Annotated in this window: 47 protein-coding genes and 1 pseudogene; 34 read left to right on the top strand and 14 right to left on the bottom strand. The window is 57.7% G+C overall.

Annotated elements, in window-relative coordinates:
• The first annotated feature begins 135 nt into the window (after positions 1 to 135).
• From HIJ39_RS09405 to HIJ39_RS09370, 9 genes and pseudogenes are all read left to right on the top strand, one after another.
• Complete coding sequence (locus tag HIJ39_RS09405) at positions 136 to 525, top strand: transposase (RefSeq protein WP_338055133.1); 390 nt, start codon at positions 136 to 138, stop codon at positions 523 to 525.
• 192 nt (positions 526 to 717) lie between these two features.
• Entirely contained in the window at positions 718 to 1,431 is a 714-nt protein-coding gene (locus HIJ39_RS24595) for a helix-turn-helix domain-containing protein (RefSeq protein ID WP_207711580.1), read from the top strand.
• Between the two features lie 109 nt (positions 1,432 to 1,540).
• On the top strand, positions 1,541 to 1,672 hold the full coding sequence (locus HIJ39_RS24590) for a hypothetical protein (protein ID WP_275107296.1): 132 nt from the start codon (positions 1,541 to 1,543) through the stop codon (positions 1,670 to 1,672).
• A gap of 32 nt (positions 1,673 to 1,704) precedes the next feature.
• Positions 1,705 to 1,782, top strand: a pseudogene (locus tag HIJ39_RS24100) (LysE/ArgO family amino acid transporter); the annotation flags it as partial.
• Positions 1,778 to 2,377 carry a tyrosine-type recombinase/integrase gene (locus tag HIJ39_RS09390; RefSeq protein ID WP_169098994.1) on the top strand — a complete coding sequence of 200 codons (600 nt, stop codon included), beginning with the start codon at positions 1,778 to 1,780 and terminating at the stop codon, positions 2,375 to 2,377. The pseudogene HIJ39_RS24100 and the gene HIJ39_RS09390, both read left to right, overlap by 5 nt.
• Positions 2,378 to 2,548: 171 nt before the next feature.
• A complete protein-coding gene (locus tag HIJ39_RS09385; protein ID WP_169098992.1) occupies positions 2,549 to 2,740 on the top strand; it encodes a toxin-antitoxin system, antitoxin component, Xre family protein in 192 nt (63 codons plus the stop codon).
• Positions 2,718 to 3,065, top strand: coding sequence for a type II toxin-antitoxin system PemK/MazF family toxin (locus HIJ39_RS09380; RefSeq protein WP_169098990.1), 348 nt, complete (start codon positions 2,718 to 2,720; stop codon positions 3,063 to 3,065). Before HIJ39_RS09385 ends, HIJ39_RS09380 begins: the two co-directional genes overlap by 23 nt.
• A 296-nt stretch (positions 3,066 to 3,361) precedes the next feature.
• Positions 3,362 to 4,621 carry a sporulation integral membrane protein YlbJ gene (ylbJ, locus tag HIJ39_RS09375; RefSeq protein WP_169098988.1) on the top strand — a complete coding sequence of 420 codons (1,260 nt, stop codon included), beginning with the start codon at positions 3,362 to 3,364 and terminating at the stop codon, positions 4,619 to 4,621.
• 41 nt (positions 4,622 to 4,662) lie between these two features.
• Positions 4,663 to 5,364 (top strand): glucose-6-phosphate isomerase family protein, encoded by a 702-nt coding sequence (locus tag HIJ39_RS09370; RefSeq protein ID WP_169098986.1) that lies wholly within the window; start codon positions 4,663 to 4,665, stop codon positions 5,362 to 5,364.
• On the opposite strand, the gene HIJ39_RS09365 is transcribed toward HIJ39_RS09370, so the two are convergent.
• The 4 genes from HIJ39_RS09365 to HIJ39_RS09350 all read right to left on the bottom strand — a co-directional run bounded on the left by HIJ39_RS09365 (position 5,361) and on the right by HIJ39_RS09350 (position 8,017).
• Positions 5,361 to 5,696 carry a hypothetical protein gene (locus HIJ39_RS09365; RefSeq protein ID WP_169098984.1) on the bottom strand — a complete coding sequence of 112 codons (336 nt, stop codon included), beginning with the start codon at positions 5,694 to 5,696 and terminating at the stop codon, positions 5,361 to 5,363. The genes HIJ39_RS09370 and HIJ39_RS09365 overlap by 4 nt on opposite strands.
• Before the next feature lie 234 nt (positions 5,697 to 5,930).
• On the bottom strand, positions 5,931 to 6,194 hold the full coding sequence (locus tag HIJ39_RS09360; protein ID WP_169098982.1) for a DUF3243 family protein: 264 nt from the start codon (positions 6,192 to 6,194) through the stop codon (positions 5,931 to 5,933).
• A 43-nt stretch (positions 6,195 to 6,237) separates the two neighbouring features.
• Positions 6,238 to 7,383 (bottom strand): transglutaminase-like domain-containing protein, encoded by a 1,146-nt coding sequence (locus HIJ39_RS24585; RefSeq protein ID WP_338055131.1) that lies wholly within the window; start codon positions 7,381 to 7,383, stop codon positions 6,238 to 6,240.
• Positions 7,384 to 7,501: 118 nt separating this feature from the next.
• On the bottom strand, positions 7,502 to 8,017 hold the full coding sequence (locus HIJ39_RS09350; protein WP_169098979.1) for an NYN domain-containing protein: 516 nt from the start codon (positions 8,015 to 8,017) through the stop codon (positions 7,502 to 7,504).
• 187 nt (positions 8,018 to 8,204) lie between these two features.
• Here HIJ39_RS09350 and HIJ39_RS09345 point away from each other — a divergent pair, with 187 nt between their 5' ends.
• Positions 8,205 to 8,885, top strand: coding sequence for an N-acetylglucosamine kinase (locus HIJ39_RS09345; protein ID WP_169098978.1), 681 nt, complete (start codon positions 8,205 to 8,207; stop codon positions 8,883 to 8,885).
• Between the two features lie 27 nt (positions 8,886 to 8,912).
• Positions 8,913 to 9,179, top strand: coding sequence for a hypothetical protein (locus tag HIJ39_RS09340; RefSeq protein WP_169098977.1), 267 nt, complete (start codon positions 8,913 to 8,915; stop codon positions 9,177 to 9,179).
• On the opposite strand, the gene HIJ39_RS09335 is transcribed toward HIJ39_RS09340, so the two are convergent.
• Complete coding sequence (locus tag HIJ39_RS09335) at positions 9,163 to 9,603, bottom strand: Fur family transcriptional regulator (protein ID WP_338055130.1); 441 nt, start codon at positions 9,601 to 9,603, stop codon at positions 9,163 to 9,165. The two genes, HIJ39_RS09340 and HIJ39_RS09335, sit on opposite strands and share 17 nt — an antisense overlap.
• Positions 9,604 to 9,706: 103 nt before the next feature.
• On the opposite strand from HIJ39_RS09335, the gene HIJ39_RS09330 reads away from it, so the two are divergent.
• A complete protein-coding gene (locus tag HIJ39_RS09330; protein ID WP_169098976.1) occupies positions 9,707 to 10,768 on the top strand; it encodes a LolA family protein in 1,062 nt (353 codons plus the stop codon).
• Between the two features lie 22 nt (positions 10,769 to 10,790).
• Positions 10,791 to 11,720 carry a GHMP family kinase ATP-binding protein gene (locus HIJ39_RS09325; protein ID WP_169098975.1) on the top strand — a complete coding sequence of 310 codons (930 nt, stop codon included), beginning with the start codon at positions 10,791 to 10,793 and terminating at the stop codon, positions 11,718 to 11,720.
• Here HIJ39_RS09325 and HIJ39_RS09320 read toward each other — a convergent pair.
• Entirely contained in the window at positions 11,681 to 12,154 is a 474-nt protein-coding gene (locus HIJ39_RS09320) for a hypothetical protein (protein ID WP_207711579.1), read from the bottom strand. The genes HIJ39_RS09325 and HIJ39_RS09320 overlap by 40 nt on opposite strands.
• 222 nt (positions 12,155 to 12,376) lie before the next feature.
• Here HIJ39_RS09320 and HIJ39_RS09315 point away from each other — a divergent pair, with 222 nt between their 5' ends.
• On the top strand, positions 12,377 to 13,717 hold the full coding sequence (locus tag HIJ39_RS09315) for a transglycosylase SLT domain-containing protein (protein WP_243239474.1): 1,341 nt from the start codon (positions 12,377 to 12,379) through the stop codon (positions 13,715 to 13,717).
• On the opposite strand, the gene HIJ39_RS09310 is transcribed toward HIJ39_RS09315, so the two are convergent.
• Positions 13,714 to 14,226, bottom strand: coding sequence for a hypothetical protein (locus HIJ39_RS09310; protein ID WP_169098973.1), 513 nt, complete (start codon positions 14,224 to 14,226; stop codon positions 13,714 to 13,716). The genes HIJ39_RS09315 and HIJ39_RS09310 overlap by 4 nt on opposite strands.
• 147 nt (positions 14,227 to 14,373) lie before the next feature.
• Here HIJ39_RS09310 and ftsH point away from each other — a divergent pair, with 147 nt between their 5' ends.
• Complete coding sequence (gene ftsH / locus HIJ39_RS09305; RefSeq protein WP_169098972.1) at positions 14,374 to 16,176, top strand: ATP-dependent zinc metalloprotease FtsH; 1,803 nt, start codon at positions 14,374 to 14,376, stop codon at positions 16,174 to 16,176.
• A gap of 40 nt (positions 16,177 to 16,216) precedes the next feature.
• On the opposite strand, the gene HIJ39_RS09300 is transcribed toward ftsH, so the two are convergent.
• Positions 16,217 to 16,474: a hypothetical protein gene (locus tag HIJ39_RS09300; protein ID WP_169098970.1), complete on the bottom strand. Its 258-nt coding sequence runs from the start codon at positions 16,472 to 16,474 to the stop codon at positions 16,217 to 16,219.
• A gap of 159 nt (positions 16,475 to 16,633) precedes the next feature.
• On the opposite strand from HIJ39_RS09300, the gene HIJ39_RS09295 reads away from it, so the two are divergent.
• From HIJ39_RS09295 to HIJ39_RS09275, 5 genes are all read left to right on the top strand, one after another.
• Positions 16,634 to 18,544, top strand: coding sequence for a polysaccharide biosynthesis protein (locus HIJ39_RS09295; protein ID WP_169098968.1), 1,911 nt, complete (start codon positions 16,634 to 16,636; stop codon positions 18,542 to 18,544).
• A gap of 14 nt (positions 18,545 to 18,558) precedes the next feature.
• Positions 18,559 to 19,575 (top strand): Gfo/Idh/MocA family protein, encoded by a 1,017-nt coding sequence (locus HIJ39_RS09290; RefSeq protein ID WP_338055129.1) that lies wholly within the window; start codon positions 18,559 to 18,561, stop codon positions 19,573 to 19,575.
• A gap of 187 nt (positions 19,576 to 19,762) precedes the next feature.
• On the top strand, positions 19,763 to 20,911 hold the full coding sequence (locus HIJ39_RS09285) for a DegT/DnrJ/EryC1/StrS family aminotransferase (RefSeq protein ID WP_169098966.1): 1,149 nt from the start codon (positions 19,763 to 19,765) through the stop codon (positions 20,909 to 20,911).
• Complete coding sequence (locus tag HIJ39_RS09280) at positions 20,908 to 21,510, top strand: sugar transferase (RefSeq protein WP_275107294.1); 603 nt, start codon at positions 20,908 to 20,910, stop codon at positions 21,508 to 21,510. Before HIJ39_RS09285 ends, HIJ39_RS09280 begins: the two co-directional genes overlap by 4 nt.
• A gap of 92 nt (positions 21,511 to 21,602) precedes the next feature.
• Positions 21,603 to 22,775: an alcohol dehydrogenase catalytic domain-containing protein gene (locus HIJ39_RS09275; RefSeq protein WP_169098964.1), complete on the top strand. Its 1,173-nt coding sequence runs from the start codon at positions 21,603 to 21,605 to the stop codon at positions 22,773 to 22,775.
• On the opposite strand, the gene HIJ39_RS09270 is transcribed toward HIJ39_RS09275, so the two are convergent.
• From HIJ39_RS09270 to HIJ39_RS09250, 5 genes are all read right to left on the bottom strand, one after another.
• Positions 22,765 to 23,703: a DMT family transporter gene (locus HIJ39_RS09270; RefSeq protein ID WP_169098962.1), complete on the bottom strand. Its 939-nt coding sequence runs from the start codon at positions 23,701 to 23,703 to the stop codon at positions 22,765 to 22,767. The two genes, HIJ39_RS09275 and HIJ39_RS09270, sit on opposite strands and share 11 nt — an antisense overlap.
• 8 nt (positions 23,704 to 23,711) lie before the next feature.
• Complete coding sequence (gene murJ, locus HIJ39_RS09265; RefSeq protein WP_169098960.1) at positions 23,712 to 25,286, bottom strand: murein biosynthesis integral membrane protein MurJ; 1,575 nt, start codon at positions 25,284 to 25,286, stop codon at positions 23,712 to 23,714.
• Between the two features lie 3 nt (positions 25,287 to 25,289).
• Positions 25,290 to 26,315, bottom strand: coding sequence for a glycosyltransferase (locus HIJ39_RS09260; RefSeq protein ID WP_169098958.1), 1,026 nt, complete (start codon positions 26,313 to 26,315; stop codon positions 25,290 to 25,292).
• A 97-nt stretch (positions 26,316 to 26,412) separates the two neighbouring features.
• Complete coding sequence (locus HIJ39_RS09255; RefSeq protein ID WP_169098956.1) at positions 26,413 to 27,060, bottom strand: hypothetical protein; 648 nt, start codon at positions 27,058 to 27,060, stop codon at positions 26,413 to 26,415.
• Positions 27,061 to 27,070: 10 nt separating this feature from the next.
• Positions 27,071 to 30,229 carry a glycosyl hydrolase family 18 protein gene (locus HIJ39_RS09250; protein ID WP_169098954.1) on the bottom strand — a complete coding sequence of 1,053 codons (3,159 nt, stop codon included), beginning with the start codon at positions 30,227 to 30,229 and terminating at the stop codon, positions 27,071 to 27,073.
• A gap of 161 nt (positions 30,230 to 30,390) precedes the next feature.
• Here HIJ39_RS09250 and HIJ39_RS09245 point away from each other — a divergent pair, with 161 nt between their 5' ends.
• Genes HIJ39_RS09245 through HIJ39_RS24085 form a run of 8 tightly spaced genes read left to right on the top strand, consistent with a single transcriptional unit; the run spans position 30,391 to position 39,041 of the window.
• The gene (locus HIJ39_RS09245) at positions 30,391 to 31,464 is read left to right on the top strand and encodes a glycosyltransferase (RefSeq protein ID WP_169098952.1); all 1,074 of its coding nucleotides are present in this window, start codon (positions 30,391 to 30,393) and stop codon (positions 31,462 to 31,464) included.
• Positions 31,457 to 32,338, top strand: a complete 882-nt coding sequence (locus HIJ39_RS09240; protein WP_169098950.1) for a glycosyltransferase family 2 protein — start codon at positions 31,457 to 31,459, stop codon at positions 32,336 to 32,338. Before HIJ39_RS09245 ends, HIJ39_RS09240 begins: the two co-directional genes overlap by 8 nt.
• A gap of 8 nt (positions 32,339 to 32,346) precedes the next feature.
• A complete protein-coding gene (locus tag HIJ39_RS09235) occupies positions 32,347 to 33,420 on the top strand; it encodes a glycosyltransferase (RefSeq protein WP_169098948.1) in 1,074 nt (357 codons plus the stop codon).
• 4 nt (positions 33,421 to 33,424) lie between these two features.
• Positions 33,425 to 34,891: an O-antigen ligase family protein gene (locus tag HIJ39_RS24885; RefSeq protein WP_169098946.1), complete on the top strand. Its 1,467-nt coding sequence runs from the start codon at positions 33,425 to 33,427 to the stop codon at positions 34,889 to 34,891.
• Positions 34,892 to 35,998, top strand: a complete 1,107-nt coding sequence (locus HIJ39_RS09225; protein WP_169098944.1) for a glycosyltransferase — start codon at positions 34,892 to 34,894, stop codon at positions 35,996 to 35,998. It begins immediately after the preceding gene.
• A 33-nt stretch (positions 35,999 to 36,031) separates the two neighbouring features.
• Positions 36,032 to 37,144: a glycosyltransferase family 4 protein gene (locus HIJ39_RS09220; protein ID WP_169098942.1), complete on the top strand. Its 1,113-nt coding sequence runs from the start codon at positions 36,032 to 36,034 to the stop codon at positions 37,142 to 37,144.
• Positions 37,144 to 38,073 carry an NAD-dependent epimerase/dehydratase family protein gene (locus tag HIJ39_RS09215; protein WP_169098940.1) on the top strand — a complete coding sequence of 310 codons (930 nt, stop codon included), beginning with the start codon at positions 37,144 to 37,146 and terminating at the stop codon, positions 38,071 to 38,073. Before HIJ39_RS09220 ends, HIJ39_RS09215 begins: the two co-directional genes overlap by 1 nt.
• Positions 38,070 to 39,041: a glycosyltransferase gene (locus tag HIJ39_RS24085; RefSeq protein ID WP_169098938.1), complete on the top strand. Its 972-nt coding sequence runs from the start codon at positions 38,070 to 38,072 to the stop codon at positions 39,039 to 39,041. Before HIJ39_RS09215 ends, HIJ39_RS24085 begins: the two co-directional genes overlap by 4 nt.
• Here the strand turns inward: HIJ39_RS24085 and HIJ39_RS09205 are convergent.
• Entirely contained in the window at positions 39,038 to 39,484 is a 447-nt protein-coding gene (locus HIJ39_RS09205) for a hypothetical protein (RefSeq protein WP_169098936.1), read from the bottom strand. The two genes, HIJ39_RS24085 and HIJ39_RS09205, sit on opposite strands and share 4 nt — an antisense overlap.
• A 312-nt stretch (positions 39,485 to 39,796) precedes the next feature.
• Here HIJ39_RS09205 and HIJ39_RS09200 point away from each other — a divergent pair, with 312 nt between their 5' ends.
• The 6 genes from HIJ39_RS09200 to HIJ39_RS09175 all read left to right on the top strand — a co-directional run bounded on the left by HIJ39_RS09200 (position 39,797) and on the right by HIJ39_RS09175 (position 44,864).
• The gene (locus tag HIJ39_RS09200; RefSeq protein ID WP_169098934.1) at positions 39,797 to 41,200 is read left to right on the top strand and encodes a sugar transferase; all 1,404 of its coding nucleotides are present in this window, start codon (positions 39,797 to 39,799) and stop codon (positions 41,198 to 41,200) included.
• Positions 41,201 to 41,264: 64 nt separating this feature from the next.
• Positions 41,265 to 41,582, top strand: coding sequence for a hypothetical protein (locus HIJ39_RS09195; protein WP_169098932.1), 318 nt, complete (start codon positions 41,265 to 41,267; stop codon positions 41,580 to 41,582).
• A gap of 69 nt (positions 41,583 to 41,651) precedes the next feature.
• Entirely contained in the window at positions 41,652 to 42,113 is a 462-nt protein-coding gene (locus tag HIJ39_RS09190; protein WP_338055132.1) for a hypothetical protein, read from the top strand.
• Positions 42,114 to 42,167: 54 nt separating this feature from the next.
• Entirely contained in the window at positions 42,168 to 43,742 is a 1,575-nt protein-coding gene (locus tag HIJ39_RS09185) for a S53 family peptidase (protein WP_169098928.1), read from the top strand.
• Between the two features lie 227 nt (positions 43,743 to 43,969).
• A complete protein-coding gene (locus HIJ39_RS09180; protein ID WP_169098926.1) occupies positions 43,970 to 44,287 on the top strand; it encodes a Druantia anti-phage system protein DruA in 318 nt (105 codons plus the stop codon).
• A gap of 400 nt (positions 44,288 to 44,687) precedes the next feature.
• Positions 44,688 to 44,864 carry a hypothetical protein gene (locus HIJ39_RS09175; RefSeq protein WP_169098924.1) on the top strand — a complete coding sequence of 59 codons (177 nt, stop codon included), beginning with the start codon at positions 44,688 to 44,690 and terminating at the stop codon, positions 44,862 to 44,864.
• Positions 44,865 to 45,262: the final 398 nt, after the last annotated feature.

The following is a 45,262-nucleotide window of genomic DNA, read 5'->3' as shown; positions in this document are numbered from 1 at the left end:
CGGTTCTACGGGGAGGAGGGCGCTCAAGGGGCACTCGCTACCACAGCCAAGCCCCGAGGCCCCTCTTTACCTACCAGTTATGGTTTAGCCAATATGAGTTAGCGAAAACAGTATGACGACACCCACGACGAATGGATCTGTGCCGCCGGCCGGCGTCTCACGTTTCAAGGACTGAAACAGGCCCGCTCGGACAACGGGTATCGGGCGACCCTGCGCGTGTACCAAGCGCACGACTGTCCGACCTGCCCCTTGAAAGCCGAGTGCACCATGGCCGAGTATCGTCGGATTCAAATCAGCCCGCTGCTCCGTCGGTATAAACAAGAAGTCCGCGAACGCTTCAAAGTCCCGGAGGTCATGGCCACGGTCAAGCGACGCGGAGTCGAGGTGGAAAGTGTCTGGGGTCACATCAAAGAGGATCGGCAGTTTCGACGATTTCTCTTGCGTGGATTGGCCAAAGTCCAAACGGAATGGGGCCTCCTGAGCGTGGCCCACAACCTTTTGAAGCAAGCGACCCTCGCTGGATAGGAGCGAGGGCCACTCGACTGTCATCGATGTCCGCCCCAGTCACCCGTGCGGGTGACTATTGAGACGGCCCCGTCGGCATTTATGTTACGTGTAGACATGGTGGCGTGTTTTCCTCAAAGTCGGGTCTTTTTGCCCAAAATCAGTCAACCGTACGGCGGCGAGGCATGCGCACGGGAAGGAGACGGTGATCCGGTGACCAAGCTCAACGACATCACGGTGACACAACGGACGTACGCGCGGAGACCGGACACGCATACCCATGGGTATGCCCAGTTCGTGATGCCGCTCCAGGGGGCAGTGTGGATCAGGACCGAATCCCACAGTGTTGAGCTGGATGACCGCACCCTCTTGTTTATTCCACCCCGGTGCGAGCACCGCTTTTATGCCAATGTCCCTAATCAGTGCCTCGTGGCCGACATCCCGGCCCAGAAAATTCCCTATGCGGCGGGGGGATTCACCCACAGCTTTGATCGCCCCATCGATGCGACCTGGCGGGGCATTCGCACCCTCCTCGTGCGGGAGCGGAATGCGGCGGCCGCGGGATTGCTGTATCCGTATCTGGCGCATTATTTGTTTCGCGATCAGCAGTCCGCCTCGATTCGGTACATCCATGACCATTACGATCACCCGATTACGGTGGACACCTTGGCCGCGCTGGAGCACTATGAGACGTCGTCCTATACCTCCTGGTTTAAGCGCCACACGGGCATGACCCCGTGCGCTTATATTCAACACGTCCGTCTGGATAAGGCCAAAGAATTGCTGGGGACGACCGATTTCTCCATCCAGGATATTGCCCTGCAGGTGGGATTCGCCCATCAATCCGCCTTGACGCGCTTGTTTCGTCAATACGAGCAGGAGACGCCCAGCCAGTATCGGTCGGCCACGCGACGTCGATCGGAGTGATGATACCAGTAGCCTGCGGATTGCGACCGACCCGATTCCGCTCGAAAAGACGGGCTAGCCCAGAACGATCAGAACGGGGCGACACGGAACCGCTAGGAGGCGTTTTGCAATGGACTTGGCATTCCTTCATGGATTTTTGTTAGCGTTAGCGTTGATTCTTCCGTTGGGGCCGCAGAATACGTTGGTGATGAGCCAAGGTACGACCCACCGCCAGTATCGGCGCACGGTGCCCTGGTGGTAACAGCCGCCCTCTCGGATACGATTCTCATTGGGATGGCGGTGCTTGGTGTGAGTGCGGTGCTCGTGGTGGCCCCCATGCTGAAAGAGATCCTGACGCTGTTAGGGATTGTTTTCCTGGGCTGGATGGGGTGGCAATCGTGGCGGGCCCCGGTTCATCCGGAGACATCCGACGGCGCCGCCAGGGCGTATTGGACGCTCCGGCGCCAGGTCATGCACACGCTGCGGGACGACGCTGGAACATGCGGTCATCGAGTTTTTCTTTGCCACAGGCTGCCGTGTCGGCGAAGCCGCGCGGTTGAACCGCCGAGATGTGGATTGGCAGCGGGGCAGCGTCGTCGTGGTGGGAAAAGGCAACAAAGAACGCGAAGCCTACCTCGGATCCAAAGCGAGGATTTGGATGGCGCGGTATTTTGCGGAGCGCCAGCACGCGGATCCCGCCCTGTGGGTGACAGAGCGATCTCCCCATCGGCTGTCTATTCACGGACTGCAAGGGGTCTTTAAGCGAGTGGCCGAGCGATGCAGCTTGGCGGAAAAAGTTCATCCCCACACGATGCGCCACACTCTCGCCACCACGTTGTTGAATCAAGGGGCACTGGTGGCCCTACAATCCATTTTAGGCCATAAGAAGCCCGAGACGACCCAGCTCTATGCCGTGTTGAGCGGCGAGACACGGCACCAAGCCTATCAACGCTACTTCGTCCAGTAATAGGTTCGTGGGTCCTTTCAGGTGCACAGGTGGCTTTAATGCCCTCCCGGTGAAGTAGACGCAAGCGCTGTAAAGAAAGACCGCAGAATGCGATCGCTCCTGTTCACACTGACGGCGGTAGGCCGCGTTCCTGTGATCTATACTAGTGGTAAAGGTAAGGAAAGGTGTGAGATGATGTCCGCCAGCCTAGAACGCATCATCGAAGAAATCGTCGCGTTGCCCGAGAGCGACAAGGCACGTCTTCTTGCGCGGCTGCGCGAGGTTCTTCGGCTGAAGCCTGAAGACTGGGCCCGGCTTAAGCTGGCCGAGGCGGCTTTTAGCTTCTGGGATAACGAAAGCGATGCCGATTATGACCGTCTATGATTCCGGTTCTGTGGTGCTCATATCGTTTCCCTTTACCTCCCTCGACGCCTCCAAGAAGCGGCCGGCCGTAGTCGTGAGCCGCCGGTCTTACCAGGAGGCAACGCACGATATCGTACTGGCAGCAGTGACGAGTCAAGTGCATGACGGACCCGGGGACATGGCGTTGCGTCATTGGTCGGAGGCCGGGTTGCTCAAGCCGTCATTGCTCCGAACTGGCAAGCTGGTCACAGTGCACGAATCCCTGATTTTGCGAGCGCTCGGACGACTCACCCCGGATGACTGGAACAGTGCCAAGGAGCAGTTGGGCGCAGTTTTGGCCAATTGACGGTCGCCATGTGTTGCCCCTTCTTCGCTTTCGCACGAGCGCCGAAAAGTTTACCTGCCGGGACCATTTCTATGGGCTATTTACTTCACGGTGCGAATCAGGACGATTCGAGGGTTAGTACCCTAGCGACGGGACTCAAGACTCGGACGTTGGAAGAGGTGCCAACGGCGATTGTTCGGGGTGAGTTGTCTTTACCTCACGCCCCATTTCCGTGCCACTATGGACCACCGCGTTGCGGCATACCCTCCTTTTCTGGGACATAGCATGAAGGGAAGTCCCAAGATTGAGGTGGCGCAATGGACGAGAACGAGAAACAGCCGAATCGTACAGCGACGATGATCACTGGCTTTACCATGCTGCTGTTGACGATTATGCTAATTGTTTTTTCGGAGCATGGATATCACGCCACGGTTGGGGCGTTGAAGCTGTTTTTCGAAGTGGTGTTTCCTTCACTGCTTCCCTTCTTTATTTTATCGGATGTGTTGCTGTCGACGGGTATGGTGCATTATTTGGGCGTCTGGTTCGAGCCCCTGATGCGCCCCATCTTTAATGTGCCCGGTGTGGGGTCTTTCGTGTTTTCCATGGGGCTGGCGGCCGGGTATCCGATGGATGCGGTGCTGACGGCCAAGTTCCGCAAGCAGGACCTCTGCACGAAGACCGAGGGGGAGCGGCTTTTAGCATTTTCTAACAGCGCCGATCCTCTATTTATCTTCGGCGCCGTGGCGGTGGGCATGTTTGGCATGCCGGGCCTGGGCGCGGTTCTCGCTTTGGCCCATTATGCCTCGGTATTGATGGTGGGGCTGACCTTCCGCTTCTATAAGCGCCGAGAAGGCGAGAAGGCCAAAGAGGGTGTCGTAGTTCGCGGCATTCACCATCGGGCGGTAGACGCGATGATGCGGGGCCGCGCAGAAGATGGCCGGGCTATGGGTAAGGTGCTCAACGAGGCCATTTCGGACTCGGTGTCGACACTCTTTATGATTATGAGTTTTATGGTGCTGTTTGCGGTGCTGATTCGGGTTCTGAGCGCGACAGGCCTTATGAATGTATTAGAGGTGCCCTTTGGCGCTCTTTTGCGTTTGGCCGGCTTGTCTCCGCATTTGGTCAATGCTGCCATCCAGGGGCTGTTTGAAATTGATTTAGGTTCGGCGGCGGCAGCCCATGCGTCCGCGCCGCTGCTGCAAAAGCTGGTATTAGTGTCGGGCATCATCGCTTGGTCTGGGCTCTCCGTTCACGGGCAGGTGGCTTCGGTACTCGCCGATACCGACATTTCCATGAAGCCATATTTTGCCGCCCGGGCGCTTCACGCGGTGTATGCCGGCATCATGACGGTGGTGTTCTATCGACCTGTGGAAGCGGCATTTGGAGGGCTGGCCTTGCCGGCATTCTCCTCTCGGGATTTCCTGGTGCAAGGACCTCCGGGAGGAATGATACTGGACGGACTACACATGGCCATCATTCTGGTTGGTCTTTCGCTCGCAAGCCTGGTGGGTGGGGCGGTGGTTGTCGGTGTGGTGCGAGAAATTCGCCGCGGGATTCTTAACCTTCGCTATCGCTAAATCCCTGTGGTAGGATAGCCAAAGCAAGGGAGGTATCGGCGGTGACAGGGGCATCAGACGACCAGACATCCGTACGGTTTGCAAGTGACGTTTCACCGCTGGTCATTCGGACGTGGCATCTCGATCAAGTCCGTCCCTTCTTGGAACATCCCGACAGCAGCGGGCCGCCTATGGTGGCCCGCCATTACAGCGCTGTCTCCCGTCATGCCGATCGACGGTTGTGGGAGCAGTTGGGACTTCAATACGGCATCTTGGAGCTCGCTGCAGGACTCTTGGGTCGGGAATGGGTCACCTTTCCCGCCCATCTCCACCTTGGGCCACGTCGGACGCCGTTCGCCGCCATTATCGAAATCATGCAAGGGAGCGCCTGGGTTCTTCTACAAAAGGTGGACAGCTTTGACCGTCTGCACACGGCAGCACGGCTGCGCCTAGAAGCGGGCGAACGGGCCATTTTGCCACCGGGCCATATTCATGCCGTGATGAATGTGGGGTCAATCCCGTTAGTGGTGGCGGAAGCGCATGCCGCGGACACGATAGGTGATTTTGAATCCGTCGCCCGCCATCGGGGGGCAGGCTATTATGGAAGCCCCGAGGGCCTTCGGCCCAATCCACATTATCGCGCCCATCCGCGCGTTAAAGAGCTGTCCAATGCGGTGATGGCCCCGCCCGACACTGGCGGGCGGGACTTGTATCGGGCGCTTTTGGAGTGGCCCGAGCGATTTCGTTTTCTACACCCTTATTAGGCGGGGGCGAGGACATCTTGAGCGTCCAGGTCGTGCAATACACCGAGGGCGTCAGAATCGGCCGACTCGATACAAACAACGACACCCCCGCGAGCAATCACCCGGGTGTAATGTTCGGCCAACGATTTTGTAATGCCGAAGCGGCGAATTTGGTACCGTACATCGAGGAAGGGATAGCAGGCCATGTTTCGGCTAAGGGGTCCCATCACCATGACGCTTTCTTGAGCTTCCGGATCTCTAACCAGTAATGATACGCGTGTGCCCTCTCCCAATTTGCGAACCAGCGACAATACCGTTCGAGGGTTATGGAACCAAGCCCAAGTTTGCGGCACGGTCGTCACCTCCGGAAATATTGTGCCTCAGCTATTCCGGGAACAAACCGGCAGTGATTGGAAGTTGGGAACACAAATCCCGAAGTGCCGACGAATGATATAAAGTCTCGCGATGACTTAAGAGACAAGCCACACTGGAAGGTGTTAAGGCGTGAACCGCCTTGGATGGCGGGCATGGATTCTCCAACCCAGAACGCGATAATGAAAAAAAGGGCGACCGGAAGGCCGCCCTTTCTACATGTCGTCAAATTCTTGATGGCCCACCGTCCGCATAAAGAGTTGCGCCAATCGGTGACGATCGTCAGGTGAGGCCGACTGCCAAGCCTCCAGAACCATCTGGTCCTCAGGACTGAGATTGGGGGGCGGATTCGCGGCGACCCGGTTGCCGATTTGTACCAGGATGGCATCCATATGGGCTGCCTCCTTATCATCAAACCGATTTCGGACCCAATCCCAGACATCTTGGAGTGATTGGGGCGTCATATCTGTCGGGGACATCAAACCACCTCCGCCGCTAGCTTTCCCTGGCGGAGTCAAAGTACTACAACGATTCCAACGCGATTTTCAAACGAAGAAAATATTGCCGCACTGCCGACAGCACACGTTGCCATTCAGACTCCACCGTACGGGCCACCATTTGATGCTTGGCTACCGGCGGAGTCACCGAAACGAGCGGGAGCTTGACGTGGCGGCTGGCCGCCGGACTTTGCTCGGTGTTGAACTGGTAGTGATAATGGATAGCCAGATACGGACTAGCCGTCTGGCTCTTGGCATATCGCCAATGGACGGAGATATCCGGGCGAATGCCGTCATAGAGGGGGATGTGCCAGTCATCTTGCAGCGAAGCAAAATACCCATATTTTCCCCAGGTCGGATCGGCAACCACCCATCCGGTGTGGGGCAGATAGAACTCCACCCACTGGTGGAATCCCCCTTGCCCATCCCCGTTATTGGTGACGTAACCGCCAATCAAACGCGCGGGAATGCCATCGGTGCGAAGCATGGAGACGTAGAGATCGGCGATATCGCTGCAGATGCCCAACCGACTCTCTAACGTCGCCAAAGCGGACCCCGAGGCCTGGAGGGAATAGTTGTACCGGATATTTTGTGCCACCCAGTTAAACAGCGTTTGCGCCCGCTGATAGGGGTTGGTCATATTGCCGACCAACGCCTGGACCTCTGCCTTAATGGGGGCGGCGTCCGTATCCACCTGTTTTGCTTCAAGATGCGGGTTGGTGTATTCGCGGTACACCTTGGAAGCAGTGTTGTATGACCCGTACGTGGACGGAAGGTGATACGACACGTCAGACGAGGTCGCTTGATAATGCAAAGTCAGCGTGATGGACTGATGGGGTTGAATTTCCGACCAGCGGTATTCTCCAATAAGATTGCCGTAGCTGTCCTTATACGTGGAGGAAGGCTCCTGGGAATAGCCGGATAATGTCACATGCGCATAAGCTGTCGGCGGTGCCAACAGAACGACCCGTGCCGTCACATTCAGTGCGGGCGCGTTGCCGGTGTTGGTGATGGTAACGGTTTTGGTGAATCCGTAATACGCCGGAAGCGAGGTGACGGCGGGCGCACTGTTTCCGGAAACGGTTGCTGCCAAAGCCATGCTTGGCGTCCCGATAAAGAGTGCGAGCGCAGTGGCTGCCGCAACTGCAGAGCGGCGGTAAAGCGATGTCACTAGGTCACCTCCTGGCCAATCCTTCCCCCCATTATAATCGCCTTTGGATAAACGGGAAACCGGCATCTACTGTGGAGGGCATGGGCGCGGGCACGTAAGAACACCGCTCCGAGAGCTATCAGCGGATTTTCTCCACCTCGGAGCGGATATCTTCCAGTTTGACATAACGGTCACAGGCATTTTCTAGTTCAGAGGAAATCATGCCGCGCGTTCCCACGCCCACAATCTCCTTGCCCTTGGACCGGAGCAATTCTACAGCACGCTCAAAGTCCCCGTCGCCGCTCATGAGAATGGCCAGGTCGTAACGGGTGGCGGTGTTGAACATGTCTACCACGATTTCGATGTCGAGATTGGCGCGCCGGATGACCGCATTCGAACTTTGATCAAGCGTCTCTTTGATTGACTTCTCGCGAATGGTGAATCCCAAATGCCGCAATGCGGTTAAGAAGTCTCGCTGACTATTGTCCGGAGGGACCTGCACACCCGTATAGTAAAACGCGTTGTACAGCTGCCGTCCTCGCGTGAAGTACTCAATCACGCGGGCGAAATCGAGATGCCATCCCAAGACGCGCTGTGCGTAAAACATGTTGGCGCCATCTACGAAAATGGCCACTCGTTCATTGTGGTAATCCACGTTCTCCCACCTATTCGCACGGATTTTGATTCTGGACACATCTCCCGCTTCCCAGTTTCGTGGGAGACCGCAGGATTTTGTATCATTATGACGTATTTTCGGGTGGTCTGAAAGGACAAGTTAAGACGCCGAGAAGAGTTTTTCCCGAAATAAGGCGCCATATGCTTGGCATGAGGGGAGGATGGGCATGGCCTGGTTGGGGGTGGACGGAGGCGGTACCAAGACCGAGGCACTCCTGGTATCCGACCACGACGTTCTGGGTTGGGCACGCGCTGGTGCGTCGAACCACCAGGCTGTGGGGATGACCGAAGCTCTCGACACCTTGACGAGCCTTGCCGAAGAGGTTCGCAAACAGAGTGGACTCGGCTGGGACGCGATTGACGCTGCGGTCTTTGGCCTTGCCGGGGCGGATTTTCCTGAGGATGTGGACGCGTTAACGAGCGGATTGAAGGGGCGTCTGCCGCTGGCTTCGTTGACCGTACTCAATGACGCGGAAATTGCGCTCACGGCCGGCAGCGAATCGGGAACGGGCATTGTCGCCGTCGCCGGAACGGCTTGGAACACCTTCGGGGTGAGCCCAAGCGGGGAGCGCCGCCATGTGGGCGGGCTAGGTTACGAATGGGGCGACTATGGCAGTGGCATCGACGTTGCCCGCGAGGTTCTTCATGCGGCCTTTCGCAGCGCGGAATTGCGCGGCGAGAAAACGATATTGGAGGCGATGGTGCTCAATCTGTTGGGCGTCCCCGACTATGCCGCGTTAAGTCGCGCTCTATATTTCCACGAAATTCCCGAAACCCATTTTTTCATTGTGGTCCCGTTTTGCTTTCAGGCAGCCGCTGGGGGAGATCGGGTGGCGCAACGAATTTAGAAGAATGGAGATGCCATCGCCGAAAGCGTGATTGGCTGCGCCCGGCTCTTGCATATGGATCAGGCTCCCACTGAGGTGGTGTTGGCAGGTAGTCTATGGCTTGGCCAAGCTCCGCATTTGAAGGATGCGTTCTTCCAGAGGCTCAACCGAGACCGTCCCATGGCTAATGCACGGATTACCGAACTTCGTCCTGTGGCAGGCGCCGTACTGACGGCAATTGGAACTCGGGGAAAGAATACGCGGGCTCTCCGCGAGGTTCTCAAACGCGATTCACGCCTTACGGGTGTGGAGTAATCTGGCATTCCGGGCAAAGCCCATGGACTTCCATTTGATGAAAATCGATGTGGAAGCCTCGATCCTCGCTAATGGCCTTTAAGGCATCCTCTAGGCGGCAATCGTAAATGTCGATGGTCCGCCCGCAACGGCGACAGATAAGGTGGTCATGATGGCGGGCAAACGGCTCCACCAGCTCATAGGCCACATTTTGGTGGGATTGCAGTACGGGATGGACCACTTTAAGTTCGGTTAAGGTCTCCATAATGCGATATAAGGTGGCCGTATTCAGTCCCGAATGCTCGACCTTGATGGCTAAATCGGAAACGGTCAACGGAGCCTTGCTCGACTGCATGGCCCGAAAGACAGTTAGGCGGTTGGGAGTCACCCGCATACGGTGGTCTCGCAATAATTGGATGAATTCTTTTTCGCCAGCTTTTGGCACGCTGCCATCACCTCCCGTGCGCATTTGCATCATATGTCAAAACCCGTTTTTTCTCAACGCCGGAGCGCTTGTCTAAGCGCTTGGGGAGCGATACCATGGGAGTATGAATGCACGAGCGGCGATGTGGGGCTCCTTGGCTTTGGCAGTGCTGTTGACCAGTTGTGGCGCGAAGCACGGGCCAGAGCCAATTTCTCATGGCATGTCCCCACAGCAGGTCAAAAAAGAGGTGTTGGCGCGCATATCAAACTGGCATGCCGTCAGTGAAGACATCACCGAGGTGGTGTATCGGAAGGGTCATGCGCGCCAGACATATCGCGTCAAGCTGTGGAGTGAGTCCAATCCCGAGAGTTTTCGCCTTGACGTCGCACCCTCAAGCGGCCAACCCTATGAGGTTGTGGACAATGGTCTTAATACGGTGGTGTATCAAAGTGGGGCCAAGCACTATTCGGTATTGACCGCCGAGCCACCGTCTTGGACCCAATTTCGGGTGCTTGGCACCGACCTGGCAAGCCTGGTGGCCAAAAGCCACGCTACCTCGGTGACGGTTAAGCCACGCGAGGTCATTTTGCATATGATTTCGCCGGTGACGACCAGCATTAAGGCCAAGACCACGCTGTGGTTCGACCTTACCACCAACACACCGTTGCGTTGGGAATCACAGTGGCGCGGCGGGACGCTCCAAGAGACCCCCTCGCACGTGGTAATCAATTCCACCATCCCTGCCTCAACCTATTCGTTTCAGCCGCCAGCCGGCGTGAAACCGGAGGTGGCATTGACAGCCCAGGGGACGGAGTTGGACCTGGCGCGCTCCCAAGTTTCCTTTCCGATTGTTTTACCGCCCAGCTCCAGCGCACTGGTGCTGAACAATGTCAACGTGGACACGGAGCAATCAGCGCGCGTGGTCTTGCTAAGCTACCAGACGCAGAATGGGCAGCCGGTTCTCATCACCGAAGCTAAGTCAGACCATTTCAAGCCACCATCCGGGATGACCATGGTCACGGAGACGGTGGGGCTGGTTAGCGTCAAGGTGGGCACGATGCCAAATGGCGGGGAGATGGCGGCGTTGACGCTTAACAAGACGTTGGTGGTGGTCGAAGGACCGACCAACGTGGTAGACTCGTTGGTTAATGTGTGGGGCGACACGGCGAGTCCGACTTCCCCGTGAGAAGGAAACCCAGGAGGAACGCATGGACGGGCAGCAGCCGGGTTGGGGATTTGCCCCGGGGACTTTTGGCGAACTGGTACAGGGACAAATTGCAGATACGCACTTCTTAATTACGTTACCTATCGCCTGGGGCACACGGGCTACATTTACAGCAAGCGACGACGACAGGCTCGACATTTGGCCCCCCTCTCGACGGAAGGCAGGGCAAGCGGTGGAACAAGCCTTGGCTGACTGGAAAAAGCCGCCGGGAGGCGTGTTGGTCATTCAATCCGCATTGCCAGTGGGGAAGGGCATGGCTTCCAGCTCGGCTGACATTGTGGCTTCGCTTCGCGCGGCAGCCGCTTATTACGGCATCCGCATTCAAGCGCCCGACATCGCTCGACGTGCTGCAGCATTGGATCCTACGGATGGCATTATGTATCCAAGCATGGTGGCGTTTAATCCCCTGACCGGAAAGCTGTTGGAACGGCTGGGGACGGCGCCGCCGGCGCTGATTATCGGGGCGTTAGGCCCCGGCCGGATTAATACGGAAGATCATCATCGGGTTCGGAAGCCCTATGAGCCCGCCCATCAGCGGCGACTGCAAGAAGCTTTGGATTTAGTTCGGCGTGGAGTTTCAGAACATCGCGTGGAACTCTTGGGGCAGGCGGGGCGCCTCTCGGCCGAGGTGGACTTGGAGCGCCAGCCTGACGAAGGGTTGGCGCGATTCTTGGACCTGGCCGCCGAGGAAGGGGTTGGGGTGGTTATCGGTCATAGCGGTACGGTGCGCGGCATGGTGGTGCCCCAGGCGGCGCCGAGTCGCCTCGTGCGCCGGCTGGAGCAACGCTTGTGGAGTCTTAACCTAGGCTTTGTCTATCGCATCAATGTAGGTCTTGTGCCGCATGCTCGCTGGTCCGGCCAGGGGCACAAGCATCAACGCTCCGAGAGACTCGGGGTTCGTTCGATCACGTAGCTGACACTTGATCCGTAGACCAACGACGCAACCAGCCAGGTGATGGGAGCCATGATGCCCATGCGCCACAAAAAGGCCCCCGGCCCCAGCAAAAGGCCATTTTGCACCAACGGACTGATACGGTCGAAAATGGGGACGCCGATGGCCATAAAGGCCAACCAGACTGCCAAGCCAAATAGGATGCCGCGGATCACGGGATTGGCCGGACCAAAGGACCAATATTTATGGTACAGGGCAGCCATTCCCACTCCGATAAGAAATTCCAACACATAACCTACGATGATGGCGACGCTTAGGTTCAGCGTCACAAAGGTGCCGTCCCAAAGCGCAATGTTCAGCTTCGGCCCGTGTAGGCTAGGAATGAGGTCCATGACCAGTGCGAACAATGCGGTCCCGATAATACCTGCAATCCAAATACGCCGGTTGTCTTGCAAAGAGTCCACCTCCTTGGCCGTTCCCCATGAAGGGATTGGCTACGGAAATGTACGTCCTTGGGTTACATGCCATGTCTGTCCCAATTTGGCAAATGATCCCGTTCCCGTGGAAAAATTGGCCATTTGGGAAGGAATCTATGCTGTTTGTGTCGAAAAGAAACTTTTACCACCTAGACGTATTTGGTGTATCGTCGAATTTTGTCGTGAGGAGGAGCCAAAGGATTGAAACGTAGGGCGCTCATTGCCTCGATTTCTGGATTGGTCTTCATGGCCGCCGGACCGGTGGCTTATGGCGCGTCGCTTCAGCAACTGCAGAATCAGGAAGCGCAGGCGCAGCGTCAATTGGCGGCAGAGGAGCAGCAATATAATCAGACGCAAAAGGCGATTGCTACCACCGAGTCGGAAATGAGTCAGCTGAACAACGCGTTGGCCCAGGCTAAGCAGCGAATCGGCAGCACCTCGGTTCAGATCGCCCAAACCGATCATAATATTGCTGTGACCCAGAACCTCTTGAATTCCACCCAAGCCCAATTGACCGACACTGAAAAGCAGTTGGCCGCCACTACTGCCGATTACAACCATACGACCTTGCTATTGGCACAAACCAAGCGCTCCTTGGTGCACGAAACCAACTTGCTGTCGGGTCAACTGCAGCTCATCGAAGAGCGAGGATCGGTCGGATACTTGGATGTAATTTTGGGGGCTCATTCGTTTTCTGATTTCATCAGTCGGGCTCAGCTTTTGGGCCAACTTGCTGGACAGGCAGCCCATGAGGTCAACGTCATTAAGCGGGAGAAAGCAGCCTACACATTGGCGCAGGCCAACTTGAAGCGTGAGAAGCTCTTTTTGAGCCAAGCGGCAGCCTCCATCGCCCAGCATAAGGCGCTGTTGGTGAATGAACAAACGTTGTTGGCCCGTGAACGGGAGCACGCGGTGGTGCTGAAGGCCCAGGCGCAGCAGGAAGCGTCTCAAGTGTCTTCGGGATTGGCCCAGCGTCAGCAGCTCTACAGCCAGCTTCAAGCACAGCGGGCTCAACTGGCCTCAGGGATGGCAGGTCTCCAATCGAGAATTGCCGGTTTGGTGGCGCAGATTCAAGCGTTGCTCAGCCAATTTAATGCCGGGGGCATGTCCCGACGCGCACTTTATAACGCCATGTATCCACTGGTAAAGCCCATTGGCGACCAGTGGGGCGTACCGCCGGCGTTGATTATCGCCGTCATTACCCAGGAATCGGGCGGCAATGCCCACGTGGTTAGTGTCGCCGGTGCAGTGGGGTTGATGCAGATTGAGCCCTACACGGCGCAGGACATTGCTCACGCGGTGGGTCTGTCCGCCAGCACGGTGGATCAGGAGCTTTATAATCCTGAAGACAATGTGGAGTTGGGTACCTATTACCTCCATTATCTCTTGGGGATGTTTCAAGGCAATACGGCGCTGGCCGTAGCGGCCTACAATGCCGGTCCTGGGGCGGTGCAGCAGTACGGCGGCATCCCGCCGTATCCACAAACGCAACAATATGTGCGCAACGTGATGGCTCTGTACGCGCTGTATTCCAGCTATTAGTGCGCGGTGGGCCGACGCAATAGGACGACGGTGACCCCGAGCACGCTGAGACTGAGGCCAACGGCCCATGGTGGCCGCGCGATGAAGGTTAATACCAACGCGGCGCTCGCCAGAATTTCCAGGGCGGGTGGCGCGTTTTCGCGTGGCGAGGATAGGGAGATCGTTAGTGAGGTTAGGGCAATGGCTGCGGAAATCCACCGTTCGGCGACAGCAAAGGTCCGGTCCGGCGGGAGATGATGGAGGAGATACTGGGTTTGCCAGACCATCCCTATGATGCTTAAGGAAAGGCTAAACCAGGGTGCAGTGCGCGACGAGTCCTCGGTCGTGACCTCCGGTATAAGCGCCAGGAGGGTCACGACCGCTGGAACCAAAAGCATGCCCCAGACTTTTCTCCACATGAAGAGATGGCCGAGAGGTGCGGGAAGAGGAAGGTAGCTCAAAAGCCACGGTTCCGCAATCCACGCCTGCACCCAGATCCCCGCGGCCAATGCCCAGCGCCACTTCTCCATTCTGTCCCCTCCGGATTGGACGACTGTTGTACCAACCACGTCAATAGTGTTCCCGAGAGGGATCTGCTTCAGACAATGGGCAACGCTGGTTCTTTTCGGTCATTTTACGTTACACTATAGGGAGAGGAATTAGAGAGGACGGTCCTAATGCAGAATCGCTGGCTTAGAGGGCTTCTCACGATTGTTTTTGTTGTGCTGGTGGTATCGGTGTTGATGGAGTTTTTCAACGCCCCTGCCCAGCAAGTGAGCCAAGCTCCCTATAGCACGCTTGTTCAGAGCATAGCCAAGCATCAAGTGGCGCGCGCTACCGTGGACCCCGCATCGTACAACGTGGATTGGGTGACAACATCGGGCAAGCATTATGTCACCGTTTACGCCCCAGGGTCCACCGATGCGTTAAGCAACAAGCTGAATTCCGCACATGCCGACGTCACCGTGGAAAAACCGGCGGGTTCGGGTCTGTGGCTGACGATCTTGGGCGACGTCTTGCCGTTGGTGATTGTGGTAGCCATGGTGTTCTTCCTCATGCGGCAGACCCAAGGCGGCAATCGCATGATGTCCTTTGGCCGCTCGCAAGCGCGCTTGATTGCGGACAACCAGCCGCGGGTGACCTTCAAGGACGTGGCCGGGGTTGAGGAAGAGAAGCAGGAATTGGAAGAGGTTGTTGACTTTCTTCGCAATCCTAAACGCTACTTGGAGATGGGTGCCCGCATTCCCAAGGGCATCTTGCTGTTCGGACCGCCCGGGACCGGGAAGACGCTCTTGGCGCGTGCTGTCGCCGGTGAAGCGGGGGTGCCCTTTTTCTCGGAAAGCGGTTCGGGCTTCGTGGAGATGTTTGTGGGGGTTGGTGCTTCCCGAGTACGTGATTTGTTCGAACAGGCCAAGAAAAACGCGCCTTGTATTGTCTTTATTGATGAGTTGGATGCCGTCGGCCGCATGCGGGGTGCCGGCTATGGCGGCGGCAATGATGAGCGTGAGCAGACTCTCAACCAGTTGTTGGTGGAGATGGATGGATTTGGCGTAAACGAGGGCATCATTCTCATGGCGGCCACCAACCGCCCGGATGTGTTAGATCCCGCTTTGCTGCGGCCAGGCCGCTTCGACCGGCAGATTGTGGTGCACCCGCCGGACCTTGCCGGGCGGGAACAGATTCTTGGCGTGCACGCGAAAAACAAGCCGCTGGCGGACGATGTGGACTTTGGCACGATTGCTAAGCGCACGCCCGGGTTTACCGGCGCGGATCTCGCTAATTTGGCTAACGAGGCCGCTTTGTTGGCTGCCCGCAATCGGCAGCGCCGTATCACCATGGAAAACTTTATCGAGGCGGCGGAACGGGTCATGGCTGGTCCTCAAAAGAAGACGCGGGTCATCTCCGCCTTTGAAAAGCGGGTGGTGGCGTTTCACGAGTCGGGCCATACCTTGGTGGGGATGCTCGTGCCGCACGGCGATCCCATTCACAAGGTGACCATTATTCCACGGGGCATGGCCATGGGGTATACCATGCCCGTGCCCGACGAGGACCGCTACCGTATTACCCGCGAGCAGTTTCTCGATAAGGTGGCGATGTCGCTCGGTGGCCGGGCCGCTGAACAGATTGTGTTTGGCGAAATTTCCACCGGAGCCAGCGACGATCTGGAGAAGTCCACCAAAATGGTGCGGCAGATGATCATGGAGTACGGCATGAGTGAGGAGTTGGGCCCCCTCACTTATGGGCGTAGCCAAGGGGCCGTGTTTTTGGGCCGTGATTTGATGCGCTCACGCGACTATAGTGATGAAGTCGCTTCCAAGATTGATCGGGCCATACGCCACATCGTCATGGAGCAGTACGAGCGCGCGAGGACGCTGCTCTTGCAGCACCGCTACACATTGAATCGTTTAGCGTTGGCGTTGATGGAAAAAGAAACCTTGGAGTCAGACGAGTTGCGCGCCATATTAAATGCGACGACCTAAAGAAGAAAACGGCCCTCGCCGAGGGCCGTTGTTGTTTCTACTATTTTGGCCATACCAGTCCCAGATTGTAGGGGGTGATGAGGCGCACTCCGTCTGCGCTGTTCGGCACAGGCATGCGTTTCACCGCCCGCTCGCATAGCAGGTCTAGAATAATCTCGGGGGGTCTAGGGTCGGTGTTGATAATGGACTTCAACGCTTCCCGATTAATGGCCACCACCGCATGTTGGCAATCGTCCCGGTTGACCTCGATAGTAACCCATTCGGCGTCGGCTGATGACGGCTCCACATTGATCGCCACGTGCATCCCTCACAGAGAAGTTCTCCACGTTCCGCTAATAGACTATGCGCTTTCGCCGCTGCTGACAATACATTTCCAGGCTTGGACGGAGAACTTGTCCGAAAGCAGGGGGGACCGCGTGATATAATGAATCGCGGGCATATGAAATGAGGGGGATGCATGGCCAAACGGCTTTTCGTGTATCTTAAAATGGGCCTCTCGATGCTCGCCGATGCGGCCCTAATCAATGTTGCGGTATATTTGGCGCTCTATTTGCGATTCAATACCCCCCACATTCCCTCACGTTTTATCCTCTCCTATTGGCATATTTCCGGATGGTTTACCCTTATTACCATTGCGCTCTTATGGATCACCCGCATCTATCATCGCATGTGGCGCTATGCGGGGGCTCGTGATGCCCAAGTGCTCATTTTCTCTCTGCTGGGCTCGACGATTGTTTTGGGCGGCTTGCTCTTTTTGACCCACACGGCGTATTATTCGCGGGCCGTGTATCTCTTGTACGGCATTCTCGCCGTGGCGCTGGTGGGGGGGTGGCGGTTCCTCTTGCGATCATTCTATGATTTCAATTGGAGCACGCATCCGCCGCGGGCGCTAGATCGAGTGCTAATTGTCGGGGCCGGCAAGGCCGGACAGCTAGTGGCCCAGGAATTGGCCCGTCATCCGGAAGTGGGCATGGCAATTGGGTTTCTGGACGACGATGTGCAAAAGGTGGGGATGCGCATTGCCTCCTTAAAGGTGCTGGGCACAACGCCCGAGATTCGCACCGTTGTGCGTGATCATCGGGTCGACCAGGTGTTATTGGCGATGCCGTCGGCATCGGGTCGTGTCATTCGCCCCTTGGTGGAGCAATGCCGCGACATGGGGATCAAGGTTCGTACGTTGCCCGGCATCAATCAAATGATTGGAGGCCAGGTCTCGGTACACCAAATCCGCGACGTGCAAATCGAGGACTTGTTGCAGCGAGAGCCGGCAGTGATTAATCTCGGGCAAATTGCAGGGTACCTCACTGGTCGGGTGGTGTTGGTCACGGGGGCGGGGGGGACCATCGGGGCGGAGTTGGCACGACAGGTGGCTCCCTTTGCTCCCCAAGCCCTCCTTTTACTGGGCGTGGACGAGACCTCCATATTCGAAGTGAGTTTGGAAATGCGCCAACGATTTCCGGAAATGCCTACCGTTCCGCTGGTGGCTGACCTGCGCGATGGTGAGCGTCTGGCAAGAATCTTTGAGAAATATCGTCCCCAGGTGGTGTTCCACGCCGCCGCTCACAAGCACGTACCGATGATGGAGTTTCAGCCTGACGAGGTAATTGACAACAATGTGGCCGCCACATGGCGGTTGGTTGATTTGTGCCACCGATCCGACGTCCAGACGTTTGTCTTTATTTCCAGCGACAAGGCGGTCAATCCCACCAGCGTTTACGGCGCTTCCAAACGGGTGGGGGAAATTCTGGTCGGAATTTACGCCAGTCAGTCGCACACCCGCTTCGTCACGGTGCGGTTTGGCAACGTACTCGGCAGTCGCGGCAGCGTGGTGCCTATCTTTCAGCAGCAGATTGCGCAAGGTGGGCCGGTCACCGTCACCCATCCGGACATGGTGCGGTATTTCATGACGGTCAATGAGGCGTGTCAACTGGTCATCCAGGCAGGTGCCATGGGTCAAGGGGGAGAAACTTTCGTCTTGGATATGGGTGAGCCGATTCGCATTTTGGATCTGGCGACAAATCTCATTCGTCTGTCGGGACTGAAGCCGGGGGTGGACATTGATATTGTCTTTACGGGCGTTAGACCCGGTGAGAAGCTCTTTGAGGAGCTTCTGATCAACGGGGATAAGGTCCAGGAGACGCAACACGAAAGAATCTTTATTCACAATGAACCACTGGGCAACCGCCGCGAGCTGCTGCGGCTCATTGAAGAATTGATTCGGGCGGCATCCAAGGAAACGCCTCAAGGCATCAAAGCGTTACTGCAAGAAATCGTGCCCGAGTACAACTGGGATGACAACGCCGGGCGGTTGGGCAGACGGCCGATGCCGCACATAGACCATGAAGGATTTCGTATAGGAAAGGGTTGACCAAGGTGGGAAAAGTGCGGGCGGCTTTGGTAGGGTGCGGAAAAATTGGCCAAAAGCATTTGCAGGCTATGGTGCACACTCAGGTGGTGGATTTGGCGGCGACCGTGGATTTGGATTTGGAGAGGGCGGCCGCAGCGGCCGTGCCCTTTGATGCAGCTCCTTTTACCTCGCTGTCCGAGATGTGCCGAGCTTTTCCGGACGTTGAAGCCGTCGTTATCGCCACCCCCTCGGGCACCCATCGCCAACTGGTGGAAGAGGCGATGGGCCATAACCTCCACGTGTTGGTGGAGAAGCCGATAGCGCTCTCCGCGCTAGATGCGGATCATATGGTGAATCTGGCCGCGCAAAGGGGCCGGGTGTTGGCGGTATCTCATTTTTATCGGCTTTTGCCCACGGTATCGATGGCCTTAGCGGCCTTTCATGAGGGGAAATTGGGTCGCTTGGTGGAAGCGAGCTTGTCGGTGCGCTGGTCGCTCCCCCAATCATATTATGACGCGGCGCCCTGGCGCGGTACGCAGGCAGTGGATGGCGGGGTGTTGTACAACCAGGCGGTGCACGGGCTGGATACCCTACTGGAATTTACCGGTCCCATTCTGGAGGTGTTTGGCTACGCGGCCACCCTTACCCACGACATTGAGGTTGATGATACCTTTGTCGGCGTCATGCGGGCCGCCAACGGAGCCCTCGTAACCGTCAACGCCACCACATCGGTGGCGGAGGGAAACTTGGAGGAGCGGTTGGCCGTGGTGGGCTCAGAAGGCTCGTTGATCTTAGGTCCGAGCATCCAGCAAGTGGACTTCTGGCGGGTGGCGGAGGATGACGAGGAGGCTGTCAAATCAGAGGTTGGCCAGATGCCCTTGCGCTCAGGATGGAAAAGCCATGCTGACGCGCTTTTAGACTTTACGCAGGCCATCTTGGAGGGGCGGAAGCCCCGTCTGTCAGGTCAGGGAGCTCTGCATGTGATGGAGGTCATCGATGCCTTGCTCCGTTCCAGCCAAACGGGCCAACCCGTAACTCTTCAACGTCGCTGACTTTTTTTGGAATGCCTGGGAGTCTGGGGAAACCGGTCTTTACCGGCAGCGAACTGGATACGTTTAAATTGGATCCGGCGTTGGCATCGGCCGATGTTACCCCCCGGGCACGGCGATGCTGCCGGACCATTTCTAGCATAAGACCTGGACAAGCTCATGCCTGTCCCGGATATCGGAGGCGGAGTGAATGCGACCTACGTTTCTCCCTTACAATCAGCCCGAGGTCGGGGAAGATGAGTGGCGCGCGGTCGGTGAAGCGATTATGTCTCGGTGGATTACGCGCGGCCGTCTAACGCAGCAGTTGGAAGAGGCGCTCGCGGATTATCTTGGGGTGCCTGAAGTGGTGGGGCTGTCCTCATGTACGGCCGGACTGCATCTGGCGTTAATGGCTGCCGGCGTCGGTCCGGGAGACGAGGTGATTTCCACACCGATGACCTTTGCGGCTTCCATCAACGTGATTGATCAGGTCGGGGCCAAGCCGGTGTTGGTGGACGTAGATGAGGATACAGGCAACCTTAATCTGGATTTGGTGGAGCAGGCCATCACCCGCCGTACCAAGGCTGTGCTGCCAGTGCATTACGGCGGTCACAGTGTAGATCTGGTCCGTCTCAATCGAATCCGCGATAGATGGGGACTTGCCATTATTGAAGATGCCGCTCATGCGCTGGGCAGTCGCCATGATGGGCACTTGGTTGGCAGTTCAGGGAATCTCACGGCGTTTTCGTTTTACGCCACCAAAAATCTCACCACCGGGGAAGGCGGGGCCCTCGTCGTGCCAGACGCCGCCATGGCGGAGAGAATTCGCGCCCTCTCGCTGCACGGGCTGTCGCGCAATGCGTGGAACCGCTATAGCGAAGGGGGCGATTGGCGGTACGACGTGATGGCTCCCGGATATAAGTACAACATGACAGACATCGAGGCGGCTATGGGGTTGACCCAATGGGCCAAGTTCGAGGCCATGCAGCAAAAGCGGGCTCAATTGGCCAGCCATTACCAGCAACGGCTCCGCCTCTTGCCGGTCGTAGTTCCCGCCGTACGCCCCGGATTTGACCATGCCTGGCACCTCTTTCCCATCCATTTGCGGCTTGACGTGATGTCTAAAACCCGCGACCAGGTGATTGAGGAACTTCGGCGCCGCAATATTGGCACCGCGGTGCATTTTATCCCCATTCCCCATTTCACCTACTATCAACGTCGCTATGGGTTTAAACCCAATGACTTTCCTCATGCGGAGACCTTCTACGCCTCGGAAATCTCTTTGCCGCTGTATCCCAGCATGAGCTTTGAAGACGTGGATGACGTGGTAGACGCACTGGCGGAGAGTGTCGGCGATTGAGCGCTGGGCTGGCTATAAAGCGGCTTGTCGATGTGGCTGGCGCAACGGCATTGCTCATTCTTTCGGCACCGCTATGGCTCATCATAGCCATTTTGGTGCGTCTGGACTCCCCTGGCCCGGCGCTCTTTTCTCAACAACGCATCGGCCTTCATGGCCGCCCATTTACCCTCTTCAAGTTTCGGACCATGCGCCAGGGCGCGGAACAGGAATGGCAGCCGCCTGACGCCAGCGAGCTGGACTCGTACATTTTTCAGGATGACGGCGATCCTCGGATCACCCGAATCGGCCGTTTTCTTCGCCGTACGTCGCTCGACGAGTTGCCGCAGCTGATTAACATCTTGAAGGGCGAGATGTCGTTGGTGGGTCCGCGCCCGGAAGTTCCGGAAATTGTGGCCCTCTACGAGCCCCGTATGCATCGCCGCCATGCTATGCGCCCGGGACTGACGGGACTAGCCCAGGTGTCGGGGCGGGGCACGCTCACCACCGGGGAGACCCTTGTTTTGGATCTGGCCTATTGTGAAGAGTGGAGCCTTCGGCTGGATTTGGCGATTTTGGGCCGCACCTTCTGTCAAGTCGTTGGCCAAAAGGGCGCGCGATAGGGGGACAAGCTTCTCCCGTAAACGCGGCATTTTACGGAACACCCGCATAAAATCCTTCCGCGTACGGCATTGGTATCCGGGGAGGGATGTATTTGAAAGCTGTCGTCTATCACGCGCCGTACGATGTCCGGGTGAAAAGCGTGCCCGATCCGGTGATACAAGATGCGCGCGACGCAATTGTGCGATTGACCTCCAGTGCGCTCTGCGGCAGTGATCTTCACATGTATCGCGGACATTTGCCGCCGACGCCCGGTCTCATCCTTGGCCATGAAGGCATGGGGGTAATCACGGCCGTGGGGGACAATGTGCGCTTGCGTAAGGTGGGTGAACGCGTGGTGTTGCCGGCCCACCTTTATTGCGGCGTGTGTGTGAAATGTGCTCAGGGGCTGACCGCCCAATGTCTCACCATGAGACCTGGCGAGGTGGGCGCAGCTTTTGGTTATGCGGGGAAGGGACACTATCCCGGCATGCATGCGGAGATGGTTCGGGTGCCCTATGCGGATGCGAACTGCATCCCCTTGCCCGGAGAGCCCATGGACAGTGCAGAAGATGATTTTCTCATGCTGGCCGATGCCTTTGTGGGCGGTTGGCATGCGGCCGATCTAGCCCAAGTTTGGGGGACCCCAACGGTGGCCATCTTTGGCGCCGGGCCCATCGGACTGTTGACCCTTATGAGCGTAAAAATGCGCGGTGCGGGAACCGTGTTTGTGGTAGACGGCGTCGACGCCCGGCTGGCCAAGGCACGGGAATTAGGGGGGATTCCCATTGATTTTCGTGAGGGCGATCCGGTTGGCGCCATACGCACATATCGCCGCCGCCACGGATTGCCCCCCGGAGAAATGGCATTGGATGGGGTGGATGCGGTCATTGATGCCGTGGGGTTTGAGGCGTTGGATGTGGATAATCCGGCCGTGGAAAAGCCCAATCAAGTCATTTGGGACATGGCGCGTCTGGTCAACGATGGCGGGCATCTGGGAGTAATGGGAGTCTACGTCAAAAAGGATGCCAAACCGACCGGCGGAGAGGGCGCCGACGGAAGCCTTCGTGTTCCGTGGGGGCTCCTGTTTGAAAAGGGCGTCACCGTCGGCATGGGACGGACCAATGACCGCCAATACACCCGGCATCTCCGCGACCTGGTGATTGCCGGGGCGGTACGGCCGGGGACCGTCGTCACGCATCATTTGCCCCTTGGTGCCGCCCCTGACGGATACCGGCTTTTTAGCGAGCGAGCTAATAACATCATCAAATTAGTGTTTAACCCTTGAACCGCCACAGTGCAAGCCAGGTAGGACGTGCTTCTTGGCCAAGAGTCATGGCGAGCAGGAGGAGAAGACCGCCCAAGATGAGCGACAAGGTTAAGGGCGATTGACCCAAGATGAGGGACAGCAGGGTGCCGAGGAGCGGCTGCACATAAAGAAACAAGGCAGAGACGGTGACCGAATGGCGGGAAACGACGTGCAGCCAGAGCCAATAAGCGAGTCCTGTGGCCAATAGCGCCATGAAGGCGGTGGACCAAATCATGGGCCAGGAGACGTGATTTGGCACCGGGGCGCCGACTAAAGCCCAGATGACGACGCTCCCTAGTGCGCCGAATCCAAAGGTCAGAGCGGCGGCGGGGCCGGCCTCGACCGAACGCGAGAGATGTTGTGAGTACACGTTATAGACGGCGAAGCATGCGACCGAGGCAATCAGGGCCGCGTCGCCGCCTAAATGGCTCAAGTGGCCTGGGCGTGGTTCTCCGGTAAGTATCCAGCTTCCTAGAACGGCGAGCGTTAGCGCGGCTTGTTGCCACCAGGGCACGCCTAGGCGGGTTGCCAGAGCCGCGCCCAGAATGGTGACGAGAGGTTCAAGCGATATGGAGATGGAGGCGATGGCGGGATCCGTGCCATGTAAGCCAATAATCTGAAGCCAGATGGGAATGGAAAATCCGATGAGTCCCAAGAACGCGGAAAACCCCAGTAGGCGTCCCGACCAACGGCGAACCCGACGGAGCTCGGGGGCGAGCAGCAAAAAGGCGGTCACCAGGCGTAGGGCTGCTAAGAGGCTTGGATCAAGGCCAGCCTTAAGAGCGATGTCGGTGACGGGGTAGCCCACCGCCCACAGCGTATTCATCAACACCAGCCATGCTATGGGCTGGTATGATTTGCCGGCGGGGTCGGCAGAGTTCTCTGCGGTCGAATGTTGCCCCCTCATGCGTCCTCCTAACCCAACCCGGGAACACGCCGCTTCAAACGGCTTAAGATCAAATCCAGGCTGCTGAAACGCATGACTTTGAGGACGCCGAGATAGAGGATGCCCGAGACAGCGACCCACAGAACCGCGTCCATGACGGTCAGCCATCGATGGTGCGGATTGAAGGGCAGGAGCGTCATAAGACCCCATAGCGCCCCTGCCATGATGGCCAGGCCACTAGCCACGGGAGCGGCCAATCGGGTCACGCGAGCCCATTGCAGGACCCCGCGGCGGTAGAGCAGGCTGGCTAGCAGAATGGCATTAATCCAGTTGGCAATACTGGTGGACAAGGATAGTCCCTCGGCTTGCAGGGGATGCACCAGCGTTAAGTCCCCGGCGATATTGCAAGCTACAGCAATGAGTCCAAAAATGGCCGGGTACCGTGTATCGCGCTGGGCAAAGAACAAATTGCGGAAATATAGGACCATCCCGAATCCCGGTAGACCTAGCCCGAACGCCAGCAACGTCTTGGAGGTGAGTGCAGTGGAACGGGCGTTAAAGGCGCCATGTTGAAAGATGATGTTCAAAATCGGAACCCGCAGCATCACAAACCAGACGGTAATCGGGGCGAGCAGCATCCACACCACCCCCAGTCCGTCTTCGCTGAGCCGACGGAAGGCTCCGTGCTCGGCTCGGGCATGGAACTGCGATAGACGGGTCAGGAGGGGGGTGATGAGGGGATTTAAAAACATGGTCAAGGGTACCTGGACTAAGGTATAGCTGTAGTTGATGGCGGCAATGCTGCCAACCACCAGGTAGGAGGAGAGCACCCGGTCGATCACCACCTCGATGCTGCTGGCGGAGAAGTTCAAGATATAGGGCAGCGCCATGCGCCCCATTTTCCCTAAGAGCGGGTGATCAAAGCGGCGGGGAACGCGAAGACGCACACCCGCGCGACGTACGCCCGGCAACAGAATGGCAAATTGCGACACGGTGGCGAGCGTAAAACCCACCGCCACGCCCAAAATTTTAGGCGATCCCCAAAGTGCCATAAGTCGTGACAACAAGACGATACCGACGATGCGAATCAGATTGGTCAGAGCGGGGACGCTGGCCGGTGCGGCATATTGGTCTGATTCCTGCAAAATGCCGCTCAGCACACCGCCGGTCGTTTGCAGCATCAGGGTGGGGAGAACCACCCGGGCCATAGAGACAGCCATGACAAGTTTTCGTCCGTGAAACCCCGGAGCCAGCAAATGGATCAAAATGGGGGCAAGCAGCTCGGCGACGGCGGAAATGGCCAATCCGATGGCCAGGACTGACCAAAAAGCCTGCTGAATAAAGGCTTGCCGCCAAGCATCGTCTACACGAGCCCGAGCCTCAGCCAAGAGCGGCACAACCGTTGAGGTGATGGCGCCGCCAATCGCCCCAAATAATAGATTGGGCAGGGCGGAGGCGATTAACCAGGCGTCGTTGTCCATGCCGGTGCCAAACATCAGCGCCATGGCAAACTGACGGATGAACCCGCCAAGTTTGCTGATGAGATTGAAGCCAAAAACCAGCGTCGCTGATCGGCCGATGCTAGGAGTGCGCTTGTCGGGCAAAGGTTACGGCCTCCTTGGCGAATTCATGAGGCTGGCAACGTCCTTAGCCAAGCTCTTCAAGCCCAGCGCCCCCCGAGATCGCGACCCGTAACCGCCCTGCCAAGCCAGACGCAAGACCCCTTGCAGTCGGCGCAATCGGTTCGGCTCGCGATATAAGGCGGCACGATATTCCATGCTTTCGCTGCGTGCTTTGCTGATACGCTCCATTGACTCCAAGAAGGCATCAATGCGCTCATGAGGATTTGGCGCGTTCTGCTGTCTTAGCCAGGCGGCGAAATCGGCGCGGATTTGTTGATGGTGCGCGAATTGGGCATAGTCATCCGCCCCTTGGATTAAGGCTTGGGTTGCGGACGGGGGCTCCATGCCTCGGCTGGCGTTCATGCCGTGGCGTCGATAGAGCGCCAGCGGCTGCGCTAAATAGACCGTTGGCCCGAGTGCCTTCGAAGCCCAATACAGCGGGATTTCATGCCCAAAGTAAAACCGAAATGTCTCTGGGTAGTCTTGAAGGCGTGGCAGGGCCCACACCGCCGCCGTGCGGCGAAAGGCGAGGCAAAATCCCAAGGGAAATGACTTAAGCGGTCCATCACCGAGGTCCCCGGCCGGAGCGGTTGCTGAACGGGGAATGCGCGGCAAGAGCCGCCCCAGGGGATTTAAATCTTGATCGACCACCCGGGCCGCGTGCACCGCCAGCGAGGCGTGCGCGTCCTCCATGGCGGCTTGGACGGTGCTTAGCTTGTCCTTTAACCACACGTCGTCCTGGTCGCTCAAGAAGATAATATCTCCGTCCGCCTCTTTGAGTCCGTTCAAGAAGTTGTGGACATACCCCTTGTCCCCGGTGTTTCTCACTAGGCGCACCGCGAATGGCGCCCGATGGGCAAACGCTTCTAGAACCTCCCAGGTTGCATCGGTGGAATGATCATCCGACACCACCACTTGGTCGGGCAGACGAGTTTGGCGGACTAAGCTGTCCAACTGCTCGGGCAGATAGCGCGCCCCGTTGTAGGTTGCCATGACCACCGTCAGTCTCACACGGTCACCTCTCGGGAATCATACTCTACTCAGACGCGAGGCTCAATCCTCACGGCAAAAGAGCCCCGGCGAGCGGGGCTCTTTGGAGTTGAGGCGGCTATTCGGTAAACGTGGCGATAGGCGACGCGCTCCCGCTCACACGGATCGCATAACGAGAGGCCGGCGGCACCTCGACCGTGAACACACCGGTGGCCGTTTGGTTCGACTGTACCATGACATCTACGGCTGATGCATGCTGAGGAACGATGGGATAGGGGAAGAGCGAGTTTTGCTGGGTGACGCCCTTCAGGCTATAGTCGTTCCGCGATGCCCCGTTCTGAGATCCCGATGGCACGACTGACACGTCATTTAACGCAAACGGGATAACCGAGGTGGTCATGTTCTTGAGACTCAACCGAATCAGATAGAGGTTGTCCGTGGAGCCATTGACGTTGACCTGGCCCTCAGCGGTGACCGATAGGACGGTGGCTCTAAGCCCATTGGTGCCGCCGACTCCGCCGCCGGTGCCAATCGATACGGAGGGTGCCGGCGTGGACGAGCTTTGGCTTACCGATACCGGAGTTGACGACGACGTGGGCGGTGCGGTGCTGGACGTCGTATTGGCCGTAGGTGATGGGGTGGGTTGGGTCTGGTGATGTTTGGGATGGTGAGGGCCGGAACTGATATTGGCCTGATGGCCGCAACCAGCTGTCGCGCCCGCCAATATGAGCGCCATGCTGCCCCATAATACGAGTTGTTTTGTCATCAGAGTCCTCCTATTCCCCCAAGTGGGTAATGCTGACGGTTTGGCTCAACATCGTCCAGTAGTCGGGCGTTTCAAAGGGAACGCGCCACGGATCAACTCCAGCCACCCCATCGGCCAGCGCCACCTGTTGGATTCGTTCCTGCTCCGACTGCGTGGTGTCCACCCAATACTGATATTGGCCGATGTTCCAGTCCTGAATCACTTGCTTCAACGCGGCCTCGGTATTGGTTCCGTAGACTCCTGATGGATCGCCGGTGACGTTGAAGTCCTGTTGGAACAAGGCCACCGCCGCCGAAGTCAAGGGTCCATAGGCGCCATCCTGAGTTAGGAAGTTGGGCGTCGACTGATTGTGCTCAACAGCATAACGCAACAGGATATAGTTAAGTAACCCCTGGAGATTTTTCACCGGGTTCAAGGACTTCGTTTCGTATTGGGTCGTATATCCTCCCGTGGGGGGAACCGGCGCTTGAGCCATGGCGCTCGACTGCGCTGTCCATGTGCCATTGCTGTTGAGATATTCGTTCGTCATGAACACCTCCGCACCTGACACCGGATCCCAGACGGGCACGATGTTGGGATTGGAAGACAAGAGGCTCGCTGCCTGAGTGTCGTACACGTCGCCTTCCCCGACAATTCCTGAGGTGTTGTTGTACTGCCAGAAATGTCCATAAGGCGCGAGTCCCATAATAATTTGTGAGGGGCTCAGACCGCCTTGAATCGCGTTTTGAATCACTTGCTTCGCCCACCAAAGCGGCGATGTCGAGCCCGCGCCGGTGGAGTAGTTGTGATCGGGGTAGTCCATGATATTGATGTAATCGGCGTATTGCGCCAAGACATCGTAATTGAACAGGGTGTTGGGATACGCCGACGCATACACGTTCACCATGAGTTTCTTGCCCGCTTGATGCAGGGCGGGCCCCAGCATGGAGATAAACGTGTCAAACGCTTGCTCCGCCTGGCTGAGAGACATGCCGTTGAATTTTTGCGGCTCGAAGTCGATGGACACCCCGTCAAAGTTGTCGTTCACGGCCGCGGACACAATTTGATTCACGGTGGTCTGGTCCTGCTGCGACGTGGCAAACGGCGCCGTGGAGATTGACCCGATTTGCGGCCAAACCTGAATGCCCAAACTGTGGGCCTCGTTGACCACCGTTTCAAAGCCGCTGGGAGGGGTGGTCAGGCCCCACTGATTGGTCACCGGGTTTTGCTGGTCATAGAGCCAGGTGGGGTTAATGACGGAGAGGGCGTCGGCATTGTTGACCATGGTGCTGTAGGAGCCGTCATAGTGGGGCATGAAGCTCCCATAGGCCATCGACAGGAACGTGGTGCTGGGCGCCGTATCCATGGCTAGACTGACCGTTCCTGGATTCGATCCCGCGGATTTCGCGTCGCCATAGGAGAACGTCGCCCCGTCACTTGCGAGAATGGTGTAGCCGCCGCCGTCCGGTGTTACCGTGAGACCGACAGCTGTCTTACCCGTCATAGCGGAGATTGACGGTTGGCCGAAATTGGTGGCGTCGCCCAGCGTGGCGACGGTTCCATTTTGAAACAACACCCAAAGTCCCTGGTTGTCGGGCGTGGGGGCGAAGGAGACCGCATTGACGGTGACGGCTGGCGGCACGCTGGTGCTGCCCAAATCAGGACCCGTGGGAATGTTGGCAATGGAGGACACGGATCGCACCTGACTCATCTGGAACCCAAGATCATTGAACATGCTGAGCGACGGGATGTGGCGAAGCTCGCCGTCCTCATACACATACACGGGGTTGGTGTTGCCTACCCGCCACAACGTGCCGTTGGCCATGACCGCTGTCGGGCTGGTCAGGGCGGGGCCCTGAGGGAGGCTGGGCATCGTGCTCAGCGACTTGACCTCCGACCAGCTATAGCCCATGGCATCAAAAACGCTGACCGAGGCAATGTGTTGAATTTGGCCGTTGTTGATGACGTATACGGGATTGGTGTTGCCGATACGGAACAGGGTCCCATCCGGCAGATAGGTAAAGGGGCTGGAAATGGGCGATCCGGTAGGCCAGTTTGTCTGGATGCTGGGGACTTTGGTGATTTCACTCCAATTATAGCCCATGCCAAGGAATGTGCTGGAATTGGTAATCCAGTGCAAGACACCGTTTTCCACTAGATAGACGGGATTTTGACCCTCAGCTTGGATGAGCGTGCCATCAGGGAAGGGCACCACCATGGGTAGTCCGACAGTGTAGCCTTTGAGGCTAGGAAAAGACTGGACGTCCTTCCATGCGTATCCCAGACCGGAAAAGATTTGCACACTGGGAATGTGATAGAGGGCGCCATCTTTGTAGAGGAAGACGGGGTCTGTCGTGCCGACGCGAACTAGCGTATTGTTGGTGAGACTGGGCGGGGCGGAGGCCACCGGGCGCGCCGCCGTTCCAAGGCTTGGGGCGTCTCCAAAGCTATAGGTTGCGCCATCCTGGCCGAGAATCCAGTAGCCGTTGCCATCCGAGGTGGTCGCAATGGCTACCGCCTGGGTCCCTGGTGGGGCGTTTCCATAGTTGACAGCTTGTCCCAATGTATAGACGGTCCCATTGTCGGCGAGGACATAGGCGCCTTGACCCGAGGGCAGCACCGCCATGCCGACGGCGGTGATGGACTGGCCTAGGGATCCAAAGTTGGTGGCATCGCCAAAAGCGTAGACATTGCCATTTTGGGTGAGAATCCAATAACCTTTGCCATCCTGGGTTGTGACCAACTGGATGGCGGGCGACTGCCCGGCCACTCCCAGGGTGTTGAGATCTCCGTAGGTTTTCATATTGTCATGAGCGGTGACCGTTCCATTCGCAGAAAGGGTATAGAAACCGCGTTCCACCCCAGAGAAGGGGACGCTGGAGGAAAGTCCGCCGGCGGTCACGGTAATGGTTCCCGGGCCGGCATTGGAAGGCAATGAGACCTGAATGCTCGTGTCAGTCCAATTGGTGACGCCGACGAGACTTCCGTCTACGGTGACGGTGTCGCCAGAAATTTGGGACCCGAAATTGGTTCCACTTATTGTCAGCACGGTGTCTGAGGCATTGACGCTGTAGCCGGAGATTGCGGGCCCCGATTGCGCAGCCGCCACGGAAGGCATAAGAGCAAGCAACAGTGACGAAGCAACAAGGGCGATGGCGGATCGTTTATGGTTAAATGTGGGGACACGCATGAATCGAGAACCTCCTAAAAGTGGGCAAAACAGTCCTGAGGGTGTTTGTCATAACGAAAGGATATTTGCCGGGTTGTGTCGGTTTTCCTGCTTTGGAAACCATCTGTTTTTGCGGCAAATTGTGGTCTGGTAAAATTGAGGGGACTAAAAGGGGGGATACGGTGAACCGACTCGTATGGGTGTACGGGCGGCACCTCAACCGAACGGTTGAACATCTTGGCCAAGCATTGACCAATCGAGGCTATGAACTTATCCCGCTAAGTTTGGAAGTCCCGCGCATTCGGAAGATTGTTCCCATTTTGAGGACCCTCGAATTTAAAGGGGGACGCTTTCGTGCGTACTCCTCACTCCATCCCGATACCTATCGCGCTGTTCGCATGCCGGATAATCTCCGCCAGGTGCCGGCCTTCGTCTTTGGCGATGGGGTCATTTTAAGCGAAGCGCCACATTACTTTTATCGTGATTTGGACTACCGTACGGTGATGGAATTTCGTGATGCAGGACTGCCAACCTTTATGTATGACCACTTTCCATCAAAGCTCCTACACTTGTTGGCCGATCATCAGACGGAGGTTTTTGAGCGAGCCGCCGGCATCTTTACAATGAGTCAGTGGATTCGGGAGCGCATGATTGCGCATGGGATCCCGGAAGAGCGGGTTCATTGGGTGGGGGCTGGGGCTAATATTAGTTCATGGCCTGCATCCAACCCCTATGAGCCATCCAATGTCGAACGGGGTCGGTTTCTCTTTGTGGGACGCGATTTTGACCGAAAGGGCGGGCCCTTGGTCCTGGAGGCTTGGCGCCGTGTTGTCCAAGAGATGCCGAACGCCCAGTTGATAATCATCGGTCCCGAGGCGCGGTCCACGGACGTCCTTGGGGTGTCGTGGCTAGGTCCACAGCCATCGTCGGTGGTCACTCGGGAGCTCGCCACCGCCACGGCGTTCGTCTTGCCCTCCTTATGGGAGGCGTATGGCATCGCTTTCTTAGAAGCAATGGCCTATGGAGTTCCCGTCATCGGTTCCAACCGCATGGCCATGCCGGAATTTATCCGTCCTGGGGAAACCGGAGATTTAGTGATACACGACAACCCTAACGAGTTGGCTGAGATGATGCTCCGCTTTGTTCGCGAGCCGGATCGCACCTGGCATATGAGCCAGAACGCCTATCAAGAAGCCCAGAAGTATCGTTGGCCCACGGTGGCGGAACGGATTGAGACGGTATGGCGAAATGGCTGAGCGCGTGACGGTCGTGGTGGCGACCTATAATCGGGAAGAGATGCTGGTTGACACCATTAAGGATCTTGTTCAGCAGGACTATCCGGATTTCGAGGTGTTGGTCATCGACCAAACGCCCGACCATCTCCCGGATGTTGCCGCCTTTTTGACCGAGTTTGGGGCGAGTGGCCGAGGCCAGTGGATTCGGACGGATAAACCGGGGTTGACGAGGGCGCGCAACATCGGTCTTCAACGCGCGACGGGGTCCTACATCATTTATGTGGACGACGATGTCCGCATTCCCGATGCGAAGTTTATTCAGCATCATGTTGACGCGCTCTCCAGGCCGGGGGTGGGCGCGGCCGCCGGACGCGTGCTGGAGCCTGATCGGCCGCCGCTTACGGTGGACAAACGCGTCGGTTGGCTGGGATACTTCGGCACCCGTGAACCGGGATTTGGCACGGAGAGAAGCGGGGCCGCAGAAAGCGTGCGCGGCTGCAATATGTCGTTTGTACGCTCCGTGCTGAGCGATATTGGGGGATTTGACGAGGCTTACACGCGGTCCGCCTATCGGGAAGATACCGACGTCGCCTTTCGCGTGAAGCGGGCGGGATACCAGTTATGGTTTTCAGCGGAGGCCTGGCTCTACCACTTGTCGTCGCCGCAAGGGGGAACGCGGGACCGTACTATTCCAGTGGCCGAGGACGTCATTTTAAATGACGTGCGGTTTGCGCGAAAGAACCTGGGGTTTGTCCAGCGGTCCGCATGGTTGGCCCGCCTGTACGGTTCACGTGTCCTTAAGGCGGGGATTAAAGCCGGCGGACTGAAGGACCGCCACGCTGCATTCCGGGCGGCATTGACCATGACTCGAGGGGAAAGGAGGCGGTTATCGTAAACATCGTTGTGGATGGGCTTATTCTCGATCAGACCGCATCCGGCATTGGACAATATGTGCGCGAGTTAATGGCCGCCTATGCGGAACTCTTTCCCCAAGACCAGGTGGAGATGTGGCTTCGCCCGGATGTGGAGGTGCCCGGAGTGAAACCCCATCGAGCCCGCGGCCTTCGCACCAGCCGACAGCGGCTCTGGTTTGAGCAGGGGGTGCTGCCGGGGTTGTTGCTTCGTTCGCACTATGATGTGGCACACTTTCCCGACTATCAGATTCCCCTGGTTCGTCAGCTGCCACGGATCGTTATGACGGTTCATGACTTGGCCGCTTTCGTCATGCCGGAGGTGTTTCCGCGATCCAAGGCTCAAGGCAAGCGGATGTTGATGAAAAGGTCCGTGCAGCGTGCCGAGCATATCATTGTACCCAGCCAAGCCACTAAGCAGGACCTGGTCAACATTTTGCAGGTTGACCCGGATCGCATCACGGTTATTTGGCACGGTGTCAAGCAACGCGGCACGCCGCCCGATCATCGGGTTCATCCCCGCCCGTATTTTTTGGCGGTTGGAACAGTGGAACCGCGGAAAAATTTTGCAGGGTTGATACGGGCGTACCATTTGTTGTTGCAGCGCCGGGAGGACATGCCGGATTTGCTCATCGCGGGGAGGCTGGGCTGGATGTACACCGAGACGTTGGAATTGCCGGAAAAACTTGGGGTTGCAGAGAACGTCAAGTTTCTTCAATATGTTTCAGAGGATACCTTGGCCGCGTTGTACCGTGATGCTGTAGCGTTGGTATACCCGAGCTTCTACGAAGGATTTGGCTTGCCGGTGATAGAGGCGATGTGGGATGGAATTCCGGTGGTGACCTCGCGTCAGGGCGCCTTGGCGGAAGTGGGCCAGGACGCTGTTTGGGCTGTCGAACCTCGGGACCCGGAATCGATTGCTGACGCTATGCTGCAGGTTTTAGACGGTGGTGCGGAGGTTCAGGCCAAAACAGAAAAGGCTCAATCATGGGCGCATCAGTTGACATGGCAAAGGGCTGCCCGGTTGACCCGGGCGGTCTACGATCACGTTTCTCAAGGAGGATAATACGGTGCAACAGGCAAGGGAACTACGGGCGCCGTCGCCCATTGATATGCGCGCCTTAATCGGACCGGCGGTGATGATGGCTCTCGGCACCGTATTAGCATTTTTCTCCGGTCCTATTGGGGCTCTTATCATTTTGATTGGCTACATTTGGTTGGCTGTTCGGTCCCTTCCGGCGGCTCTGGCAGTGTATGTCATCGCGTCGCCGTTTCCATTGGGACTGACACTGCATCATCATCACGTCAATTTGTCGGACATGATGGCGATTATCATGACCATTAAGCTGGTGGTCGATACGGTCCGCGATTCGGGCGCGTCGCTTTGGGATCGCTTCGCGAAGAGCCCATTTTGGCGCCCCTTGGCGCTGTTGATTATTCTGTCGGTCCTGTCGCTAGCGACCACATTGTCGCACAGCACCACCATCATAAAGATTTTAGAATATGTGGAGTTCTTTATTGTGGTGGTGGCTGTCGGGCGGCAAGCGGACTTGGATGAAAGCGCCTGGAAGCCCGTCATTGTGGCTCTGTTCGGGATTGCCGCCCTCCTCTCCATCTACGGGCTGTATCAGTTTTTGTTCCAGGTGGGTCCGGCTTCCAATGTGGTGGATACCCATCACGTGCGAGCCGATGCTGTTTTTGGTCAGCCTAACGCCTTTGGCGGCTTTGAAGCCATGGTTTTCCCCATTGCTGCGGCCTTGTTGGCGTATGGCCCCAAATGGGTCAAGAATGGGTGGACGTGGGCTGCTTTAGTGTTGATCGCTCTCGGGGTGATTGACTCCTTTTCGCGGGGCGCTTGGGTCGCCTCGGTTGCTGCGGTATTCTTCATGGGGGTCTTGGCATGGGTGGCCCGGGGCAAAACCATGATTAACCGCAAGTTCGTGTTTCCCGCCGTCATTGTGCCGATATTGCTGTTCGTGGTTGTGGACTTGTTGGGTAAGACCAACTTGTCGCATCATGCGGCCATTATTAGTTATCAGAGCACGGGCGAGCGGGCTCGCAGCACGGTGACCGCGTTGTTCCACCCTAAGCACCACTTTGATACCAACCAGCGGCTGTTGATTTGGAAAGCCGCCTTGAATGCCATTAAGTCGCATCCGGTGTTGGGCGTTGGGCTTGGCGGATTCCACCGCTATGTGGTGTTGCATCCGGTTCCGGGCTTGGTTTCTGCTCCGCCTATGGCCCACAACCTCTATTTGGAGTGGGGTGCGGATCTTGGTGTGCTCGGCATTGTCGCGGCCCTGTGGCTGGAATGGTCCTGGTTGAAAAATGCCGTTTCCGGTGTGGTGACCAAGGTGCGTAAGCTGTCGCCGTTTGAATTGGCGTTGGGCATCGGAGCCTTCGGCACCATTGTGTCCTTTGTGGTCCACGACTGGGTCGACTTTATGATCGACCACGGTGTCATTGTGCCCCTATTGCTGGCGTTGGCCGCCGTATGGGCACTTAATGCGCGCCGCAGGTCAGGCGAGAGCCAGTAAATGCGGGTCGCGCTGGTTCACGATTGGTTGGTCACAATGGGGGGCGCCGAGCGCGTGCTGGAGGAGATGGCGCGCCTTTTTCCCGAGGCGCCCATCTATACCGGTGTGGTCAACCGCGCCCGCCTCTCGCCCTTTTTGCAAAGCCGTACCATCATCCCGACCTTCGTGCAATCCTTTCCTCGGGCCGAGCGCTGGTATAATCGCTACTTGCCTTTTCTGATGTATGGCATGGAGCAATTTGACCTGTCCGGCTATGATCTTGTCATCTCCTCCTCGGCGGCGGTGGCCAAAGGCGTGGTCACCCGGGCTGAGACTCGCCATGTGTCATATGTGCATACACCCATGCGCTATGCCTGGGATTTGTATCACGAATATCACCAGCGGGAAGCCCGCGGCATCTCTAAAAAGTTGATGGGGCCGGTGTTTCATTACATGCGCTTATGGGACCGCTTGAGCGCTGACCGGGTGGATCAGCTGGTGGCCAACTCCACGGCCGTGCAACGGCGCATTCAAAAACATTACCGGCGCGATTCCGAGGTCATCTTTCCGCCGGTCGATGTGGACCGCTTCCACCCCTCGAATGATGCCGGGCGCTATTATCTGGTGCTCTCACGGCTGGTCAGCTACAAGCGATTCGATTTGGCCGTGGAGGCTTGCAATTGCCTGAAACTGCCGCTGGTGGTGGCAGGCGACGGGCCCGAGCGCCGAGCCTTGGAGAAGCTAGCGGGTCCTACCGTTCGTTTTGCCGGACGTGTCGAAGACCATGAATTGGCCGACATGATGGGTCAGGCCAAGGCGCTTTTGTTCCCGGGCGAGGAGGATTTCGGCATCACCCCGGTGGAAATGCAGGCGGCTGGCCGCCCGGTAATTGCCTATGGACGGGGTGGCGTCTTGGACACTGTAGTGCATGGGGAGACCGGTTGGCTGTTCTCGGAGCAGACGGTAGACGCCTTGGTGAGCGCCATACAGGCGGCCGATCAGATGTCTTGGGATGCCCAGGCGATCCGCGCCCACGCGGAAAATTTTCGACCCGAGATTTTTCGTGAACGCTTTTACCGCGCAGCTCTAGGCCCGCTCGGCGCGGTTTCGGGTTTTGGGTTAGAATAAGGCGAGAACTGGGACAGGGAAGCGAGGCCCGTCATGAAAGTCGCGCTCGACATCTCCAACACCGCCGGATTCCGCACGGGAACCGAGGAATATATTGAGGGATTGGTTTATGGACTGGCTCGGGCTGGTGTCCAAGTGTCGGGTGTCGGGCGGTCCGGCCAGGCCCTGTTGCCCGACAAGCCCCGACTCGGTCTGGAGATCCGTCCCAAGCCATCGCCACTAGCTAAGTGGTGGTGGGAATATTACGGTGTGCGGCGGGTTCCCGGGGATTTCGATGTATTGCATATTCCCTTTATGGCCCACCCGGAGGTCCAACTGGCGATACCCACGGTGGTGACGGTCCATGACCTGATCCCGTATCGGTTGGCCAGCTACCGGCATAATTTGAAAGAGCGCCGATATTTTGCGCACGTTGAACGGGGACTCCGCTACGCGGATCGTCTGGTGGCCATTTCCGAGGCCACCATGGCTGATTTGAGGGATGTTTTCCCCGACTTGGCCGACCGGACAGTCGTGATTCCCAACGGTGTGCATGCCGATTTTTATGGGGATTTAGATGTTGAGCGGGCGGGGAGCGTGGCGCGGCGTTTTGGGCTTCGGCGGCGGCCGCGGATCTTATATGTCGGTGGGTATGATGAACGGAAGAATGTCCCCACGCTCATTCGGGCGCTAGCCCAAGTGTTTGAGCGTGTTAAGGAAGGCGAACTGGTGTTGGTGGGCGCCAAGGACAATCTAGCCATTCGGCGCCAACTAGCGGAAGAGGGGATCGAAGGGCGCGCTGTGGTGACGCCTTTTGTGAACCGTAGCGAATTGGTGGCCTTGTATCATAGTGCCGATTTGTTTGTCTATCCCTCCCGCTACGAAGGGTTCGGGATGCCGCCAGCACAGGCCTTGGCTGTGGGGGTGCCGGTAATCGCTGGTGACACGCCAGCCGTCCGCGAGGTGGTGGGAGACTATGGGGTGCTGGTTCCGCCCGATGATGTTGAAGCCTGGCGTGTGGCCATCCAGGAGGCGTTGGACAGCCCGGTGGCCCTGCACCAGCGGGCGGAAAACGGCCAGCACTACGCGGAGGTTTTTCGTTGGGAGGCCATTTCCCAACATTATTTGAGCGTGTATCAACAGGCTACGAAAGGACGAGCGTTATAGTGCGGGTTTTGGTGACCGGTGGGGCTGGATTTATTGGCTCACATGTGGTGGACACGTTATTGCGGCAATCCGATACCGAGGTGGTCGTGGTCGACAACTTGTCACACGGCCAGCGCCGCTTTGTGAACCCCGCTGCCCGGTTTATACAAGGGGACGTGTTGGATTGGGGCGTTTGGGTGGACGAGGTCGGACCCGTGGATGCCGTCATTCACTTAGCCGCCCAAATTAGTGTGCCGGAATCGGAGGCGCACCCGGAAAATGATGTGCGGCAGAACGTGTTGGGAACGGTGGCCATGCTGCAGGCGGCGAAACGATTAAAAGCCCGGGAGTTCCGCTTCGCCTCCTCGGCAGCCGTGTACGGCGACGATCCGCATTTGCCGCTGGCGGAAGAGCGGGCGGGTCAAACCCTGTCCTACTACGGCTTGGACAAGTGGATTGGTGAAACCTATATCGCCTATGAGGCCTTGCACTCCAGCCTGATTGGCACGGTGCTGCGCCTGGCCAATGTGTACGGACCGCGCCAACGCACTCAGGGCGAGGGCGGAGTGGTCGCCGTGTTTGCCGAAGCCTTGGCTCAGGGCGCCAAGCCGCAAATTTTCGGGGATGGCGAGCAAACGCGCGACTTCATTGCCGTTCAAGATGTCGCCCGGGCTTTTTGCCATCGGTTGGGAGACCCGGCATCGGGCGGGGTGCGGAACATCGCCACCGGCGAGGCCGTATCCATAAATGAGGTGTGGCTTCGTTTGGCCTCGATAGCCGGTCTTGATGACCGGGATATTGCGCATGGCCCCGAACGGCCAGGAGACATTCGCCATAGCCTTTTGGACACCGCCCGGGCTCGCGCCTGGGGATTTCAAGCCCACGTGGATCTGAACGTCGGACTGGCCATGACCTATCAGTACTTTCGCGAGGATGCCGGAGTTTTGTGAGTGCGATATGGATTGTTCGCGACAATTCCTGGAATGAGGGGACGCTAGCCGCCCTCGGTGCTGCCTGGGAGCTAAATGGGGACAACCGGACACTTGAGATTGTGCCTCTCTTTGCCGAAGACGGCGTCCCCATGGCATGGCCCTCATCCCTTCAGGTGGATAATCCCCTTTTTCAGGGGCGGCCCCGATGGACCTGGAGCCGCCGCCTCGCCGATCGGATTAGCGATGCCGAGTGGGTTGCGGTTGATGAGGAGCCACCGGTGTTGGACGGGATACGGTCTCTTAGAGAGAACCGTCCCTTGATCCTGTTCACCCGCGGAGGAAATCTCATGCCTAGTACCACCTACCAACGCTTTCAGCGTGTGGTCGCGACAAGCCGTTGGCGTCTGCGGCAGCTCGTCCAAGAGGGGCTGGTGCTGCCCTCCCGGATTCAGCTGGTGGATGCGCCCAGTCTCCCCGCCGCCACGACGTCAGAGCCTGCTCCCCAGAGTGAGGGCCTCACGGTCGCCGTGTTGGGGCCCATGACTGCAGTTAAAGGGGTGGATTTAGCCATCAATGCCCTGGCGGAGTTAAGCCGCCAGACGCCAGGGTGGCGCCTCTGGCTCATGGGCGACGGTCCCGACCGGGCCCGCTTTCAAGCCTACGCCCAAGCGATGGATGTTCAAACCACCTGGCATCCGTCGGATGCATGGGAATTGGCGCTGCGAGCGGCCGATGTTCTGTTGGCTCCCCAGTTTCAGGATAGTTTGGGGTGGGACGCAATGTGGGCTCAGCGTCTCGGAACGCCGGTTGTGGCCGGAAATTTGCCGGTCATGGAAGAACAACTGGGTGATTGGCCTGGGGCCCGCCTGCTCTCAAGGCTCACGGTCATGGAGGTCATTGAGGCGCTGGACTCCCGCTTTTTTACGGCCGCGACGCCGAGTTCCCGAAGAGAGGTCAACCCCTGGCGGGAAGCCTTTTCCTTTTAGGCGGACTCGCGGTGCGGATCGGGGTCTTTGGCGGTGGCGGCGGCCAACGAAGCCACAATTAAGCTGATGATGCTGAAGGTTAGCACGGCGGTGATGAGCACCACGACATGGGCTACGGGGGAGTTGGCCAGAGCCACCAGACGCAATCGAGCAATGCCGCGTGCGGGCGCATCGACATCCTCGCTAGTGGCGCGAATCAAAAACGATCCCAGACCGGCCAGCACCCCAAATAGAGCGCCGACGGCAGCCCCGAACCAACCGGGTCGCCAATGCGCTCGGTGCGCCGCACGACCGGAAAAGAAGGCGACCACCATGATCAGCACATACAAGGTCACGGCGATGCCCGTCGACGCGGGGTTATGGCGAAACCAGACGGAATTCACTAAGGCCATTATTCCTAGTATGACCGCAGCTCCGAGATATCGCGCCGACTGCCCTGGCATGCGATCCCCTTCCTCGCTATAGTTATGCGTTCATCATCACCCGGATATACGAAGGTTGTCAAATCCACTTCGCCCGCCTTCTATCCTATGGGCAGCCAAGCCGGGGTGATAACCGAGGGAAATAACCCCCAGGGTGATTCGGTGATAAATTGTGCATTTGAGGACGACGTTGACTTATAGTCAAAGAGCACCCCCGAAAAAGGGTGGGGATTCGCGAAAAATTTCTTTGGATAGTGAAACCGTTGAAGGAAATATCCGTTCATTACGAAATGGCTTCGAACGTTTATAATGGCAATGGAGGAGGGGACCCTCATGTTTCGCGGACGTACCAATCGTTGGGATGAACTGGCTGTATTCGTGGACACCGCCGCGGCATACGTGGCGTATCTTTTTGTGGTTCACGCATACTTGTCCTGGTTCAATCCGGCTGTGGCTACGGTGCGCCTGGTTTCCTGGTATTTCTCCTTCTCGGTCTTGGTGCTGGGCGTGTCGTGGTTTGCCTTGAAGCTGAACTTTCGGGGCTATTCGAGACGATGGAACCAACTGCCGGCGGAGATGGGAATGTTGGCTGTCTCTTGCATCGAGACCGCCATCGCCATGGCCTTGGTTATCTTTGTTTTTAAGGCGACGTGGTTTTCGCGCGCCATCTTTCTTCTTTTTCCGGTGGCGGCGTTTCTTGCGCAAACGGTGGTCCATTCGGTCATTAAGCTGTCTTTGGGACATTTCCGCTTAAGCGGCCGGGATCAGCGTCGGTTGGTCGTCGTTGGCTATCCCCGACGGGTGAAGATTTTTTCGGAAACCGTGGCTAATGTGCCAGAGGCGGGCATGCAGGTGGTGGATGAGCTCCCGGTTGAACTAGGCGAGTCGGATAAGGCTCGGGCGGCTGTAGAGCGGCTTCACCAGTTGTTTGCCTCCACCGTTGTGGACACGGTGGTCATCGCAATGCCGGCTCAGGAGGATTTGTTCATGCCAGCCATTCAAATGGCGCGCCAGCAGGGCAAAGAGGTGCGGTTGGTGTTGGATGAGATGGGAGCCTTGGCGCACCGTTCGCGCCTCTACGACTTTTACGGCAACTCGGTGTTGGTGGTGGACTCTTCGCGGGCGCATCAAACTTCGCGCTCCTTGGTCAAGCGTACGCTGGACATTATCGTGTCCCTGGTGGCCATCATTCTCACCTCGCCGGTGATGCTGGCGGTAATGCTTGCCATGAAGATTGATGACCCTAAGGGCTCGATTTTCTTTGTGCAGCGCCGCGTGGGTCTGAATGGCCGCGAGTTTCCTTGTTTGAAGTTCCGTACCATGGTGCCCAACGCCGAAGAGCTGAAAAGGCAGTTGGCCCATCTAAATGTCATGTCTGGTCCCGTTTTTAAGATTCCCGACGATCCGCGTGTCACACGGATTGGCAAGTTTTTGAGGAAAACCAGCATTGACGAGCTCCCGCAGTTGTTCAATGTGTTGGTCGGCCACATGAGTATGGTGGGACCCCGTCCTGCCTTGCCCAGCGAGGTGGAGCTCTACGGCCCCGACTATCGTAAACGACTTTCGGTAAGACCCGGCATCACCTGTCTCTGGCAGATATCTGGACGCAACGATATCGACTTCCAAGATTGGATGCGGCTTGACATGGAGTATATTGACAGCTGGTCGCTCTTCTTGGATCTTAAAATTATGGCCAAGACGATTCCGGCCGTGTTTCAGCAGCGCGGCGCCCATTAATTACGCCCTTCCTCCGAAGATTGTCCACGGCTGACGACGTTTGTTGCCGCGAGGAGGGATTCTTATGGCAACTCCCGAAGAACCCCGACGCCGGCATGTGGCACCGGCACCTGATCGTCCCTGGTATCTCCGTCTCGGGTGGGTCGTGGCTTTGGGGCTCTTGGCTCTTATCATTGGGTTGGTAGTGGGGTTTGTCTGGGCCACCACCCGCGATTACGCGATTTTAGCGGCCAACGGTCGGGAAATTACCCAGCTGACCGCAGAAGTCCACGGCCTAAAGCATCAATTAGCGTTAGCCCGCGCTTCTGAGCCCCATGGCAATTGGTGGCTGTGGTGGTTGAAGGCGCCATTCGCTCGCCTATTTCTTCTGATGCACCTCTAACGGTTTTCCCATATCCTGGTTCTTGTTACACTGGAGGAGAAACCTGAGGAGGGGTTCTTCTTGCCTAACGTGGATTTGTTGCATCTGATCGGGGACGCGCCCGAAGGCCCATGGGCCATCTTTTCATCGCCCCACGGGGATGGGACCGACATGATTTCGGTGATTGTGCCCCGTTCGCTGTGGCTACTCGTGACCCGTGCCCACCCCTTTGACAGCGAAATCTCCCTGATGGAGAAGGTGGGGCGAGCGGCGCTGGAGCGGGCGCTGGCTTCCGGGACGTTTTCCGATCCTGTCTTTGCGCATCGTCAGGACATGGGGGACTTGCTGCCTCCAGCCTCCATTCCCTGGTTCAAGGCTCTCCGCATTTGCGGTCAATGTGGACAAGAGGTGCCGCCCGGGGAGGTTTCGGAAGGGCTGTCAAATGCACTTCCGCCGGACTCGCGTGGGCAAATCGATCTCAAGGTGTTGTGCCCGGATTGTCAGGTGCAAACGCCCCACCGCCTGACGCCTTGGGGCATCCCGCAAGAATAGCCCTTTTCCAGCGTTTGCATAGAATGGACTATCACGAAAGGGTGGTGAGGAGTTTTGCGACTGTCAGGTCACTTAGTGCCCAATTCTCGACCCGGAGGCTGGAGTACGTCTCTCATTGGACATAATCACATTGAAATTGGTGTGGCCCTGTCGCCCGTTGACTTTGAGGCGGCTCATCGCGCCATGCGTGACCGAGGGCGTGCCTGGTCCCGCGAAGAGCTGAGCCAACAACACGGCATCCCCGGCGACGTGCGGGAAAAACTTCGTCAATGGCTAACCTCCAATGGGTTGACCATGACCGCTGAGAGTCCATTCATTCTATGGCTGGAAGGGACCTTCGAGGCGGCGGAGCGCACCTTCGATATGGGATTCGAATACCGACAGGATGGGAATCGGCGGCTGTATCGACCGTCTCGAGAACCCGATGTGCCAAGTTGGGCCATACCGTGGATTGCGGGTATTGTGGGGCTTGAAAATGTGGCACAGTTGGAACCGCGTTTTCGTACGCCTACCGATTCTGCTCAATTAGCCAACGGTGGGCAAGGCTTCTTTCCGCAAGATCTCAAAACCGCATACAGCTTTCCGCGTCCATATGATGGCACTGGGCAAACGATTGGGCTGCTTGAGTTCTCCAATGGCTACAGTACCAGTGACGTCCAGAGCTTTTGGCAATCGATGAACATTCCGGCGCCGCATCTAGAGTTCGTGTCGGTCGATGGAACGCCTAACGATGGCGGAGTCAACAGCTACGACATGGAGGCCACATTAGATGTGGAGTGGGCGGGTGCCATGGCGCCCGGAGCCCGGCTGGTGGTATACGAGGCGTCGAGCGGGACCAGCGATCAGGCCTTTGGTGCTTCGGTGTTAAAGGCCTTGGATTACGCCATTCACGATACGACACATAAGCCTTCGGTGCTGTCGATTAGTTATGGTGATGGCGAGAGCCGTTTCCCCACCTCCGAGATGAAGGCATGGGATGCCGCCATGCAGGAAGGGGCGCTCTTGGGCATTACCACCTTTGTGGCCTCGGGAGACCAGGGAGCCTACGGGCTTCACGGTATGGGCTGGCCCATTCCCCACGTTGACGCGCCGGCCAATTGTCCCCACGCGGTTGCGGTTGGCGGCACTCACTTGGTGCTGAACGCCAATGGCTCGATCCAATCCGAGACCGGCTGGACCGACACCAACAACAACGGGGCATCGGGCGGCGGCATCAGCCAGGTGTTTGCAGTCCCGTCATATCAATCAGGTCTTAGCTTGCCAGTGAAGGCAGGAGACAAGCCAGGGCGAGGCGTGCCCGATGTGGCGGCCAATGCCGATCCGGATACGGGATATGCCGTGGTGTTTCAAGGCTCCCCCACCGTCATCGGGGGCACCTCCGCGGCATGCCCTCTATGGGCGGCGCTGGCGGCTTGCATCAATCAAGCCCGCACGCTAAATAGGAAAGGCCCCTTGGGTTTTGCCAATCCCGACCTCTATAATTTAGGCGGAACGTCGGCATTTCATGACATTACCTCGGGCAACAACAGCTACAACATGGTGGAAGGATATCAGTGCGGACCGGGGTGGGATGCGGTGACCGGATGGGGAAGTCCGGAGGCCATACGCTTAACCGGGGAGTTAAGCTAAAGAGGGTCAAGGTCAGGAGCCCTCGTCTAAGGGGGGATCCAGGCGTGGCTCACAAGTATTAGAGCGTCAGTTGAGGACTTTCGTCGGCTGCCGTCTGCGGCGCATTGGCTCGGTACAAGACATGCGACAGCGCTTCAGGACTGCGTCATGGTCGGTAACAATGGGATAATGGCGCTATTTTGCCAGTAATACTGGCGGAAAACCCCAAAGTCTGCGAGACCAAGGGTATGACCACGCCAATGCGAGACTTCAACACGGGCGCGCACGCGCCCGCGGATAGCATGAAAGAGCGCGTCCGGAGGGCGCAGGTCCGTTTAGTGACGAAAGACGAAATGCCGCGGTGGATGGACCTCATGGCGCGCCATCATTGCTTACGCCGGCCGAACATGGTCGGTCAAGTGTTGTGCTGCCTGGCGACGATCGATGGCGAGTGGGTCGCCCAACTGGGGTGGGCGAGGGCGGCGTTGCAGGTCAAGGCCCGTGATGCCTGGATTGGCTGGTCGGACGGCCCGCGGCATCGGCTTACCCGGCCGGGGCCTGCCTAATTTGGCATCCCGGGTTCTGGCGCTCAATACGCGACGTCTCGCCGCCGATTGGCAGGCGCGCTTCGGCCACTCCGTGGTATTGGCCGAGACCTTCGTCGACGGTGCTACCGGACCGCCGGGTGGGAACTCCTTGGGCGGACGCGCGGATTTGGCCGGCAATGGGACGAGCTTAAGCAGCCCAAAACGGTCTGGGTGCGACCCTTGCGGCGACCAGCCCGGTATTGGTTGGCGGCCGATTTCGAGTTTCCCCAACTGGTGGGGACGGCCGCGCCGCGCATCGATATCAATAGGGTTCCCTTCGAAGGGTCGGATGGCCTCCTGGTGCGTTAGCGCAGGCCACGGATCCGCCTAAGAAACGAGGCATTCGGCATTCGCAAATCAAGTCCATGGGGTTCGCGATGTGGTGTTCGCCGAAGAACGATCCCAAATCCGGACCGGTCACGGTCCGCGGGTGATGGCGACCCTGCGCAATCGGGCGGTGAGCTTACTCCGACTCCACGGCCATCCCAATTTGGCCCAGGCGACGCGTCAATATCATGCTGACCGAAATCAGGCCCTTCGGGTGATTGGCGCCTAAGACAGCCTGGCGCCGGACCGTCATCATACCGTGCTCAAACAGGGCAGGAGGAACGAGGTCCGGTCCCTATGCTTTCCGAGCGCCTTTCCCGGATGGCCCAATGCCCCATTTCGGTCGTAAATCTTTAGTTGTCTGCTCCGATCATTTCGGTCAACCCGACTTTGACCGAATCCCTGTCTTTAATCCCTCTTCGACGGAAAATAAGGATGGCTGTCGCAGTGATCTCATGACGCAAGTTCCTCCCATGTGCAGTTTGGTGTGGTAACCAAGACTTCGCGAATGCTGGGAGGAACTCCTTTTTGCGTCGGATTTAGCGCAGGGCTGCGTCATAGTCGGTAACAATGGGATGATGGCGCTATTTTGGCAGTAATACTGGCGGAAAATCCCAAAATCTGCTA

The organism is Sulfobacillus harzensis, from assembly GCF_012933365.1.
GTDB classification, from domain to species: domain Bacteria; phylum Bacillota; class Sulfobacillia; order Sulfobacillales; family Sulfobacillaceae; genus Sulfobacillus_B; species Sulfobacillus_B harzensis.
The sequence above is the reverse complement of the archived record's forward strand: the minus strand, read 5'-3'. Positions and strand labels throughout refer to the sequence as shown.

Excerpts from the sequence above, each read along its gene's own strand:
- HIJ39_RS09220 (WP_169098942.1), top strand. The coding sequence starts at position 36,032 with ATGAAAGTCGCGCTCGACATCTCCAACACCGCCGGATTCCGCACGGGA.
- HIJ39_RS09380 (WP_169098990.1), top strand. The coding sequence starts at position 2,718 with ATGCCGATTATGACCGTCTATGATTCCGGTTCTGTGGTGCTCATATCG.
- ftsH (WP_169098972.1), top strand. The coding sequence starts at position 14,374 with ATGCAGAATCGCTGGCTTAGAGGGCTTCTCACGATTGTTTTTGTTGTG.
- HIJ39_RS09180 (WP_169098926.1), top strand. The coding sequence starts at position 43,970 with ATGACCACGCCAATGCGAGACTTCAACACGGGCGCGCACGCGCCCGCG.
- ylbJ (WP_169098988.1), top strand. The coding sequence starts at position 3,362 with ATGGACGAGAACGAGAAACAGCCGAATCGTACAGCGACGATGATCACT.
- HIJ39_RS09285 (WP_169098966.1), top strand. The coding sequence starts at position 19,763 with ATGCGACCTACGTTTCTCCCTTACAATCAGCCCGAGGTCGGGGAAGAT.
- HIJ39_RS09195 (WP_169098932.1), top strand. The coding sequence starts at position 41,265 with ATGGCAACTCCCGAAGAACCCCGACGCCGGCATGTGGCACCGGCACCT.
- HIJ39_RS09330 (WP_169098976.1), top strand. The coding sequence starts at position 9,707 with ATGAATGCACGAGCGGCGATGTGGGGCTCCTTGGCTTTGGCAGTGCTG.
- HIJ39_RS09360 (WP_169098982.1), bottom strand. The coding sequence starts at position 6,194 with ATGTCCCCGACAGATATGACGCCCCAATCACTCCAAGATGTCTGGGAT.
- HIJ39_RS09295 (WP_169098968.1), top strand. The coding sequence starts at position 16,634 with ATGGCCAAACGGCTTTTCGTGTATCTTAAAATGGGCCTCTCGATGCTC.
- HIJ39_RS09270 (WP_169098962.1), bottom strand. The coding sequence starts at position 23,703 with ATGAGGGGGCAACATTCGACCGCAGAGAACTCTGCCGACCCCGCCGGC.
- HIJ39_RS09205 (WP_169098936.1), bottom strand. The coding sequence starts at position 39,484 with ATGCCAGGGCAGTCGGCGCGATATCTCGGAGCTGCGGTCATACTAGGA.
- HIJ39_RS09310 (WP_169098973.1), bottom strand. The coding sequence starts at position 14,226 with ATGGAGAAGTGGCGCTGGGCATTGGCCGCGGGGATCTGGGTGCAGGCG.
- HIJ39_RS09225 (WP_169098944.1), top strand. The coding sequence starts at position 34,892 with ATGCGGGTCGCGCTGGTTCACGATTGGTTGGTCACAATGGGGGGCGCC.
- HIJ39_RS09385 (WP_169098992.1), top strand. The coding sequence starts at position 2,549 with ATGATGTCCGCCAGCCTAGAACGCATCATCGAAGAAATCGTCGCGTTG.
- HIJ39_RS09240 (WP_169098950.1), top strand. The coding sequence starts at position 31,457 with ATGGCTGAGCGCGTGACGGTCGTGGTGGCGACCTATAATCGGGAAGAG.
- HIJ39_RS24590 (WP_275107296.1), top strand. The coding sequence starts at position 1,541 with ATGGACTTGGCATTCCTTCATGGATTTTTGTTAGCGTTAGCGTTGATT.
- HIJ39_RS09345 (WP_169098978.1), top strand. The coding sequence starts at position 8,205 with ATGGCCTGGTTGGGGGTGGACGGAGGCGGTACCAAGACCGAGGCACTC.
- HIJ39_RS09250 (WP_169098954.1), bottom strand. The coding sequence starts at position 30,229 with ATGCGTGTCCCCACATTTAACCATAAACGATCCGCCATCGCCCTTGTT.
- HIJ39_RS09255 (WP_169098956.1), bottom strand. The coding sequence starts at position 27,060 with ATGACAAAACAACTCGTATTATGGGGCAGCATGGCGCTCATATTGGCG.
- HIJ39_RS09200 (WP_169098934.1), top strand. The coding sequence starts at position 39,797 with ATGTTTCGCGGACGTACCAATCGTTGGGATGAACTGGCTGTATTCGTG.
- HIJ39_RS09325 (WP_169098975.1), top strand. The coding sequence starts at position 10,791 with ATGGACGGGCAGCAGCCGGGTTGGGGATTTGCCCCGGGGACTTTTGGC.